General features: G+C 71.2%; 46 protein-coding genes (2 of these 46 cut by a window edge). 24 read left to right on the plus strand and 22 right to left on the minus strand.

Annotated elements, in window-relative coordinates; all coding sequences use genetic code 11:
* The 3 genes in view from sdhC to IE278_RS05200 are tightly spaced (at most 19 nt apart) and all read left to right on the plus strand, a layout consistent with a single transcriptional unit that may run on beyond the window.
* On the plus strand, window positions 1-231 hold the 3' end of the coding sequence (gene sdhC, locus IE278_RS05190; protein ID WP_490861543.1) for a succinate dehydrogenase subunit SdhC. 591 nt of this gene lie to the left of the window's left edge; the window shows 231 of its 822 coding nt (coding positions 592-822); its start codon lies beyond the left edge, outside the window; the stop codon is at window positions 229-231.
* Window positions 232-250: 19 nt separating this feature from the next.
* Entirely contained in the window at window positions 251-2,194 is a 1,944-nt protein-coding gene (locus tag IE278_RS05195) for a fumarate reductase/succinate dehydrogenase flavoprotein subunit (RefSeq protein WP_189769267.1), read from the plus strand.
* Window positions 2,191-2,967 (plus strand): succinate dehydrogenase/fumarate reductase iron-sulfur subunit, encoded by a 777-nt coding sequence (locus IE278_RS05200; RefSeq protein ID WP_189769269.1) that lies wholly within the window; start codon window positions 2,191-2,193, stop codon window positions 2,965-2,967. The genes IE278_RS05195 and IE278_RS05200 overlap by 4 nt, the downstream gene beginning before the upstream one ends.
* A 27-nt stretch (window positions 2,968-2,994) precedes the next feature.
* On the opposite strand, the gene IE278_RS05205 is transcribed toward IE278_RS05200, so the two are convergent.
* The 7 genes from IE278_RS05205 to IE278_RS05235 all read right to left on the minus strand — a co-directional run bounded on the left by IE278_RS05205 (window position 2,995) and on the right by IE278_RS05235 (window position 11,628).
* The gene (locus IE278_RS05205) at window positions 2,995-5,664 is read right to left on the minus strand and encodes a SpoIIE family protein phosphatase (protein ID WP_189769271.1); all 2,670 of its coding nucleotides are present in this window, start codon (window positions 5,662-5,664) and stop codon (window positions 2,995-2,997) included.
* 250 nt (window positions 5,665-5,914) lie between these two features.
* On the minus strand, window positions 5,915-6,310 hold the full coding sequence (locus tag IE278_RS05210; protein ID WP_373311925.1) for an ATP-binding protein: 396 nt from the start codon (window positions 6,308-6,310) through the stop codon (window positions 5,915-5,917).
* Window positions 6,311-6,562: 252 nt separating this feature from the next.
* A complete protein-coding gene (locus IE278_RS05215) occupies window positions 6,563-7,045 on the minus strand; it encodes a (deoxy)nucleoside triphosphate pyrophosphohydrolase (protein WP_189769273.1) in 483 nt (160 codons plus the stop codon).
* A gap of 51 nt (window positions 7,046-7,096) precedes the next feature.
* A complete protein-coding gene (locus IE278_RS05220; RefSeq protein ID WP_189769274.1) occupies window positions 7,097-7,279 on the minus strand; it encodes an SPOR domain-containing protein in 183 nt (60 codons plus the stop codon).
* Window positions 7,280-7,581: 302 nt separating this feature from the next.
* Window positions 7,582-8,334 (minus strand): GntR family transcriptional regulator, encoded by a 753-nt coding sequence (locus tag IE278_RS05225; protein WP_189769275.1) that lies wholly within the window; start codon window positions 8,332-8,334, stop codon window positions 7,582-7,584.
* 146 nt (window positions 8,335-8,480) lie between these two features.
* A complete protein-coding gene (locus IE278_RS05230; RefSeq protein WP_189769276.1) occupies window positions 8,481-9,758 on the minus strand; it encodes a DUF4190 domain-containing protein in 1,278 nt (425 codons plus the stop codon).
* Between the two features lie 283 nt (window positions 9,759-10,041).
* On the minus strand, window positions 10,042-11,628 hold the full coding sequence (locus tag IE278_RS05235; RefSeq protein ID WP_189769277.1) for a S8 family peptidase: 1,587 nt from the start codon (window positions 11,626-11,628) through the stop codon (window positions 10,042-10,044).
* A 295-nt stretch (window positions 11,629-11,923) separates the two neighbouring features.
* Between IE278_RS05235 and IE278_RS05240 the strand changes: the two genes are divergently transcribed.
* Window positions 11,924-13,033, plus strand: coding sequence for a threonine synthase (locus IE278_RS05240; RefSeq protein ID WP_189769279.1), 1,110 nt, complete (start codon window positions 11,924-11,926; stop codon window positions 13,031-13,033).
* 142 nt (window positions 13,034-13,175) lie between these two features.
* On the opposite strand, the gene IE278_RS05245 is transcribed toward IE278_RS05240, so the two are convergent.
* The 3 genes from IE278_RS05245 to IE278_RS05255 all read right to left on the minus strand — a co-directional run bounded on the left by IE278_RS05245 (window position 13,176) and on the right by IE278_RS05255 (window position 18,330).
* Window positions 13,176-15,401, minus strand: coding sequence for a DEAD/DEAH box helicase (locus IE278_RS05245; protein ID WP_189769280.1), 2,226 nt, complete (start codon window positions 15,399-15,401; stop codon window positions 13,176-13,178).
* Between the two features lie 118 nt (window positions 15,402-15,519).
* Window positions 15,520-17,391, minus strand: coding sequence for a helix-turn-helix domain-containing protein (locus tag IE278_RS42125; protein WP_246569966.1), 1,872 nt, complete (start codon window positions 17,389-17,391; stop codon window positions 15,520-15,522).
* Between the two features lie 330 nt (window positions 17,392-17,721).
* Window positions 17,722-18,330 (minus strand): rhomboid family intramembrane serine protease, encoded by a 609-nt coding sequence (locus IE278_RS05255; protein ID WP_189769282.1) that lies wholly within the window; start codon window positions 18,328-18,330, stop codon window positions 17,722-17,724.
* Window positions 18,331-18,552: 222 nt separating this feature from the next.
* On the opposite strand from IE278_RS05255, the gene IE278_RS05260 reads away from it, so the two are divergent.
* The 3 genes from IE278_RS05260 to IE278_RS05270 are packed head-to-tail and all read left to right on the plus strand — an operon-like array spanning window position 18,553 to window position 21,301.
* Window positions 18,553-19,380, plus strand: a complete 828-nt coding sequence (locus IE278_RS05260) for a CPBP family intramembrane glutamic endopeptidase (protein WP_189769284.1) — start codon at window positions 18,553-18,555, stop codon at window positions 19,378-19,380.
* Between the two features lie 5 nt (window positions 19,381-19,385).
* Entirely contained in the window at window positions 19,386-20,618 is a 1,233-nt protein-coding gene (locus IE278_RS05265) for a sensor histidine kinase (RefSeq protein WP_189769821.1), read from the plus strand.
* Entirely contained in the window at window positions 20,615-21,301 is a 687-nt protein-coding gene (locus IE278_RS05270; protein WP_246569967.1) for a response regulator, read from the plus strand. The genes IE278_RS05265 and IE278_RS05270 overlap by 4 nt, the downstream gene beginning before the upstream one ends.
* An 86-nt stretch (window positions 21,302-21,387) precedes the next feature.
* On the opposite strand, the gene IE278_RS05275 is transcribed toward IE278_RS05270, so the two are convergent.
* Both IE278_RS05275 and IE278_RS05280 read right to left on the minus strand, forming a co-directional pair.
* Window positions 21,388-22,311, minus strand: coding sequence for a CPBP family intramembrane glutamic endopeptidase (locus IE278_RS05275; protein ID WP_189769286.1), 924 nt, complete (start codon window positions 22,309-22,311; stop codon window positions 21,388-21,390).
* Window positions 22,312-22,444: 133 nt separating this feature from the next.
* Window positions 22,445-23,221 carry an SDR family NAD(P)-dependent oxidoreductase gene (locus IE278_RS05280; protein WP_189769288.1) on the minus strand — a complete coding sequence of 259 codons (777 nt, stop codon included), beginning with the start codon at window positions 23,219-23,221 and terminating at the stop codon, window positions 22,445-22,447.
* Between the two features lie 103 nt (window positions 23,222-23,324).
* Between IE278_RS05280 and IE278_RS05285 the strand changes: the two genes are divergently transcribed.
* Entirely contained in the window at window positions 23,325-23,933 is a 609-nt protein-coding gene (locus tag IE278_RS05285; protein WP_189769289.1) for a TetR/AcrR family transcriptional regulator, read from the plus strand.
* A 73-nt stretch (window positions 23,934-24,006) separates the two neighbouring features.
* Here the strand turns inward: IE278_RS05285 and IE278_RS05290 are convergent, their stop codons facing one another.
* The 4 genes from IE278_RS05290 to ychF all read right to left on the minus strand — a co-directional run bounded on the left by IE278_RS05290 (window position 24,007) and on the right by ychF (window position 31,392).
* Window positions 24,007-25,869 (minus strand): caspase family protein, encoded by a 1,863-nt coding sequence (locus IE278_RS05290; protein WP_189769291.1) that lies wholly within the window; start codon window positions 25,867-25,869, stop codon window positions 24,007-24,009.
* 66 nt (window positions 25,870-25,935) lie between these two features.
* Window positions 25,936-29,880, minus strand: a complete 3,945-nt coding sequence (locus tag IE278_RS05295) for a CHAT domain-containing protein (RefSeq protein WP_189769292.1) — start codon at window positions 29,878-29,880, stop codon at window positions 25,936-25,938.
* A complete protein-coding gene (locus IE278_RS05300) occupies window positions 29,877-30,020 on the minus strand; it encodes a hypothetical protein (RefSeq protein ID WP_189769295.1) in 144 nt (47 codons plus the stop codon). Before IE278_RS05300 ends, IE278_RS05295 begins: the two co-directional genes overlap by 4 nt.
* A 283-nt stretch (window positions 30,021-30,303) precedes the next feature.
* Window positions 30,304-31,392 carry a redox-regulated ATPase YchF gene (ychF, locus tag IE278_RS05305; RefSeq protein ID WP_189769297.1) on the minus strand — a complete coding sequence of 363 codons (1,089 nt, stop codon included), beginning with the start codon at window positions 31,390-31,392 and terminating at the stop codon, window positions 30,304-30,306.
* Window positions 31,393-31,742: 350 nt separating this feature from the next.
* Between ychF and IE278_RS05310 the strand changes: the two genes are divergently transcribed.
* On the plus strand, window positions 31,743-32,153 hold the full coding sequence (locus tag IE278_RS05310) for a DUF6542 domain-containing protein (protein WP_308434876.1): 411 nt from the start codon (window positions 31,743-31,745) through the stop codon (window positions 32,151-32,153).
* Window positions 32,154-32,363: 210 nt separating this feature from the next.
* Here IE278_RS05310 and ppgK read toward each other — a convergent pair whose 3' ends face one another.
* The gene (gene ppgK, locus IE278_RS05315; RefSeq protein ID WP_189769301.1) at window positions 32,364-33,110 is read right to left on the minus strand and encodes a polyphosphate--glucose phosphotransferase; all 747 of its coding nucleotides are present in this window, start codon (window positions 33,108-33,110) and stop codon (window positions 32,364-32,366) included.
* Window positions 33,111-33,139: 29 nt separating this feature from the next.
* A complete protein-coding gene (locus IE278_RS05320; protein WP_189769304.1) occupies window positions 33,140-34,156 on the minus strand; it encodes a 4-hydroxy-3-methylbut-2-enyl diphosphate reductase in 1,017 nt (338 codons plus the stop codon).
* Between the two features lie 113 nt (window positions 34,157-34,269).
* On the opposite strand from IE278_RS05320, the gene IE278_RS05325 reads away from it, so the two are divergent.
* The 4 genes from IE278_RS05325 (at window position 34,270) to IE278_RS05340 (ending at window position 38,238) form a co-directional block, all read left to right on the plus strand.
* Window positions 34,270-35,646, plus strand: a complete 1,377-nt coding sequence (locus IE278_RS05325) for an APC family permease (RefSeq protein ID WP_189769306.1) — start codon at window positions 34,270-34,272, stop codon at window positions 35,644-35,646.
* Between the two features lie 282 nt (window positions 35,647-35,928).
* Window positions 35,929-37,137 carry an exodeoxyribonuclease VII large subunit gene (gene xseA / locus IE278_RS05330; protein ID WP_189769308.1) on the plus strand — a complete coding sequence of 403 codons (1,209 nt, stop codon included), beginning with the start codon at window positions 35,929-35,931 and terminating at the stop codon, window positions 37,135-37,137.
* 21 nt (window positions 37,138-37,158) lie between these two features.
* Window positions 37,159-37,440, plus strand: coding sequence for an exodeoxyribonuclease VII small subunit (locus IE278_RS05335; RefSeq protein ID WP_189769310.1), 282 nt, complete (start codon window positions 37,159-37,161; stop codon window positions 37,438-37,440).
* 207 nt (window positions 37,441-37,647) lie between these two features.
* Complete coding sequence (locus IE278_RS05340) at window positions 37,648-38,238, plus strand: malonic semialdehyde reductase (protein WP_189769313.1); 591 nt, start codon at window positions 37,648-37,650, stop codon at window positions 38,236-38,238.
* Window positions 38,239-38,355: 117 nt separating this feature from the next.
* Here IE278_RS05340 and IE278_RS05345 read toward each other — a convergent pair whose 3' ends face one another.
* On the minus strand, window positions 38,356-38,874 hold the full coding sequence (locus IE278_RS05345; protein ID WP_189769315.1) for a DUF4245 domain-containing protein: 519 nt from the start codon (window positions 38,872-38,874) through the stop codon (window positions 38,356-38,358).
* A 125-nt stretch (window positions 38,875-38,999) separates the two neighbouring features.
* Between IE278_RS05345 and glpX the strand changes: the two genes are divergently transcribed.
* Window positions 39,000-40,031: a class II fructose-bisphosphatase gene (glpX, locus tag IE278_RS05350; RefSeq protein WP_107020245.1), complete on the plus strand. Its 1,032-nt coding sequence runs from the start codon at window positions 39,000-39,002 to the stop codon at window positions 40,029-40,031.
* 267 nt (window positions 40,032-40,298) lie between these two features.
* Here the strand turns inward: glpX and IE278_RS05355 are convergent, their stop codons facing one another.
* Entirely contained in the window at window positions 40,299-40,676 is a 378-nt protein-coding gene (locus tag IE278_RS05355; RefSeq protein ID WP_189769317.1) for a WhiB family transcriptional regulator, read from the minus strand.
* A gap of 182 nt (window positions 40,677-40,858) precedes the next feature.
* Window positions 40,859-41,554, minus strand: coding sequence for a DUF1707 SHOCT-like domain-containing protein (locus IE278_RS05360; RefSeq protein WP_189769318.1), 696 nt, complete (start codon window positions 41,552-41,554; stop codon window positions 40,859-40,861).
* A 180-nt stretch (window positions 41,555-41,734) separates the two neighbouring features.
* On the opposite strand from IE278_RS05360, the gene IE278_RS05365 reads away from it, so the two are divergent.
* The 5 genes from IE278_RS05365 to IE278_RS05385 all read left to right on the plus strand — a co-directional run bounded on the left by IE278_RS05365 (window position 41,735) and on the right by IE278_RS05385 (window position 49,926).
* On the plus strand, window positions 41,735-43,399 hold the full coding sequence (locus tag IE278_RS05365) for a fumarate hydratase (RefSeq protein WP_189769319.1): 1,665 nt from the start codon (window positions 41,735-41,737) through the stop codon (window positions 43,397-43,399).
* 209 nt (window positions 43,400-43,608) lie between these two features.
* Window positions 43,609-44,994: a class II fumarate hydratase gene (locus tag IE278_RS05370; protein ID WP_189769320.1), complete on the plus strand. Its 1,386-nt coding sequence runs from the start codon at window positions 43,609-43,611 to the stop codon at window positions 44,992-44,994.
* A gap of 72 nt (window positions 44,995-45,066) precedes the next feature.
* Window positions 45,067-45,759, plus strand: coding sequence for a cytidylyl-2-hydroxypropylphosphonate hydrolase (fomD, locus tag IE278_RS05375; RefSeq protein WP_189769321.1), 693 nt, complete (start codon window positions 45,067-45,069; stop codon window positions 45,757-45,759).
* A gap of 375 nt (window positions 45,760-46,134) precedes the next feature.
* Complete coding sequence (locus IE278_RS05380; RefSeq protein WP_189769322.1) at window positions 46,135-48,282, plus strand: ATP-binding SpoIIE family protein phosphatase; 2,148 nt, start codon at window positions 46,135-46,137, stop codon at window positions 48,280-48,282.
* A 180-nt stretch (window positions 48,283-48,462) separates the two neighbouring features.
* Window positions 48,463-49,926 (plus strand): catalase, encoded by a 1,464-nt coding sequence (locus IE278_RS05385; RefSeq protein ID WP_189769324.1) that lies wholly within the window; start codon window positions 48,463-48,465, stop codon window positions 49,924-49,926.
* A 168-nt stretch (window positions 49,927-50,094) separates the two neighbouring features.
* Here the strand turns inward: IE278_RS05385 and IE278_RS05390 are convergent, their stop codons facing one another.
* Window positions 50,095-52,386, minus strand: a complete 2,292-nt coding sequence (locus IE278_RS05390; protein WP_189769327.1) for a transglycosylase domain-containing protein — start codon at window positions 52,384-52,386, stop codon at window positions 50,095-50,097.
* A gap of 258 nt (window positions 52,387-52,644) precedes the next feature.
* Here IE278_RS05390 and IE278_RS05395 point away from each other — a divergent pair, with 258 nt between their 5' ends.
* The 5 genes from IE278_RS05395 to IE278_RS05415 all read left to right on the plus strand — a co-directional run.
* The gene (locus tag IE278_RS05395; protein ID WP_189769329.1) at window positions 52,645-53,580 is read left to right on the plus strand and encodes an SPFH domain-containing protein; all 936 of its coding nucleotides are present in this window, start codon (window positions 52,645-52,647) and stop codon (window positions 53,578-53,580) included.
* On the plus strand, window positions 53,577-53,852 hold the full coding sequence (locus tag IE278_RS05400; RefSeq protein WP_189769331.1) for a type II toxin-antitoxin system antitoxin: 276 nt from the start codon (window positions 53,577-53,579) through the stop codon (window positions 53,850-53,852). The genes IE278_RS05395 and IE278_RS05400 overlap by 4 nt, the downstream gene beginning before the upstream one ends.
* Before the next feature lie 381 nt (window positions 53,853-54,233).
* The gene (locus IE278_RS05405; protein ID WP_189769333.1) at window positions 54,234-54,758 is read left to right on the plus strand and encodes a PadR family transcriptional regulator; all 525 of its coding nucleotides are present in this window, start codon (window positions 54,234-54,236) and stop codon (window positions 54,756-54,758) included.
* Window positions 54,755-55,447, plus strand: a complete 693-nt coding sequence (locus tag IE278_RS05410) for an ABC transporter ATP-binding protein (RefSeq protein WP_189769334.1) — start codon at window positions 54,755-54,757, stop codon at window positions 55,445-55,447. Before IE278_RS05405 ends, IE278_RS05410 begins: the two co-directional genes overlap by 4 nt.
* A gap of 113 nt (window positions 55,448-55,560) precedes the next feature.
* A protein-coding gene (locus IE278_RS05415; protein WP_189769824.1) for an ABC transporter permease crosses the window boundary here: on the plus strand, window positions 55,561-57,671 show its 5' portion. Its footprint extends 190 nt past the window's final position; the window shows 2,111 of its 2,301 coding nt (coding positions 1-2,111); its start codon is at window positions 55,561-55,563; its stop codon lies beyond the right edge, outside the window.

Here is a 57,671-nt window from a genome sequence, read left to right on the forward strand (position 1 = left end):
GTGCTGATCTGGGCGTACACCTTCTCGTGCCACTCCTGCAGACACATCGTCGGCGGCAAGCTCAAGCACTTCTCCAAGCATCCCGTGCGCTACCGGGCCTGGCGGCTCGTCGGACGGCTGAACGCCCGTCATATGCAGCTCGCCTGGGCGTCGCTGGTGAGCGTGGCACTCGCCGACTTCTACGTGTATCTGGTCGCGTCCGGCGTCTTCGACGACCCGACCTTCTTCTAACCGACAAAAGGTGCTTCTGATGTCCGTGGTCGACCGGCAGGAGTGGGACGTCGTCGTGGTCGGTGCCGGAGGAGCCGGCCTGCGCGCGGCGATCGCGGCGCGGGAACGCGGCGCGCGTACGGCCGTCATCTGCAAGTCGTTGTTCGGCAAGGCGCACACCGTGATGGCCGAGGGCGGCATCGCGGCGGCCATGGGCAACGTCAACTCCGGCGACAACTGGCAGGTCCACTTCCGCGACACCCTGCGCGGCGGCAAGTTCCTCAACCAGTGGCGGATGGCCGAGCTGCACGCCCAGGAGGCCCCCGACCGCGTGTGGGAGCTGGAGACCTGGGGCGCCCTCTTCGACCGCACGGGCGACGGGCGCATCTCCCAGCGCAACTTCGGCGGACACGAGTACCCGCGGCTCGCGCACGTCGGCGACCGTACGGGCCTGGAGCTGATCCGCACGCTCCAGCAGAAGATCGTGTCGCTCCAGCAGGAGGACTTCAAGGAGACCGGTGACTACGAGTCACGCCTGAAGGTCTACCAGGAGTGCACGGTCACCCGGATCCTCAAGGAGGGCGACCGGGTCTCCGGGGCCTTCTGCTACGCACGCGAGTCCGGCCGCTTCTTCGTCCTCGACGCGCCCTCGGTCGTGGTCGCCACCGGCGGTATCGGCAAGTCCTTCAAGGTGACGTCGAACTCGTGGGAGTACACCGGTGACGGGCACGCGCTGGCGCTGCTCGCCGGGGCGCCGCTGCTGAACATGGAGTTCGTGCAGTTCCACCCGACGGGCATGGTCTGGCCGCCGTCCGTGAAGGGGATCCTCGTCACGGAGTCGGTGCGCGGTGACGGCGGGGTGCTCAGGAACTCCGAGGGCAAGCGGTTCATGTTCGAGTACATCCCGGACGTCTTCAAGGAGAAGTACGCGCAGTCCGAGGAGGAGGGCGACCGCTGGTACGAGGACCCGGACCACAACCGGCGCCCGCCCGAACTGCTCCCCCGCGACGAGGTGGCCCGGGCCATCAACTCCGAGGTGAAGGCGGGCCGCGGCTCACCCCACGGCGGGGTCTTCCTCGACGTCTCCACCCGGATGCCCGCCGAGGTGATCCGGCGCCGACTGCCCTCCATGTACCACCAGTTCAAGGAGCTGGCGGACGTCGACATCACCGCCGAGGCGATGGAGGTCGGGCCGACCTGCCACTACGTGATGGGCGGCATAGCCGTCGACTCGGACACCGCGGCGGCCCGCGGGGTGCCCGGACTGTACGCGGCCGGTGAGGTCGCGGGCGGGATGCACGGCTCCAACCGGCTCGGCGGGAACTCCCTCTCCGACCTGCTGGTCTTCGGGCGGCGGGCCGGACTGCACGCCGCGGAGTACGCCACCGGGCTCACCGGCGGGCGCCCCCTCGTGGACGACGTCCAGGTCGACGAGGCCGCCGCGGAGGCACTGCGGCCCTTCTCGGCAGAGGGGCCCGCGCCCGGCGAGGAGGACGGCCGGCCGCCGGAGAACCCGTACACCCTCCACCAGGAGCTCCAGCAGGCGATGAACGACCTCGTCGGCATCATCCGCAGGGAGGCGGAGATGGAGGCCGCCCTGGACAAACTCGCGGACCTGCGCGTACGGGCCAGGCGCGCCGGCGTCGAGGGGCACCGGCAGTTCAACCCCGGCTGGCACCTCGCGCTCGACCTGCGGAACATGCTGCTCGTCAGCGAATGCGTGGCACGGGCCGCGCTGGAGCGCACCGAGTCGCGCGGCGGCCACACCCGCGAGGACCACCCGGCGATGGACCGGCAGTGGCGGCGCGTCAACCTGCTCTGCCAGCTGACCGATCCCACCGGCGGCCTGACGGCGACGGACCCGCTGCACGGCCAGATCGACCTCGTCCGGGAGACCACCGAACCCATCCGACCCGACCTGCTCGCCCTCTTCGAGAAGGAGGAGCTGGTCAAGTACCTCGCCGAAGAGGAGCTCTACGAGTGAGCAGCTATGAGGCCCGCTTCAAGGTGTGGCGCGGGGACGTCGGGGGCGGCGGCCTGGAGGACTTCGGGGTCGAGGTGAACGACGGCGAGGTGGTCCTCGACATCATCCACCGGCTCCAGGCGACCCAGGCCCCCGATCTCGCCGTGCGCTGGAACTGCAAGGCGGGCAAGTGCGGTTCGTGCTCGGCCGAGATCAACGGCCGGCCGCGGCTGCTGTGCATGACCCGGATGTCGGTGTTCACCCGGGAGGAGACGATCACCGTCACTCCGCTGCGGGCGTTCCCCGTGGTCCGCGACCTCGTCACCGACGTCGGCTTCAACTACACGAAGGCGCGCGAGGTACCCGCGTTCGTCCCGCCGGACGGGCTCGGTGCCGGTGAGTACCGGATGATGCAGGAGGACGTGGACCGCTCGCAGGAGTTCCGCAAGTGCATCGAGTGCTTCCTGTGCCAGGACACCTGCCATGTGGTGCGCGACCACGAGGAGAACAAGACCGCGTTCGCCGGGCCGCGCTTCCTGATGCGGGTGGCCGAGCTGGACATGCATCCGCTGGACGCGGCCGACCAGAGCGGCCTCGACCGCAAGAGGACCGCCCAGGACGAGCACGGGCTCGGCTACTGCAACATCACCAAGTGCTGCACCGAGGTGTGCCCCGAGGGCATCAAGATCACGGACAACGCGCTGATCCCCCTGAAGGAACGCGCGGTCGACCGGAAGTACGACCCGCTGGTCTGGCTGGGGTCGAAGATCGGCAGGCGTTCCCCGGGGAAGTGAGTTCCCCGGAGCGGTGGCGGGCGGGGGTCAGAAGAGGCTCAGCAGGGCCTCCGCCGGGTCCGCGAGGGCTGTTCCGCCGTTGGGCAGGGGCAGTTCGAACCACACCGTCTTGCCCCGGGGTGTGCGGCGCGAGCCCCAGGCGGCGCTGAGGAGCCCCACCAGCTGGAGTCCGCGGCCGCCCTCGTCGGTGTCGCGGGCCCGGCGCCGGCGCGGCTGGACGAGACCGGCGTCCCAGACCTCGCAGACCAGCGTGCGGTCGAGGAGGAGCCGCAGCCGGATCTCGCCCTCGCCGTAGCGCAGGGCGTTGGTGACCAGCTCGCTGACGAGCAGTTCGGCCGTGTCGACGAGCGGTTCCAGTTCCCAGCCGACGAGTTGGTTGCGGGCGAACTCGCGGGCGCGGCCCACACTGCGGGGCTCGCGCGGCAGCGTCCAGTCGCCCACCGACTCGGCGGGCAGCCCCTGGACACGTGCCATCAGCAAGGCGATGTCGTCCTCGCCGTGATGGGTGTCGAGGGTGCTGAGGACGTGGTCACAGACGTCCTCCAGGGGGGCCGAGGGGTCCGTGAGGGCGCCCACGAACGCCTGGAGGCCCTCGTCCAGGGGGTGGTCGCGGGATTCGACGAGACCGTCCGTGTAGAGCGCCAGGAGGGCGCCCTCGGGGAGTTCGACCTCCACCTCCTCGAACGGCTCGCCGCCGACTCCGAGGGGCATGCCCGGCGGTACGTCGAGCATGAGCGCGCTCTCGCCCGGCTCGACCAGGACCGGTGGGAGATGGCCTGCGTTGGCGAACGTACAGCGGCGGGTCACGGAGTCGTAGACCGCATACACACAGGTGGCGAGGTACACCTCGGAGAGGTCGGCGTCCCGGGACTGGCGGGCACCGCGCGTAGATTGCTGGGTGCCGCCAGGGGTGCCCAGACCGCGGGCGATCTCGTCCAACGCGGAGAGCACTTCCGCCGGTTCGAGGTCGAGCAGCGCCAGGGTACGTACGGCCGTGCGCAGTTCACCCATCGCGACGGCCGCCCGCAGACCACGCCCCATCACGTCACCGACGACCAACGCGGTGCGGTGACCGGGCAGTTCGATGACGTCGAACCAGTCGCCGCCGACCTCCGTGGCAGCGTTCCCCGGGAGGTAGCGGCAGGCGATGTCCAGGCCGGAGGCCTCCGGGTCGCCCGGGGGCAGCAGGGAGCGCTGGAGGATCAGGGCGCGTTCGTGCTCGCGGCGGTACAGGCGCGCGTTGTCCATACAGACGGCGGCGCGTGCGGCCAGTTCGACCGCCAGCGCCCGGTCGCGCTCCCCGAACGGCTCGCTGCCCTTCGTACGGGAGAACTGGACGATGCCGACGACCGTGTCGTGGGCGACCATCGGCACCGCGAGCGTGGACTGGATCAGCCCGCCCTCCTCGGCGGCGACGAACTGCGGCTTGGCGGTGCGCAGGGCGTCCGCGCAGGCGGAGTTGAAGGCGAAGTGGTGGACCGCGCCGACGCTCACGAGCTTGCGTCCGCCGACGAAGGGCGCGTCGGACACGGCGCTGGCGTAGGCGACCCGGCGCAGTTCGGCGCTGCCGTCGGCGAGGCCCGGCGGGGTCTCGTCACCGGCGAGCAGACCCTGGTAGAGGTCGACGGACGCCAGGTCGCAGAAGCCGGGGACGGCCACGTCGAGGAGTTCGCGGGCCGTGGTCTCCAGATCGAGGGAGTTCCCTATACGCGCTCCCGCCTCGTTCAGGAGGGCGAGATTGCGCCGGGCCTGCGCGGCCTCACGGGCGGCGGCGCGGCGCGCGGTGATGTCGGTACCCAGCCACGCGATCCCGATCGGCCGCCCCGAACCGCCGTGTACGCGATAGAGGTTGATGGACCAGTGGCGGCGCTCGGTGGAACCGGGCACGGTGCCCGTGACCAGCATCTCGGTGACGGAGTCGCCCGTCTCCAGGACCCGGCGCAGTATCGCCGAGACACGGTCGGTCTCGCCCGGCGACAGATAGTCCTTGACCGTACGGCCGCGATGGTCGTCGACGGTGCCACCGAAGATCGAGGCGAACCGCTGGTTGGCGCGGCGAATCCGCAGGTCCGGGTCGATCAGGAGGAAGCCGAAGGGAGATTGGCCGAAAATTGCCTGCGAGGCGGCGAGGTCGGTTTCGATGCTGCGGAGCGTGCGTACGTCCACGACGATGCACACCGCGGCCCGTTCACCCTCCTCGGTCCGCGTCGGCATGACGTAGACCTCGGCGAGTCCGTCGATGACCCGGCCGCTGCCCTCGGGGTCGGGCAGCCGGAAGGGGACCACTCCGGTCCACTCCCTGCCGTCGAGGACTTCGGCCATCTTCCGCTGGCCGAAGTCGCGCCGGTCCTCGGCCACGAAGGCCTCGATGGGGTCCATGCCCACGGCGCGGTCGGTCGGGATGCCGAAGAGCTGCTCGGCGCGCAGGCTCCACTGGTCGACGAGACCGTCGGGGCCGATCGAGAACGAGGCGACCTTGATGTAGTCGTAGATCGAGCCGGGCGGACTGCTCTGCCACACGACCTCGCCCGACGCGTCGCCCGGCGTTCCGTCCGGCGTCGCGCCGAGCGGTCCGTCCAACGCTCCGGCCGCCGCCCCGCCCACCGCGGGCGTGGCGTCATCGCCTGTCGTCGCATCAGCCATCGCGCCGCCCGACGGGTCCTCGGACTCCGTGGCCTTCGCTGGTATCTCGCTCACGCGAACCGTCCCCTCCAGCTCACCGCGCCCGGCACCGGTCACCGAAAGCGGCTGCCCGCAGTATCCAGCACTACGGAGCCGCACAACACGGTGTTCACGATCACAGCACGGTCCCGATGCTTTTAGGACCGGCTGCGACAAACACTCCCAGTCTTCTAACCACGTGGCACCCCGTCGAACCACCGAGTCGGTCCGTCTCTGTGGCCGAGACGGACCGGACCACCCGCGGTCTCCGCCGAAGAGTCGGCGATCAGCTCGGGAGAGCCAGCTCGAACCACACCGTCTTGCCCGTTTCGCCTGGTCTGGTGCCCCAGCGGCGCGCGGAGTCCGCCACCAGCCGGAGCCCCCGGCCGGTCTCGTCGTCGGGCTGGGCCGAGCGCTCCCGGGGCGGGTCGGGCAGCGGGTCGGACACCTCCACCAGCAGGGCGTCCAGGAGCTCCGAAGGGCGTACGAGGCGGACCCCGATGGGGCCGGTCGCGTACCGCAGTGAATTGGTCACCAGCTCGCTGACCAGCAACGCCGTCACATCGCTCAGGGGGTCGAGCCCCCAGGCGCGCAGCTGTCCGCGGACGACGGCACGGGCGGTCCCGACGGCGCCCGGCTCCGCGGGGAAGGTCCACTCGGCGACATCGCCCTCGGTGTGCATCACGCGGCTCACTTCCAGGCCCTTGCGGCGGACTACGGACTACGCCCGATTTGATGTGATTGATGGGCACATACCCGATACCACATGTGAAGTACCGCGTACGGGGGCGCGCCGCGCCACGAACGGCGCAGTTGCCGCACACCGGCGCTCCCACACACGGGGGCCGCGCCCCCTCGCCCCGCTGATCGCGCTGGCGCGCTCGTCCTCAAACGCCGGACGGGCTGAAGGTATCGCCGACGGTCCGCGAATCGCTCAGCCTGTCCGGCGTTTGAGGACCGGGGGTTCGGGGGCTGGCCCCCGAAACGGGAACGGGTAGGGGCGGCGGGGGCGAGAAACGCCCCACGCCAGGCGCGCGACCTCGCGCACAGCGGGCACGTCCTGGTCCAACCAGTCGACGTCCCACAACTCGTCCGAGGACAACCAGCGCAACTCGTCATGATCCTGAAGAGCGAGCGGCTCGGCCGACCCGTCCACCAGCCGAGCGGTCCAGACCCGCAGAACGTACGGCGCCCGCAGCGGAAACTCCCCCGGCACGGCCTCCACGACCTCCGCCTCGACCCCCAGCTCCTCCCGAAGCTCCCGCACCAGGGCCCGCTCAGGGCTCTCCCCGGGCTCGACCTTCCCCCCGGGAAGCTCCCAGCGCCCGGCCAACTCCACGGGCGCACTGCGGCGCGCGGCGAGAAGGCGCCCGTCACGCAGCACGGCGGCCCCCACCACCACGATCAGTTCGGTCATGCGCGGGAGCCTACGGGAGCCCGGGGAACCCCCGGCGCCGCCCGACGGCCGTCACCGCGCGCCGTTCTGCGCGATCCGCTCGACCCAGTACAGCTGCTTGTGGCCCCGCTCGTCGAGGCTGTCCGCGATCTTCTGCGCCTCGGCCCTGGTCGCGTACCTGCCGACGCGGTAGCGATTGCCGTTGTCGTCCTGTCGTATGACGAGCCAGGGAAGTGTGATCGTGCCGTCGTTCATCGCGCCCCTCCACTCCCCGCCCCCGGTTCGCGCCCAGCCCCGTTCCATAAGGAAACCGCAATCCGCATATGCCGGAGCCTACGCCTAACCTTCACGCAGCGAATACGGCTTTTCACAAAGAGGTATGCACGACGTAAGCAACCGGCCAGCACGAAGAGGGCGCATCCTCATGGATACGCCCCGTGACACCCCCTGCCACCCCCGGTGCACCCCGCCGACGGGGTGCGGACCGGCCCATGGCCCGCCGTCAGAACGACCGGAATACACCGGCGGGCCGCCCGCACGACGGCCGACGGCGGGCCCTACTTCACCGGCAGGTGGTAGGCGATCCGGTACCGGTCCGCCGGCACGACCACGTCCGCCGTCTCCACCGGCCGGCCCGACGCGTAGTACGTGCGCTGGATGACGAGCACGACATGGCCCGGCACTCCCCCGAGCGCCGACAGTTCCTCGGCGAGGCCGGGCCTTGCGCCCACCTCCTCCGTGACGTTGTCCACGACCACGTCGATGGCGGCCATGCGCTCGACCACTCCCATCCCGCCGAGGGGACCCTCCTCGGGGAGCATCACCGGGGTGCGGCCCGTGACGGCGAGGGGCTCCCAGGAGGTGGAGAGCATCATCACCTCGCCCGCGTCCCGGAAGACGTACTTCGTGCACATCACCCGCTCGCCGGCCTCGATGCCGAGCCGCTCGGCGACGGCGCCGCTCGCCTCCGCCTGCGCGCTGTGCGACTCCCACGTACCGCGCGCGGCCAGGTCCGCCTGCTCCTGGCGGAACGGGGTCGAGCCGCTGTCCGACCGGTATCCGGAGCGGGCGATACGGCGGGGCACCGGGCGCGCCCGCACATACGTACCCGACCCGGAGCGGCCCTCGACCAGCCCCTCCGCCATCAGCACCTTGCGCGCCTCCAGGGCGACCGTGTCCGAGACCCCGTACTCCTCGCGGATTCTGGCCTGCGACGGGAGTCTGGTGTGTGGTGGCAGCGATCCGTCGACGATCTTCTTGCGAAGATCGCCGGCGACGCGCAGATACGCCGGCTGCTCACCGAATGTCACGGGCCACTCCCTCAGGTTGTACAGACAGCAACAGGGTGGCAACCGTGGGTTGTAGCAGGCAAGTAAAGGCCAGAGAATCACTCGATGTGATGACGTAGGGCCTTAGGGGGCTTTACGCAGGCACTTTCTTTCCGCTACGGCAGGCTTCACACCTCGGCGCCGCCGCCTCCCGAGCCACCGTCCCCCGAGTCACCGTCCTCCGAGTCGCCCTCCCCCGACCCGGCGTCCTCGTACGGGGGCGGCGGGGTTGACTCCAGCCCCAGGGCCTTGCGGGTCGTGACGGACTTCTTCGCGTCGGTGAGGTCCAGCGCCCTGCCGTAGTGCTCGTAGAAGGTGTCCACGTCGGAGGTCTTGGCCGCGTCGGCCCACTCCTTCTTCGCGGACTCCAGCTGCCCGACGAGCGTGGCGACCGGCTTCTTCGCGTCGGCGGGCCACCGGTGACCGCGCAGCAGGCCGACCTGCTCGGTGAGAGCACCCGAGACCCGGGTCGCCCACGCCTTGTGACCGGGCAGGTCGTCCTCGACGTACTCCTCCTCGGGCGCCGAGTCCATCGCCTCGTCGAGGACCTCGGCCGCCTCCAGATAGGCGACCTGGTCGGCGTCGAGGGTCGTCGCGTCCTGGCGCAGGGAGCCGGTCAGCGTGCCCTTCTCGTCCATGTTGCCGAAGACGCAGCTGATCTCGCGGTCCCCGAAGCTCCAACTGTCGCTCGTGGGCGTGAAGTAGTAGATGTCGACGTCGTCCGGGACGGCCCAGGAGTCCATCGCGTAGGCGTACTGCAGCGAGTAGCACTTGTCGTCGGCGGTCTCGGTGACGGCGTCGTCGCCCGGGTAACCGCCGTCCGGCAGCGGGAAGTTCGCGAAGACCTCCCCGTCGTGCTCGCCCTCGCAGGACACCGTGTCGACGTCGTAGGCCATGCCCTCAAGGGAGCCGCCCTCCGTGTCGAAGCACTGGCCCTTCTTCAGCGAGAAGACGGCGCCGCTGCCGCCCGCGTCGCGCGCGCCCTCCTTGAACCCCTCCCAGAAGCCGGCCGCGCCGCCGGTGGCGAGCGCGAGCGCGAGGATCGCGGTGCCGAGGCCGGACAGGACGATCCCGGCGATCGCCATGCCCTTGCCGCGTTCGCCCTTCTTCTTGATCTGCCCCAGCGCGACGAGCCCGAGAACCAGCCCGACCAGCGGCAGGAAGCACAGGACGCCGAGCACCAGCGCGGAGATGGCGAGGCCGTTGAAGGGCGCGGGGGCGGCATACGGGGAGTAGCCGTGCCCCCAGGGCTGATACCCGTACGGGGCGGGCCCCCGCGGCGGGTACGGCCCAGGCCCCTGGCCCGGGTACGGGGCCGGCCCCTGGCCCGGGTATGCGCCGTACGGGCCCTGCGGCTGCTGCCCCTGTGGCGGCTGCTGGGGTCCGGCGGGCGGGGGTATCTCCACGTGTGCTGTGCTCCTCGTCCGAGTGGTGCGCTGCGTTCCGCCGATACGGAACTGTGTGCGACAAAGCGCATGGTAAGCGGCGTGCGGGCGGGGCGGAACAGCGTTTCAGGGGCTCCGCCCCCGAACCCCCGCTCCTCAAACGCCGGAGGGGCTGAGATGTCGCCGGACGGGCGTACATCTTTCAGCCCGTCCGGCGTTTGAGGACAACGGGGGTGAGGGGGCGCAGCCCCCGTGCGGGACGGGAACGGGAAGGGGTGGCGGGGGCGGAACCACTGGGCCTAGGTCAGAACTGCAGGCCCCACGCGTTCACATACCCCGTGTCGAGCGACGCGTTGTCGCTCACCCGCAACGTCCACGTCCCGTTCGCCACCTCCCCCGAAGCGTTCACCGTGTACGTAGTACTGATGTTGTCCGTGGACCCACCCACCCCGTACGCCTTCAGCGTGAACGCCGTCCCGTCCGGAGCCACCAACTGCACCTGCAGATCCCCGATGTACGTGTGCACGATGTTCACCGGAACACTCAACGCCGCAGGCGCGTTACCACTGACCCCGCTCACCGTGACGGGCGAGTTCACGGTGGAGTTGTCGGCGATCGCGTAGTCCGCCGTGTTCTCGAAGTACGACCCGGGCGGCGGCGTACCCCCGCCACCGACCCGCAGCAGCCGGTTCGGCGACCCGGTGCCGGGCCCGGTGACGACCCCGGTCGTGGCCGCGGCGACCAGCGCGCTCTGCACGGCGGCCGGCGCGGCGGTGGGGTTGTCCGCCAGGTAGAGCGCGGCGGCCCCGGCGACATGCGGTGTCGCCATCGACGTACCGGAGATGGTGTTGGTCGCGCTGTCGCCCGTGCCCCAGGCGGAGGTGATGGACGAGCCGGGCGCGAAGAGGTCGAGGACGGCGCCGTAGTTGGAGTACGAGGCCCTGGCGTCGGTGCTGGTGGTGGCGCCGACCGTGATGGCCTCGGTGACGCGGGCGGGCGAGCGGGTCGAGGCGTTGGTGCTCTCGTTGCCGGCCGCGACGGCGTAGGTGACGCCGGAGGCTATGGAGTTGCGTACGGCGGTGTCGATCGCGGTGTCTACGGTGCCACCGAGGCTCATGTTGGCGACGGCCGGCTTGACGGCGTTGGACGTCACCCAGTCGATGCCCGCGACGACCTGGGCGGTGGTTCCGGAGCCGGAGTTGTTGAGCACCCGTACGCCGACGATCCTCGCCTTCTTGGCGACGCCGTACGCCGTGCCGCCGACCGTGCCGGCGACGTGCGTGCCGTGGCCGTGGCCGTCCTGGGCGGTGTTGTCGTTGTCGACGGCGTCGTAGCCGTAGGAGGCCCGGCCGCCGAAGTCGGTGTGGGTGATGCGGACGCCGGTGTCGATGATGTAGGCGGTGACGCCCTCGCCCGCGGTGTCGTCGTAGGTGTAGCTCTGGTTCAGCGGCAGGGCCGCCTGGTCGATGCGGTCCAGGCCCCAGGAGGGCGGGTTGGGCTGGGTCGCCTCGATCGACAGGACGCGGTTCTGGACGACGGAGGCGACGGCCGGGTCGGCGGCGAACCTCCTGGCCTCGGCCGCGCTCGCCTCGACGGCGTACCCGTTCAGCGCCTTCTTGTACGTACGCTCGACGGTGGCGCCGTACGCCTCGGCCAGGGCCCTGCCCTCGGCCGAACCGGCCTTCGCGGCGTCCGCGTGGAGCGTCACGATGTAGCTGTCCGCGACGGCGCCGGGCGCGCCCGCGTACTGGATGGGGCCTTCGGGTCCGGCGGCCTGGGCCGGGGCCGCGGAGACGAGGCCGCCTACGAGGGCCGCCGAGCCGATACCGAGGGCGATACCGGCGAATCTTCCACCGGCAAGTCTTCGCCGGGCATGACGCATCACTGCCATCTGAGGGATCCTCCTCAATCGGTGGTGCGCTGATGGTGCACTGGTGGTGCGCTAGTGGTGCGCTGACAGAGCGATGGTGAGTGGGGTGCGGTCGTGCGCTCACAAGGTGGTGCGGGTCGCACGGGCGCGCCGGAGGCAGGTTCACTCCGGCTCGTTCGGCACGCCGAACCATGCGCTCAGCCAGAAAGAGTGCGGCTCCCACAGGAAATGCACAAGAGCCCTGCGCCGACGCAACGAGGCTGACATATGCCCGTCATGACGCTCCGTCACCAAGTGGTGCATCTAACCTGCGGGGATGACTCCCTTGCCGGATTGTTTCTGCCCGGTGGACGGCACGCGCGTCCCCACGGACTCCCTCGCGTGGTGCTGCCCGGTCTGCCGCGGCCCGCTCGACCTGGACTTCGCCCCGACGCCCGCGAGCCTCAAGTCCCTCACGGGCCGGGTGAATTCACTCTGGCGTTACACGGAGTGCCTGCCGCTGCCGGCCCCCTCGGTGTCGCTGGGCGAGGGCCGCACCCCGCTGGTCACGCTCCGGGAGGGCATCACGGCCAAACTGGACTTCCTGATGCCGACGCTCTCCTTCAAGGACCGCGGGGCCGTCATGCTCGCCGAACTGGCCCTGCGGCTGCGGCCCCGGCGGGTCGTCGCGGACAGCAGCGGCAACGCGGGCACGGCCGTCGCCGCGTACTGCGCCCGGGCCCGGCTGTCGTGCACGGTGTACGTCCCCGAGGGCACGTCCGCCAAGAAACTGGAGCAGATCGCGGCGCACGGAGCCCGGCTCGAGGTGGTCCCGGGCGACCGTCAGGCGACCGCGTGGGCGGCCCGGAAGGCGGCGGACGAGGAGGGCACGTTCTACGCCTCGCACGTCTTCAACCCGTACTTCCTGCACGGTACGAAGACGTACGTCCACGAGGTGTGGGAGGAACTCGGCGGACGACTCCCCGAGGTGCTGGTCGTGCCCGTCGGGAACGGCACGCTCCTGCTCGGCGCGGCCCTCGCCGTCGCCGAACTGCACGCGGCGGGCCTGATCGACCGCAGACCCGCGCTGTACGCGGTCCAGTCCGCCGCCGTCGCCCCGCTGGCCCGTGCCTGGCACGACGGGGCGGACGACCTGGTCGGGGTCACCCCGGCGGCCCCCACGTTCGCCGAGGGCATCGCGATCCCCCACCCGCCGAGGGCCCGCCAGATCCTGCGGGCGGTCCGCGAGTCGGGCGGCACGTTCCTCACCGTGACGGAGGACCAGATCCGCCACGCCCAGACCGACCTGGCCTCCCAGGGCCTGTACGTGGAATCAACGGGCGTCGCCTGCTGGGCAGCGGTAAGAGAAAACACCCTGGGCCCCCGCACAGCAGTAATCCCCCTATGCGGAGCAGGCCAAAAATCCGGCCCAGCAACCCCACTTTAGGGACGGGGGGAACATTTCAGGGGCGCGGGGAACGGCGCAATCCTTCAGGGGCGCGGGGAACGGCGCAATCTTTTAGCTTTTCGCCTTCAGGGGCGCGGGGAACGGCGCAGTCTTTTAGGGGGCGCGGGGAACTGCGCAATCCCTAAGGCGCGCCAGAAACGCCACCCCCCGCCAAAGCCAACCGCTCCTGCTCCTCCTCCACGATCCGCCGAGCAACCGCCCCGTCCGAAACATCAACCGCATCAGGCGAAGCCTCAGCAACATCACTACGCCGAGCATACGCATCGAAAAGCCGCGCCTTGCTCTCAAGAATCCGCAACAACCGGTCGTCCACGCTGTCCGTCGCAAGCAACCGGTGCACCTGAACCGACCGCACCTGCCCCATCCGATGCGCCCGCGCGACAGCCTGATGCTCCAGCGTCGGCTTGACCTGCGGTTCGCACAGGATCACCACGGACGCGGCCTGCAAGTTCAGCCCGATCCCACCCGCCTCGATCTGGCAGAGCAGCACCGCGTGCCCGGCCGCGTCCGCGAACTCGTCGACGAGCTGCTGCCGGCGCACCGCGGGCACACCCCCGGCCAGCGGCCCCAGCACGACCCCGGCGTCTCCCAGCGCCCGCTGCACGGTGGCGAGCACGTCACGGAAGTACGAGAAGACGACCACCTTCAACTCGTTCGCGGCCGCCTCGGTCACCAGCTCACGCAACCGCTGAAGCTTCGCCGACTTCTCCGCGTGCACGTACGCCGCTCTGCGCATCGCCATGAAGTTCCCCGCGGCGACCGCCTCCCGGTAGGCGTCCTCGTCGGCCGCGCTGAACTCCTCCCACTCGTCGACCTGGACGAGCGCGGGCAGTTCGGTCAGCACGTCCTGCTGGTTGCGCCGCAGATAGGCGGGGGCGACGGACCTGCGAAACGTGTGCGGCCCGGCGACGGCGTCGCTCCCCTGGATCTTCGGTACGAGATCGGGCTGGAGATAGCGGACGAGCGTACGGAACTCCTCGACACGGTTCTCCATGGGCGTGCCCGTGAGGAACAGGACCCGCTCGCAGCGGTTCGTCCAGCGCGCGACCGCACGGGAGCGGCGGGCCTCGGGGTTCTTGACGTAGTGGGCCTCGTCCACGACGAGCGCGGCGGGCGCGTCCAGGGGGTGCTGCTCGGCCTTCTTCGGGTCGGGCAGGGTGTGCAGCACGTCGAAGGTGGTGACGGCGACCCCACCGCGTTCGCGCCACTCGGCGTACGCGTCGAGCCGGTCGGGGCCGTGCACGGGCACCGCGCGCAGGGTGCTGCGGGAGCCGATCTCCCGCGTCCAGTTGATCAGTACGCTCGCCGGGCACACCACCAGGAAGTGCCGGTGTCCGTCGGCGGCGAGGTGCGCGAGGACCGCGATGGCCTGGATCGTCTTGCCGAGCCCCATCTCGTCACCGAGGACCACCCGCCGCTGGGCCAGCGCGAACCGCGCGCCGAAGGACTGGTAGCCGCGCAACGACACCCGCCGGTGGGTGTCGTCGAGCCCTTGCGCGTGCACCCGGTCGGCGACCTCCGCCGGCAGGAAGCCCTCGGACGCCTCGACGTCGGGCGCGCTGCCGGCGATCTCGGCGAGCTGGCTGTAGTACTCCGCGGACCGCAGCTCGAAGTCCACCCACGCCTCGGCGTCGGAGGACGACTCCCGCAGCAGGTCGGTGGAGGCCTGGGTGAGCAGCATCGGTACGCCCTTGGAGACGGCGTCGGCGACGAGGGACCGCAGCTCACCCGCCGCCGCGAGCGCGCTCTCCCGCCCGGCCCTGCCCAGGAGGGCCATCCGCAGCCGTCCGCCGGCCGGCCGCGCCGCCGGAAGGAGCGCCGCGAGCTGTCGCTGCACTCCCTGGGCAGCGTCCACGGCCCGCCGCAGGTCGGGCCCCGCCTCGACGATCCGCCGCAGCGCGATGACGAGGGCGGTGGTCCGCGGCTCCGGGTGGTCGATGTCGATCCGTACGGACACGGTCTCTTCCAGCGCGCGGGCGATCTGCCGGGCGGCGGCGAGCGCCTGGTCGGCGGTCTGCGCCCCCACTCCCGGAATCTGCCGCAGCTCGTACCTGCTCGCCTCGAACACCGGGCGTACGCTGCCGAATCCGGCGCTCTCCAGGGCTCCGAGCCGCAGCCGCCCCTCGGTGACGTCCTTCAGCCGGGAGACGGGGATGCCCTCCAGCTCCTGGGCGACCAGCTCGGCGAGCAGCGGGGCGAGGGCGGCCCGTACCTGGTCCAGGGCCCGGGCGTGGTCGGCGAGCACGTTCCGTGCGAGGCCGCCAAGACGCTCGCCCCGCGCGACGACCTCACGCGCCTTGCGCCCCACCGCCACGGGGCCGCCCGCAGCCCTCTCGCCCTCCGCCATGACGCCCCTCTTACCCCGCCATACCCCGCAGACCCCGATCGAGCGGTCATCCTTGCACGGGGGTACGACAACCGGGCCGGGCCGGAGCGTGCACCGCGCGGGCCGGCCGTGCGCGCCGTCAGTCCCGGCCGGAGTCCTCCAGGAGCCGCCCGCACTGTGCCGCGAGTCCCGCCATGCCGTAGGCCCGTGCGCTGCGCAGCGCCTCCTGCAGCAGGCTCCGCGCCTGGGCCTCGTTGCCGGGACCGCCGGCACCGCGCAGCGCACGGGCCTGGGCCAGCCGGAGCCGGGCGAGTTCCGGCTGGGACGAACGGGCCGGTACGGCGGCCTGCCGGAAGTGGCCGAGGGCGGTCTCCGGCTCTCCCGCGGCCAGCGCCAGCAGACCGCGGGCCCGCGCGGTCGAGCCGACCAGCACGGTGGGCCAGCCGGCGAGCGCGATCTCCTGTCCGTCGTGCGGCGCCAGCCGCTCGCGCAGCCCCGGGACGAGCTCCCTCAGCCGGTCCTCGTATCCCCCCTGGATGTCCAGGGCCGCGCAGGCCTCGGCGAGTACGACGAGGGTGGGCACCGCCCAGCCGGAGGGCGGGAAGCGGCTGAAGTCGACGGTGTCGGCGGCGAAGCCCATCAGCAGGTCCGCCGCCTCGGCGTGCTGCCCCGTCTCGCAGAGGGCGAGCGCGAGACCGGCTCGCCAGATGGGGAAGTAGGCGTGCCGTTCGACGTCCTCGGCCAGGTCCGAGGTGAACAGCTCCGCCATCCGGCCCTGTTCGCGCAGCAGCCAGAAGGCCTGGCCCAGGCGGGTCTGGCGCAGGGCGTCGGCGGGCACCGCGAGATCGGCGTGCAGTCCTTCGATGTACTTCGGCGACTCGCCGAGGATCCAGTCCGCCGCCGCGTCGAACCTGCCGTGCCACAGGTCGAGCAGCGCGTCCAGGGTGTGCCGCTGCCAGGTGGCGAGGACGCTGCGGGTGTCGGCGGCGTACTTGCGGTACTGGCTCGCGGTGGCCAGGGCGCTGTAGACCCTGCCGGTACGCAGCTGGTCGATGACGAGGGCCATGAGCGCCTCGCCGTGGAAGTAGGGGGAGTCGAGCCGGACGGCGGCGTCGTGCAGTTTCTGCGACAGCGCCAGGGCTTCGGCCGCCGGTGCGAAGTCGTAGCGCGCCCAGCGGCATTCGGTGAGCACTTCACAGCGCACTTCGTCGTCCCGGACGTCCCGGACGTCCCGGAGGTTTCTTCCGCCCCTGCCGTCCCGGCCGTCCTGAAGGCCCCGGATGCCTCTGCCGCCTCTGCCGTCTCTGCCGTCTCTGCCGTCCGCCGGTAATCGGCTCAGTGTGTCGGCGGCGAGTCCGGCGCCTTCCTCCGGGCCCACCCGGCCGGCCGCGGTGTCCTCGCTGACCGCCATGGACACCTTCTTCGCCAGGTGGGCGGTGAGGCGCAGCCGCAGGCCCACGGCCTCGGCCCCGCCGTCGCCCTGTAACTCGGCCAGGCTGTTCCTGAGCAGATGCAGCAGTTCGTGGTCGACCTGCCCGGGGTCCGACCAGCGACGGGCCATCCGGATCACGGCCTCGGCCTGTGCCCGGGGATCCCCCGCGGCGCCGTGGAGCGCGGCCCGGTAGAGACGGTCGGCCTCCCGCATGTCACCGGTGGAGTGGCTCAGGTCGCCGCGTCTGAGCAGCCGGTCGAACTCCTGGTGCCGCTGGGCACCGGCCCGGAGCGCGTGGCTCCCGGCGGGTCCGGCCGCCCGTCTGCCGGACCCGGTCCTGACCGGCCTCGGTAAGGAGTCGAGGCTCGGCGGAGCCAGCGCCGTCAACACCCCCTTGGCGTCCAGCACCTGGTCACACAGCTGTGCCAGCTCCACGGACGCCCGTCGCTGACCGGTCTCGACCCGGCTCAGGAAGCTGCGGCTGCAGTGCACCTTGTGGGCCAGTTCACTGAGCGACAGTCCTGCTGCGACGCGGCGGCGGCGCAGCTCGGCACCCAAGGCGTTGTCCTCGATCGTCATCCCCCCAACAGCCCGCTGCCCGCCCCCTGTTGCCAAAAACGCGCTGGCAACAGCGGACCACTCCACATCGCCGTGGATATGAACGAATCTGTCCGTGCGGAGCTTATCGGGAGCAAGGGCTTGGTCACCGGCAGACAGGAGCACTGCCGGCCACCGGCCGCACCAGGGTGCCCGCACAGGTGTCGCCCGCCCGGGCGGGTGGCACGAGTCCGTCGCCGACGAGCGCTCTTTGGGGGAAGAGGCTCGTCGGCGACGCTCTGCCGTCACCCACGGACTGCCGCACCCCTGAGCTGTCGTCACCCACGGACTCTCGTTCACCCCGGACTGTCGTCACCCCCGGGCGTCGCGGGGCCGGCGGAACGCGAAGGCCGCCGCCACTCCGCCCAGCAGCCCGAAGAGGTGTCCCTGCCAGCTGACCCCGGTCGCCGTCGGCAGGACGCCCCACAGGATCGAGCCGTACACCGCCCCGACGAGGAGTCCCACGACCACGTCGCCTATTCGGCGGTCCACGAAGCCCCGTACCAGCAGATAGCCGAAGAGGCCGAACACGACGCCGGACGCGCCCGCGGTCAGGGAGTGGGCGGGCGCGGTGAGCCACACGCCCAGGCCGCTGACGAGGATCGTCAGGGTGACGACGGCGAGGAAGCGGCGGATGCCGGACAGCGCGGTGAGGAAGCCGAGGACGAGCAGCGGCAGGCTGTTCGCCGCGAGATGGCCGAAGCCGAAGTGCAGGAACGCGGCGGGCACGATGTCACGCAGCTCACCGAACTCGCGCGGACTGATCCCGAACGTGTCCAGCGCATGGCCGCTCACCGCGTCGATGCCTTCGAGCACCCACAGCAGGGCGACCCAGCCGCCGGTCAGCAGGGCAGCGCTCCTGGCCCGCTCACCGCGCGACATCGGCGCGGGAAGGCTCACACCCTGCCGTTCGTACGCCATGGAAGCCTCCTGCCGGTCCCTGTGTACCGCTCAACGCACGGCGGGCCGGGCCCGGTTCCCACGGCGGGGCGGGAAAAGGCGCGTGCGCCGGCCGCGCGGGGCTGTCCCCCGTCCGAGCTACGCGCAGGTGTCCACCGGACGGTGACGATTCCCGGCCGCCGGATCCCTAGCTTTCTGCACAGCCCGCGGCGCTCCGGCCGCGGAACTTGCGTAGGAGTTCTCATGAGGTTCGTCGGGCAACTCGTGGCCGTCGCGGCGGTCGCCTTCCTCGGTGGTCAGGCAATCACCGCGGCGGAGGGCAGACCGTGGCTCCAGCTGCTCGTCGGCGTACCGACGGCCGTGCTCGCGGTTCTCGTCTACCGGTGGGTGGTGGGGCGGACCGAGCGGCGGCCGGTCACCGAACTGGCCCTGGAGGAAGCCCCCGCCGCGCTGGGCCGCGGCACCCTCATCGGCGTCGCCCTGTTCGGGGCCGTCATCGTCAACCTCTTCACCTCCGGGCACTACAAGGCCGACGGCATCGACTCGGTGACGGGCGCGGTGGGGCTGCTCGGCTTCATGGCCGCCGCCGCGGTGACGGAGGAACTGATCTTCCGTGGCGTCCTGTTCCGTATCGCCGAGGAGCGCATCGGCACCTGGATCGCGCTGGTGCTGACCGGCACGCTGTTCGGCCTGTCGCATCTGCTCAACCCGCACGCGACTCCGTGGGGCGCCGCCGCCATCGCCGTCGAGGCGGGCGGCATGCTCACCGCCGCGTACGTCGCCACCCGCTCGCTGTGGCTGCCCATCGGCCTGCACTTCGGCTGGAACTTCGCCGCGTCCGGCATCTTCAGTACCGAGGTCTCGGGCAACGACACCCCGCCGGGACTGCTGGACTCCTCGATGTCGGGCCCCTCACTGCTCACCGGCGGCGACTTCGGCCCGGAGGGAAGTGTGTACTCGGTGCTGTTCTGCGTGCTGGCGACGGTCGCGTTCATGTGGCTGGCCCACCGCCGCGGCCATGTGGTGCCGCGGAGCGGGCGCGCCGACGCCACCGCTACACTCCCCCGATGATCGGGATGGTCAGTCTGCGGCGGGCCCGTGACCGGTGGCCCGCCCTCGTCCGGCGGCGGACCCCGCAGTGGTGGCGCCGCGCCGATGTCACCGTCCGCGACCTTCCGCTCGGGCTGCTGTTCCTCGCCGTCTCGTTCCTGCCGGACGCCCACGGCACCCAGATCGGCGGCCTGCCGACCCGCCCCTTCGACGCCTTCGCCCTCCTGGTGGTCGCTCTCCAGTGCCTCCCGCTCGCCGTGCGCCGCCGGTGGCCGGCCGTCTGTCTCGCCCTGGTGTCGGTGGGGTTCGCCGTCGACCAGCTCCGTGGCTACCACTCGTTCGCGGGCACCGCGCTGCCGGTCGCGCTGCTGAGCGTGGGAGCCCACCTGGCACGGCATCGGCGTACGGCCGCGCTCGTCTTCTCCGTGGCGTACGTGCCCCTGGCGGTCGCGTTCGCCCGGATCGAGCCGGGTGAGCCGCCGACCGAGCTCGTGACGTTCTATCTGGCGATGGTCCTGGCATGGGGCCTCGGAGCGTGGCTGCGCTCGACCCGGGTCGCGGACGCCGAGCACCGGCTCCGGATCGCCGAGGACACCCGGACCGCCGAACGGACCCGTATCGCCCGGGAGTTGCACGACGTCGTGACCCATCATGTGACGGCGATGGTCGTGCAGGCCGAGGCGGCCCGCTATCTCACCGCCTCGCCCGAACGCCTCGACCGGTCCCTGACCGCCGTCACGGACACGGGCCGGCGGGCCATCGCCGATCTGCGGCACCTGCTCGACCTGCTCAACCCCGACCACGGCACAGGACACGGCACCGACCGGCGGACCGGTGAGGCCACCGGCCGGGCCACCGAACCGCGGACACCGTCCGGCGGCGGGCTGCGCACGCTCGTGGAACAGATGCGGCTGGCCGGACAGCCGGTGGAGTTCACCGAGGAGGGCACCCCCGCGGAGTCGACCGGCAGCGCCGAAGTCGTGGTCTACCGGGTCGTGCAGGAGGCCCTCACCAACGCCCTCAAATACGCTCACGGCAGCCGGACCTCGGTTCGGGTACGGCACGCCGAAAGGGAGATCACCGTGGAGGTCAGTACGGACGGTTCCGGCTCGGGGGCGGGTTCCCCGGGCGGGAGCGGGCGGGGCCTCGCCGGTCTCCGCGAGCGGGTCGACGTCCTGGGCGGCGAGTTCAGCGCGGGCCGGCGGACGGCCGGCGGCTTCGTCGTCCGGGCGCGCATACCCGCCGGGAGCCCTTCGTGACCGCACCCGTGACCTCACCCGGCACCTCACCGATCCGGGTCCTGGTCTGCGACGACCAGGTGCTGGTCCGCACCGGGCTCGTGACGATCATCGACGCCCAGCCCGACCTGGAGGTGGCGGGCGAGTGCGGGGACGGGCAGGCCGCGGTCGACCTCGCCGCCCGGGTGCGCCCGGACGTCGTGGTGATGGACGTACGCATGCCGGTGCTCGACGGCATCGAGGCCACCCGCCTGCTGGCCGGCGCCGGGGTGCCGCATCCCGTCAAGGTGCTCGTGGTGACCACGTTCAACCTCGACGAGTACGTGTACGAGGCGCTGCGCGCGGGGGCGAGCGGGTTTCTGCTCAAGGACGCGCCCCCGGCCCAACTCCTGCACGGGATCAGGACCGTGGGCGCGGGCGCGGCCCTGCTGGACCCGGAGGTGACCCGCCGTCTCGTGGGCCGTTACGCCGCCCGCATCCGCCCCGCCGACAGCGGCGCCCCGCAGGACATCCCGCTCACACCACGCGAGTTGGAGGTCCTGCGTCTCATCGCGGACGGCTTCTCCAACAGCGAGATCGCCGCGACCCTCGTGATCAGCCCGGAGACGGTCAAGACCTTCGTCTCCCGCATCCTCGCGAAGCTCAACCTGCGCGACCGGGTCCAGGCGGTGGTGTACGCGTACCGCCAGGGACTGGTGACCTGACGCGGCCCCCGCCGAGCGAGGAGCGCCCGCGGACTTCCGCGGGCGCTCCTCGCTCGGCGGGGGCCGGTCGCCCCGGCCCTCCCGGGTCAGGACGCGGAGGCCGTCCCCGCGGACCGGAACTGCTGCCGGGTGTAGAGGCGCCCCCGGCGCTTGGCCAGGCGCAGGAACACGACCGTGGGGACCGCGCAGACGAGGATGGCGAAGATGCTGGCCTCCGGGCCGAAGCCGCCGCCGGTGATCGCCTCGGGTCCCGACAGCACGCCGTGGAGCAGGCCGGTGGGCTGGTCCTCGTTGCCGGAGACCGTGACGCCGAAGATGCCGCTCAGCGCGAAGTTCCAGCCGAAGTGCAGGCCGATCGGCATCCACAGGGTGCGGGTGGCCGCGTAGACGGCGCTGAGCATCAGGCCTGCCTCGACGGCGATGGCCAGCGCGCCCCACACGGTGGCACCGGAGTTGACCAGGTGCAGGCCGCCGAACAGCACGCCCGAGACCACCATCGCGCCCCGCGTACCGGTGAGTTCCTCGACGAGGCGGAAGATGATGCCGCGGAAGAGGAGTTCCTCGACGACCGCGACCCCGGCCATCATCCCGAGGACGGTCAGGGCCCCGCCGACGGACACCCCGCCCTCGGTGCCGTAGCCGCCGAACAGGGCGATCAGCGCGAGCGTCACGACGAAGAGCCCGAGGCCGTTGGCGACGCCGACGCGCAGGCCGGACCAGGCGGTGGTGGTGTCCAGCTCGGTCGCCGGGCGCTGTTCGAGGAACCGTACCGCCGCCGCGTAGACCGTCAGGGCGAGCGCCGCGGCCACCGCGCCGAGCAGCAGGGACAGCACCGGGTTCTCGCCCGCCACGCTCCGCATCCCCGCGGCGAGGCCCGTCACCAGGACGAACAGCACCACCATCACCGCCAGCCGCACCCCGGCCGGCCATACCCGGCGCGTCGGCTCGAAGGGTGACTGCGAGAACTGGTGCTTGCCCCACCGCACCGCCTGCGTGTTCCAGAGCGACATGAGATCTCTCCTCGTTGACCGGCGGCCCGGCCGCCCCTGCATCGAGAGGAACGCTATGAGGAGGGGGTGTTCCGGAACGTCCCGCCGGGGTGGGCATTGCTTGTCGCTCGCGTGGGGGACAACGGGGCCCGGATCAGAACTGGTTCTCCCCGCCGTCGACGTAGAGGTTGGCGCCGAGGATGAAGCCGCTCCGCTCGGAGGCGAGGAAGGCGACGGCGTCGGCGACCTCGTCCGCGCGCCCGATCCGGCCGAGCGGAACGGCCGCGGCGAACTGCGCCTTGGTGACGGGCATGCCCGCCGCCGACGCGTCCGGCGAGGCGACCACGGCGTCGAGCCCAGGGGTGTCGATCGTGCCCGGGGAGATCGCGTTGACCCGGATACCGCGGTCCTTGAGCTCGTTGGCCCAGGTCCGGGCGAAGGACCGGATCGCCGCCTTGGAGGCCGCGTACGCGCCGAACGCGGCGACACCGTCATCGGCGCGCACCGAGGAGTTGAGGATGACCGAGGCGCCGTCGTTGAGCAGCGGGAGCGCCTTCTGCACCGTGAACACCGTTCCCCGGACGTTGACTTGGAAGATCCGGTCGATGTGCTCCTCGGTGATCTGCTCCAGCGTCGCGAACGACGCGGTGCCGGCGTTGGCGAAGACCACGTCCAGGCCCCGGCCCCGGGCGCGGACCGCGTCGTAGAGCCGGTCCAGGTCGGCCAGGTCGGAGATGTCACCCGTCACCGCGGTGGCCCTCTCCGGGCCGATGGCCTCGACGGCCGCGTCCAGCTCGGTCCTGCGCCGGCCGGTGATGAACACGTGCGCGCCCTCGGCCGCCAGCCGCGTGGCGGCGGCCAGACCGATCCCGGTGCCGCCGCCGGTGACGACGGCGGTCTTGCCTTCGAGCTGTCCAACGAGCTGCCCCATGCGAACTACCTCCACAAACATAAGTATCGATCGGTACTGAATGACTACCGAGGGGACCGTAACACATCTGCACCGATCAGTACGGAAAGGTAGGGTGGAGCACATGGAGACGCGACAGAAGGCACCGATCGGCCGGCCGAGGGGCTTCGACACCGACGAGGCCCTTGAGCGCGCGATGCGGGTCTTCTGGGAGCAGGGCTACGAGGGCGCCAGCCTCACCGACCTGACCAGCGCCATGGGCATCACCCGTACGAGCATGTACGCGGCCTTCGGCAACAAGGAGGACCTGTTCCGCAAGGCCCTGGAGCGCTACACCGAGGGGCCCGCCTCGTACGGCGTCCGGGCCACGCGGGAGCCGACCGCGCGGCAGGTGGCCACCGCGTTCCTCGGCGGTTCCGTCCGGGCGAGCACCCAGCCCGGCTGCCCCGCAGGCTGCCTCGGCGTCCAGGGCGCCCTCGCCGCGGGCGATCCGGGACGCAACGCCCGCGACGCCCTCGTCACCTGGCGCAACGAGGGCATCGCCCTCCTCCACGACCGCTTCCGGCGGGCCGTCGACGAAGGCGACCTGTCGTCGGACCTCGATCCGGGCCTGCTCGCCCGCTACCTCATGACCGTCGCGAACGGCATCGCCGTCCAGGCGGCCGGCGGCGCCACCCGCGAGGACCTCCAACTGGTCGCGGACATGGCGCTGAGCGGCTGGCCGTCGCCCTGACGCGACCAACGCGGGCCGTCCCCGCGGGCCGTCCCGTGCCGCTCGGGTGGACGGGCGAGGGCGGTGGCCGCTGCTACTGCTTCGACGGTGGCGGCGGCGGCTCGACGGTGGCGTGCCAGTCGAACACCCGGTAGCGCAGCGCTGCCGCGGTGTCCGACGGGCGTGAGTCCCTGACGCCCTCGCAGACCGCGTCCAGCAGCGCGCTCAGCGCGGCGGGCTCCGACCGGCGATGGCGTGCGGCACCGGCCAGCGGGCTCAGGTCCAGTTCGCGGTCGCCGACCAGCAGCAGCACACTCTCGGGACGCGCGCCCTCGGCCGGAACATCCTCGGGCCACCAGATCTCCACCGGTCCGGACCGCCACACGAACTCGTCGTTCTGTCCGTCGGCCCGTTCCATGGGGATGCCGCTGGGCTGGTCGTGGGTCACCAGGGAGGTACGGCCGCTCAGTCCCACGCCCAGCAGCCAGACGTACGGCTGCGTGCGGGCGCGGCCGGCGGCGAAGACCCGGTACCGGTCCCCCACGCGCAGCCCGTCCCCCTTGCGGAACTCCCGGAAGTCATGGCTGCCCGGCCTGGTCTCCACCTCCAGCCGGGCCCGGAGGTCCCCCGAGGGGAAGCCCTCCGGCCCCGGGTCCGTAAGTCCGCGCAGGCGCTCACCGCGGGCGATCGTCTCCAGCAGACCGACGACCCGCCGGGCGGCGGCCGGCACCTCCGCCGGGCCGGGCGTCTCCTCCGCGCGGCGGTGGAGCCACCCCGCGCTGTCGGCCACTTCGAGCTGTCCCCGCCGGATCCGGACCAGGCTCCGGGCCCCGTCGTCGGTCTCCGTCAGCCGGGGCGACGACGCCAGCCGCCCGCGGAGGGCGTCGGCCAGGGGACCGCCCACCTCGATACGTACGCGGTGCCTCGTGTGGACCAGCACCGGAAGCGCGTACGAGCCCGGTGGCAGCGGGGCCACCGGCACGCCCGGCGGCGGGTCCAGCAGGGCGTCCGCCGCGTCGACGGCCGTCACCCGCGCCTCCGCCTCGGTCCCGGGACGCGTTCCGTCGGCCGGGAGGACCAGCCGTACGCGATCCAGGCGCTCCAGCCCGAACAACGCGCCTCCGACCATGCGCAACGCGTCGCCGTGCACCCGCAGCGGCAGTCGCTCGGGCTGCGCGGGCACGTCGGTCGAGAAGGGCAGTCGGCCGGACGGGCCGCCCGCGTCGGGGTGTTGCAGCGTCTCCGACTGGCGGACCCGGTCGCGGATCCGGGCGATCAGCACGGACCAGGGCACGGGTTGTGCGCGGAAGTCCTCCAACGTCCGCGCCAGCGCGGCCGTGAACAGGCCCTGCCGCTCGTCCTCGTAGGCGACGCCCAGTCTCTGGCACGCGACCAGCCGCACCACGTCCGGATCGGGCAGGCGTGGTGCGGTGGCGAGCCCCACCGACCGCTCCACACCCGCCTCGACGGGGACCTGGCTCCTCACCGACCTGATCCGCCTGCTGCCCGGGGCACGAACCATGCCGCCGGAGTGGCAGCAGTCCAGGACGCAGGTGACGTTGGGGGTGATCGCCGTCAAAGACCGCAGTACGGCGGTGAGTTCCTCGGCCAGATAGCCGCGGAAGTCGGTCGCGGTCCCGGCCTCGTGGTCGCTGGGTACCAGATACTGCAGGTGAGCGGGCCTGCCGGGGTGGAGTTCCCGCAGGGCCGGGGGCAGCGGGAGGAGCGAGCCGTGGCCCGCGTAGTAGACGACGACCGCGTCGCCCTTCCCCGTCTCCGCGACCAGTCTCCTGAAGGCGTCCTTCATACCGTCGTAGCCCGTCTCCGCGGCCTCCCGGCAGACCCGCAGATCCGTGAAACCGCGGTCGGCCAGCAGCCGTTCCATGACGTTCACGTCCTCGGCCACGCCGGTCAGGTCGTAGGTCTGGGCTCCGATCAGCAGGGCACGCCTCACCATGTCGGTCTCCTCACCTCGGTGTTGCGGGTTGCGGGTTTCGGATGGCGGGTTGTGGGGTGCCGCTCCTCAGACGCCCACGTGGATGAAGGGCGCCCAGTGGAACGGATGGTGCGGGTCGGTCACGGCAGCGGCGGGGCGGGGGCCGCTGTCCCGGGCCCGCACCCGCCGGCCGGTGGGCTCGGCCGGCCCGTCGACGCCCTCAACGCCCTCAACACCCTCGGTGGGCTGGGCGAGTTGGGCGAGTTGGGCGTACTCCTCCGCCCGCTCCTCCGGGGAAGCCGCGTGGACCTCACGCTGGGCGCGGGCCAGCGCGGCGCCCACCGTCACGCGGTCCGCCGACGTCAGGTGCCGGTACATCCGCGTGATCACCAGACAGCCCGTCACGTCGTCGACCGGCCAGAGCGACACCACCGCGTGCCGGGCCCCGCTGATGACGGCCGTACGGGTCAGCCCGAGCACCTCACCACCGGCGGTCGCGGTGCCCCGGCCCGTCTCGCAGGCGGACAGCACGAGGAGGTCGGGAGTGAGATCCGGGCTGAGCAGGTCGTCCACGCCGAGGTGGTCCCGACCGGCGAGCGCCAGTCGGCTGAGGTACGGAGTCAGCTCCTGGATGTCGCCGTGGGTGGCCAGATGCAGTACGGAGCGGCCCGCGGCCTGTGCCAGGACGCTCGCCCGGTCGGCGTCGAGGCCGGTGAGTACCCGGGACCGGGGAAGCAGCCGTTCGACGGCGGCGACCTCCGCCAGGGTGCCGGGCAGATACGCCAGGCGACGCTCGGGAGCGGTGGCCGGCGCGCCGACCAGCAGGGCCGTCGCCCCGCGCCAGTCGGGCTCCGGCGGGCGGCGGCCGGGCCGGGTGAGCAGGGACACCGCGGGCAGGTAGGAGACGTCGTGGGTCAGACCGAGAACCGTACTTCCCACGGGCAGGGCGTGGAACGGCACCAGTGAGAGCGAGGCGGGAGGGACGACCACGACGTTCCGGCAGCGGGACAGGAGCGGCGCACAGAAACCGAACAGGGCCTCGGAGAGCATCCGGCCGTGCTCCGTCGCGTCGGCGCCGGACGCGCACGCGGCGTGGAACCGGCGCGCCGTCGCCACAAGCCCGTCCGCCGACCGCCGACGACGATCGGCGAGCAGCCCGTCGCGGGTCAACGCCCAGCCGACCAGGTCCTGGTCGTGGAGGTGGTACTGGAGGAGCACGGTGTCGGGGGGCAGCGCGCGTGCCAGGGCGGTGGCGTCGGGCACCACGCCGGGCCCGCGCGGGGCGGTGAGGGCGCCGGGCTCGCGCGGGGCGGTGAGCGCGTCGGGTCCGCGCGGGGCAGTGAGCGCCGCGGGTCCGCGCGGGGCGGTCAGGGCACCGGGCGCGCGCAGGGCGGTGAGGGCGCCGGGCGCGATCCGGCGTACCTCGGCCGTGGCGGCGGCGAGAGCCTGTTCGGCCTCGGTGAGGCCGCGCTCTGTCGCCCGCTCGTCGGCCACACCCGTGCGCTCCGCGGGTGGCCGTCCGGCCGGTGGTGCCCCGCCCCCGCCGCGCAGAGCGGCCGCCGCCTCCTCGAACCGCGCGGCCCACCGGGCTTCCGCCTGGAGCCAGCCTCGTACCGCTCGTTGCGCGGCGGCCCGTCCGGCGGCGGTGTCGAGGGCGTGCACGGTGTCGAGGAAACCGGACCGGGCACGCTCCGCCGTGGCGAACGTCGAGGCCTTCGCCCCGGGCAGCTCCCACTGGGCGAGCAGGGCCGTGTGATAGGCGCGGGCCACCACCGGATCGTCGGCCGACGCCGCCCGCAGGGTGTCCCGTCCCATCCTGGACCGGTGTTCCTCGTAGACGGAGACCGCTTCCAGAGCCCGCTCGGCGGCCCTCCGCGGGTCGCCGAGGGCGAGCAGCGCCTCCGCCGCGATCGCGGGCCTGTCCCAGGGCTTCTCCGGTTCGACGCCGTCCTCCCCGATGCGCCGTTCCGCCTCGGCGGCCCGCTCGGGCTGCCCCAGCCGCAACCGGAGCGCCGCCGACTGCACCGCCGTGAGCGCGCCGCGTGCCTCCAGCCTGTCGGCCTCGTCCCGTGCCTCCCGCGCACGGCCCAGTTCCAGCAGGAGCGCACAGCGCGCGACGGAGGACGGCACGCCGTGCTCGACGAGTGCCTGCGCCTCCCGGGCGGTCCGTTCGGCCGCTGCCGACAGACCGGCCGACCTGTGCCGGCGCAGCCGGTGCAGTTTCTCCACGACATGGGTGGAGTCCAGTCCGGCCCGCAGCCCGTCCAGGGTGTCGCACAGCGCCCGCGCCACGGCCGTGGGTCCGCCGCCCTGCCCACCGAGCAGGCGCTCGCCGAGACCGATCACCCGCACGAGCCGAGGCCGTGCGGCCGCGACGAGGTCCGGGTCGCACAGCCCCACGGCCTCGTTGAGGAAGAGTTCGGCCGCGACCGCCGTGGAGAGCCAGGCATTGACGGTCGGAACCGACATCCCACCCCGAACGGCGTCGACCCGGCCGCCCCGCCCGTCGACCGCCTCCCGTTGGTCCACGACCTCCCGGTACCGGTCCTCCAACTGCCGTTCCCGGGCGCGCAGGGAGATGTCGGCGAGCACGAGCGAGGCCAGCCGGTGACGGACCTCGTGATACGCCCCCACCGGGCTCGTCCGCGGAGCGGTCGTGGGGTGAACGGTGCGGGGCACGGACCTTTCTGCGGCGGCCGGCGGGACAGGCTCGGCAGCCACCGGCAGGACTGGTTCGGCTGCCGTCGGCGCGACCGGCTCCACGGCCGCCGCCGGAGCCGACTCGGTAGCCGCCGACGGGACCGGCTCCACAGCCGTCGCCGGAATCGGCTCCATGAGTCGCTGTGCCAGGTCGGCCGCCTCCCCGGCGCGGGCGAGATGACTCTCTCGGGTCCAGTCGGCGGCCCGTGCGGCAACGAGGTGTGCCATGCCCCGCAGCCAGGATCCGCTGCCCACGGTCGCCGCCCAACGGCGGACCTCCGCCACGTCGCCGACGGGCACAGGCCTGCCGTCCTCCACGGCGTCCAGCAGGCGGTGGACCTTGAGCAACACCACACCCGCCCGGTCACCGGCGGCCGCGGCCAGGGTGAGCGCCCGTTCGACGCATGCGGCGCGGTCGTCCGGTTTCCGGCGCAGCCGGGCCACATGGGCCAGCCGCAGCACGGCCGCGGCCCGTCCCCGGTCCGCGCCGGCCTCTCCGAACAGCGCGTCCGCGTCCGCGAAGTGCCGTGCGGCGCGGTCGAGTGTCCTGGGCCCCGCCGGGAGGGGCAGCCGGCGTTCCGAGGCACCGGGCGTCCCGAGTTCCGCGTCACCCGCCAGCAGCGACGCCATCGCGGCGAAGGCCGGGTCGCCGGGCACGAGCCGCAGCGCCGCCTGGCGTGACGCCTCGCCCCGGCGCCGGTCCCCCGCCCGGGCCCGTACGTCTGCCGCGACGAGCAGGTGGTACGCGACCGGGCCCGCGAGGCCGCCCTCGGCGATCTCCCGCGGCATCTCGTCGAACCACCGGACGGCCTCGCCGATCTCCTCCGCTCCCCCGACCGCCGCGAGCACGTCGGGCGGCTGGGCGTCGAGGATCTCCCCGTTCCCCAGGACCGCACGGGCGACGAGCAGGTCGGGGAGGTACCGGGCGGCGAGAAAGGCGGCGAGCCGCAGCCCGGGGTCCCTGGCGAGGACGGTCAGCCGGCCATGCGTCCCGTCCAGGGCCTTCAGCAGGGCCGACTCGTCCTGGGCCGGCAGAGCCCAGCCGACCGTCCCTCCAGGACTCCAGTTGACGTCCATGACGGTGGCCGCGGTCCGCAGGGTACGGGTCACCAGGTCGTCGTACGTCTTCTCGGGTTCGGGATCGTCCAGGACGGCCAGGGCCCGTTTGGGCTCACCGCCGGCGAGGGCGGCCCCCGCCGTCAGCCAGCCGCGCACGGGCTCGGCCCAGAGCCCGGGACTGACGGCAACGGGATCGACGCCCCGCAGGTCGGTCATCAGGAGACGCACGAGCAGCCGGATACCGTCCGCCGTGTGCCGGGCGTCGCGCGTCACTTGAACTTCCTGACGAGCGGGACGAGTTCGACGGTGTCACTGGCGCCTTCGAGCAGCATGATCTCGCCGGTCTCGTAGGTACAGGAGGTACCGGCCCGCAGCAGGGTGCCTCGCGGGTAGGCGGCCTGCGCCGCACGCATCGCCGCCCCCTGCCCCCCGCCTGATCCCCGCGCACTGAGCACACCGTCCCCCCTCGCCGATGTCCGTCCTGCGTGAAGCTATCCGGACAGAAGGACATACAACACAAGATGCGAATATATGCACGCAACAGCCCGCTTCTATCCCTGTGCGATGGCGACGCCGACCGATCCCGATCAAGTAGTTACGGCCCCCACCCCCCACCGCAGCCCCACCCCTTCCCCCCGGGACAGCAAAAAGCCCTTGGCCTACGGAGGTGCAGGCCAAGGGCGATTCGAAGCGGACCTACACGTTGAACCGGAACTCCACCACGTCCCCGTCCTGCATCACATAGTCCTTGCCCTCCATGCGCGCCTTGCCCTTGGCGCGGGCCTCGGCGACCGAGCCCGTTTCGACGAGGTCCTCGAAGGAGATGACCTCCGCCTTGATGAAGCCCTTCTGGAAGTCGGTGTGGATGACTCCGGCGGCCTCGGGGGCGGTGGCGCCCTTCTTGATGGTCCAGGCGCGGGATTCCTTCGGGCCTGCCGTGAGGTAGGTCTGCAGGCCGAGGGTGTTGAAGCCGACGTGCGCGAGCCGGGCGAGGCCGGGCTCCTCGACTCCGACCGACTGGAGGAGTTCCATGGCCTCCTCGTCGTCGAGTTCGGCGAGGTCCGACTCCAGTTTGGCGTTGAGGAAGATCGCCTCGGCGGGGGCGACCAGCGCGCTCTGCTCGGCCTTGAACGCGTCGTCGGTCAGTTCGTCCTCGTCGACGTTGAAGACGTACAGGAACGGCTTGACCGTGAGCAGGTGCAGGTCATGGAGCATGGCCTCCTGGTCCGAGCCCTGGGTGATACCCGCCGCGAACAGCGTCTGCCCCGCGTCCAGGATCTCCTTCGCCGCCTCGATCGCGGTCACCTTCGCCACGACGTCCTTCTTGATCCGCGACTCCCGCTGGAGGCGCGGCAGGACCTTCTCGATGGTCTGCAGGTCCGCGAGGATCAGCTCGGTGTTGATCGTCTCGATGTCGTCCTTCGGCGAGACCTTGCCGTCGACGTGCACGACGTTCTCGTCCTTGAAGGCACGGATGACCTGGCAGATCGCGTCCGACTCGCGGATGTTCGCGAGGAACTTGTTGCCCAGGCCCTCGCCCTCGCTCGCACCGCGCACGATGCCCGCGATGTCGACGAAGTCCACGGTGGCGGGCAGGATCTTCTGCGAGCCGAAGATCTCCGCCAGCTTGGTCAGCCGGTCGTCGGGGACACCGACCACGCCCACGTTCGGCTCGATCGTGGCGAACGGGTAGTTGGCCGCCAGCACGTCGTTCTTGGTCAGGGCGTTGAAAAGGGTCGACTTGCCGACATTCGGCAGACCGACGATTCCGATCGTGAGCGACACGTTGCGACTTCCCGTACGTGAGGGTGTGGGGCGATGACTGACGGCCGGGAGGGATGCTCGGGCCGATTCATCAGTCTACGGCGTGCGACGCCTCGCACCGGCGACGTATCGAACGCTTGGCCAAGCTCGGCCAAAGCGCGTGTCTAGGGGGTCATTCCGCACATAACCCGACCTAAGTTGTCCCAGTGGAGCAACACAGGACACGTCCTCCCCAGTCACAGCCGTCACGAGGTGGCACTCCCCTTCCCCCGCAGGCCGGGCGGGGCGGTGCCCGTACGACCCGGCAGGCCGGGGCCGGTGTCCCGCGTACCCGAACCCGTACCCGTACCGCACTGTCCGGCTCACCGCTCGTGCAGGCCGTACGCCGCTTTCCCAACCCCCGGCTCACCGGGCTGGGCAGCGGGCTGTTCTGCACCGCGTCGATGTTCGCGCTGGCCTGTCTGATCCAGCTGCTGTTCTCGGCGTCGATCGTCGTCTACGGAGTGCTGTTCCTGCCGGTCTGCGTGCTGACCGCGGTGTGGGTGCGGCGGGCCGATCTCGTCACCGCGGTCGTCGCCGTGCCGATCGCCTTCGCCGTCGGGCTGCTCCCGATCGCCGACAGCGACGGCGGCTTCGGCGGCCGGGTGATGGGCCTCGTCACCGCCCTCGCGATGCACGCCGGGTGGCTGTACGGGGGCACGCTGCTGGCCGGGGTCATCGTGACCGTCCGCAAGGCGCGGATGATGACCCGCAAGGCCGCACAGCGACGCCGGACGGTCTGAGCGCCCGGCGAGGCGATCAGACTGCCCGGCGAGGCGACCCCTCCGCCCGGCTGGGCGATCCCACCGCCCGGCTGGGCAATCCGACCGCACGGCTGGGCGACCCGACCGCACGGCTGGTTCGGGGTGACGAAGCTGCGGGCCGGTGGGGGCGCCGGCCGCGCAGTTCCCCCGCGCCCCTAGGCGGGGCAGGGCAGTGCGGGGCGCGTCGCCTCAGTCCGTCTGGGCCGCGCGCATCGCCGCGCCCACGATCCCCGCGTTGTTCTGCAGCTGCGCCGGCACGATCTCCGCCTTGATGCCCTCGATCAGCGGCAGGAACTTCTGCGCCTTGCGGCTGACTCCGCCGCCGATGATGAACAGCTCGGGCGAGAAGAGCATCTCCACATGGGCCAGGTACTTCTGGACGCGGTGCGCCCAGTGCTCCCAGGAGAGGTCGTGGTCCTCCTTGGCCTTCGTGGAGGCGTGCTTCTCGGCGTCGTGGCCGTTGAGCTCCAGGTGGCCCAGTTCCGTGTTCGGGACGAGGGTGCCGTTCACGAAGAGGGCGCTGCCGATCCCCGTACCGAACGTGAGGAGGAAGACCGTGCCCTTGCGGCCCTTGCCAGCGCCGAACTGCATCTCGGCGACGCCCGCCGCGTCCGCGTCGTTCAGGACGGTCACCGGCAGTCCGCCGAGGCGGTCGCCGAGCAGGGCGCGCGCGTCGGTGTCGATCCAGTCCTTGTCCACGTTGGCCGCCGTGCGGATGGTGGAGCCGCCGGTGACCACGCCCGGGAAGGTGATGCCGACCGGGCCCGTCCAGCCGAAGTGGCCGACGACCTCCTTCACGCCGTCCGCCACCGCGTCCGGTGTCGCCGGGTGCGGCGTGAGCACCTTGTAGCGCTCCTCCGCCAGGTCGCCCTTGTCCAGGTCCACGGGAGCGCCCTTGATCCCTGAACCGCCGATGTCCACACCGAAGATCTGCATGGCTCTACGCTACGTCGTACGACTGACAGTCACTCGCCCGAGGGGGTGTTTCCGGTGCGCTGCGCCACCAGGGCCGCCGCCTCCGCGCGCAGGTCGCGGCGCAGCTCCTTGGGCAGCGAGAACGTGATGGACTCCTCGGCGGCCTTGACGAGTTCGACGTCCTCGTAACCGTGGGTGGTCAGGTACTCCAGGACCTGCTCCACGAGGATCTCCGGCACCGAGGCCCCGGAGGTGACACCCACCGTCGAGACGCCCTCGAACCAGCTGTCGTCGATCTCGTCGGCGAAGTCCACGAGGTACGCCTCCCGCGCGCCCGCGAGCTTGGCGACCTCGACGAGCCGTACGGAGTTGGAGGAGTTGCGCGAGCCGACCACGATGACGAGCTCGGCCTGCTCGCCCATCTGCTTCACCGCGAGCTGGCGGTTCTGCGTGGCGTAGCAGATGTCGTCGCTCGGCGGGGAGATGAGCTGCGGGAACTTCTCCTTGAGGGCGTCCACCGTCTCCATGGTCTCGTCGACCGACAGCGTCGTCTGGGAGAGCCAGACGACCCGGGAGGGGTCGCGGACCTCGACCTTCGCCACGTCGCCGGGGCCGTCGACCAGCGTGATGTGGTCGGGCGCCTCGCCGGACGTGCCGATGACCTCCTCGTGGCCCTCGTGGCCGATGAGGAGGATGTCGTAGTCGTCGTCCGCGAACCGGACGGCTTCCTTGTGGACCTTGGTGACCAGCGGGCACGTCGCGTCGATGGTGGCGAGCTTCCCGGCCGCGGCCTCGTCGTGGACGACCGGGGCGACACCGTGCGCCGAGAACATGACGATGGACCCCTCGGGGACCTCCGCGGTGCGCTCGACGAAGATCGCGCCCTTCTTCTCCAGGGTCTGCACGACGTACTTGTTGTGGACGATCTCGTGGCGGACATAGATCGGGGCCCCGTACTGCTCCAGGGCTTTCTCGACGGCGATCACGGCACGGTCGACACCCGCGCAGTAGCCACGGGGGGCGGCGAGCAGGACACGGCGGCCAGTCGAAGCAGTCATGCCTCCCATCGTAAGGCCGCGCCCGACAGGTCAAAGATCGCGTCCGCGGGGAGACTGGTCGGGGGCCGGGGCGCTGGAGAGCTGGGAGGGGGCGCAGGAGGCACGACTCTCGGGAGGCATGGATGTCCGGTACGGATTCACCGGCCCGCACGGCTGACGGCGAACAGGGCCTGCGGCGCAGTCTCGGCTTCCGCGACCTGGTCGTGTACGGGCTGCTGTTCATCGCCCCCATGGCGCCGGTCGGTGTCTACGGGACCCTCGACGCCAGGTCGCACGGCGCGGTCGCCCTCGTCTACGTGGTCGCCACGGTCGCGATGGCGTTCACCGCGTTCAGTTACGCGCAGATGGTGCGGGTCGTCCCCCAGGCGGGTTCGGTGTTCGCCTACGCGCGCGTGGGGCTCGGAAAAGAGGCCGGGTTCATCGCCGGGTGGATGGCGATGCTGGACTACCTCCTCATCCCGGCGGTGGCGTACCTCTTCTCCGGCATCGCGATGAACTCCCTGGTCCCGGGCGTATCGCGCTGGGTGTGGACGGCGCTGGCGGTGGTCCTGACGACCCTGCTGAACCTGTGGGGCGTACGGGTCGCCGCGCGCGTGGGTTTCCTCGTGCTCGCGATGGAGATCGTGGTCCTCCTTGTCTTCTTCGTGTCGGCGATCGTCGTCCTCGCGCGCGACGGGGCGCAGCGGGGCTGGCTGTCGCCGTTCTCCGGGGACGGCTCTCAGGGGGCGTTCGCGCTGTCCGCGGTCCTCGGGGCGGTGTCGATCGCGGTCCTGTCGTATCTCGGCTTCGACGCGATCGCCTCCTTCGCCGAGGAGGTCACCGGCAGTTCGGAGAAGGTCGCGCGGGCGGTGCTGTTCTGTCTCGCCCTCGCCGGGGTGCTGTTCATCGCGCAGACGTACCTCGTCGCCCTGCTGGAGCCGCTGTCGTCGGCGCAGCTCGCCGACGAGCCGGGCAAGCAGGGATCCGCCTTCTACGACGCCGTGGACGCCTCCGTCGGCACGTGGCTGCACGATCTGGTGGCCGTCAGCAAGGCGATCGGGGCGGCGTTCGCGGCGTTGGCCGGGCAGGCGGCGGCCGGGCGGCTGCTGTTCGCGATGTCGCGGTCGCGGCGGCTGCCGCGGGCGCTGTCGAAGACGGACTCCGGGGTGCCGCGGGTCGCGCTGCTCTGCGCGGCCGTCGTCACGCTGGTGGCGGCGGTGTGGGCGGCGCGGCGCGACGACGGGATGGATCACCTGGTGTCGGTGGTCGACGTGGGGGCGCTGGCCGCGTTCACGTTGCTGCACGCGAGCGTGGTGGGGTGGTTCGCCGTGCGGCGGCGGGGGGTGGGTGGGGTGGTCGTGTGGTGGCGGCATGTGGTGGTGCCTGTGGTGGGGGCGGGGATCACTGTGCTGGTGATTTTTGAGGCGTCCGGGGCGGCGCAGGTGGTGGGGGGTGTGTGGTTCCTGGTGGGGGTTGTGGTGCTGGTGGCTCAGCGGGGGCGGGGGGCGGGGGTGGGGTGAGCTCGTGTGTTTTCTCGCCCCCGCCGCCCCTGCCCGTCCCGTCCCCTGGGGCTGCGCCCGTTGCCCCCCCCTTGAGCGGGCCGGGGGTGTGGGGTGGGGGCCGGCCCCGGCGGAGGCCGTTCGCGCCGTTCCCCGCGCCCCTGAAAAGCAGGGCTGCGCCCCGGCTTTCGCCTCCGCTCCGAGCCCTTCCGGGGGCGCGGGGTGCTGCGTGGGCAAACCCCGTCGGGCCGCGCGCGGGCGCAACCGGTCGTGGTGTCGGAGGCTGCGGCTACGCTCGGGTTCATGGCTCTCAATACGTCCGCCGACGCCCCCCTCCCCGTCGGCGAGGTGTCACGGCTCATCGGGGGATGGATCGACCGGCTGGGCGCCGTGTGGGTCGAGGGGCAGATCACCCAGCTGTCACGCCGCCCGGGCGCCGGAGTCGTCTTCCTGACCCTGCGCGACCCCTCGCACGACATCTCCGTGGGCGTGACCTGCTACCGGCAGGTGTTCGACGCCGTCGCCGACGTCGTGAGCGAGGGCGCCCGCGTCGTCGTCCACGCGAAACCCGAGTGGTACGCGCCGCGCGGGCAGCTGTCGCTGAGGGCCGTGGAGATCAAACCGGTGGGCGTCGGCGAACTGCTCGCCCGGCTGGAGCAGTTGAAGAAGTCCCTGGCCACGGAAGGGCTGTTCGCCGCCGAGCGCAAGAAGCCGCTCCCGTTCCTGCCCCAGCTCGTCGGTCTCGTCACCGGACGCGCCTCCGCCGCCGAGCGGGACGTCCTGGAGAACGCGCGCCACCGCTGGCCCGCCGTCCGCTTCGAGGTGCGCAATGTCGCCGTACAGGGCGTGCACGCGGTTCCGCAGGTCGTCCAGGCGGTGAAGGAGCTGGACGCGCTCGACGACGTCGATGTGATCATCGTGGCGCGCGGCGGCGGCAGCGTGGAGGACCTCCTCCCGTTCTCGGACGAGCAGCTCGTACGGGCGGTCGCGGCCTGCCGTACGCCTGTCGTGTCGGCCATCGGCCACGAGCCCGACAACCCGCTTCTGGACCACGTGGCCGACCTGCGCGCCTCCACCCCGACCGACGCCGCGAAGAAGGTCGTACCGGACGTCGGCGAGGAGTACGAACGGGTCCAGTTCCTGCGGGACCGTGCCCGTAGGTGCGTCGGGTCCTTCATCGAACGCGAGGAGCGGGGGCTCGCGCACGCGCTGGCCCGCCCCTCGATAGAGGATCCGCACCGGATGGTGGACGAGCGCGCCGACCACGTCGCCTCACTCCTGGACCGGGGCCGCCGCACGCTCGGCCATCTCCTCGACCGGGCCGACTCGGAGCTGACCCACACCCACGCGCGCGTGGTGGCCCTCTCCCCCGCCGCGACCCTGAAGCGCGGTTACGCGGTCCTGCAGAAGTCCGACGGCCACGCCGTACGCTCCCCGGACGAGGTGGCGGCGGACGAGAGTCTGCGGGCGCGGGTCGCCGAGGGCGAGTTCACGGTACGAGTCGATGTCTGAGGCAGACCCTAGGGTGGACGCATGACCAGCACGACCGGTACGGCCGGCAAGACGGACGAGGCGCTCGGGTACGAGCAGGCGCGGGACGAACTCATCGAGGTCGTACGCCGCCTGGAGACGGGCGGTACGACGCTTGAGGAGTCGCTCGCCCTGTGGGAGCGCGGCGAGGAGCTGGCCAAGGTGTGCCGCCGCTGGCTGGACGGGGCCCGCGCCCGCCTCGACGCGGCGCTGGCGGAGGAAGAGCAGGCCGGGGCGGCTGCGGACGCCGACTCTGGTTCCGGCTCCAACTCCAGCTCCGAGTAGACGCCGACTTCGAGTAGACGCCGACTTCGGGCGGACGCCGAACCGGGCAGACGGAGCCTCATCCCGAGGTAATTGGTCTGGCCATGCAGTCTGTGAAGCGGATCACGCCGGTCCAGTTTTGGTTGAACATTAAACCTAACCGGCGTAGCGTCGTACCCGCCAGCCGATCCCCCGGGATCCGACGCACGCTTCGAGAAGGTTTTGTTCATGTCTCTCGTTCTTGACCCCGCCGCCCAGGACCTGCTGTTCCGTGAGGCCCGCACCGCCAACGCCTTCACCGACGAGCCGGTGACCGACGAGCAGGTGCAGGCGATCTACGACCTGGTCAAGTACGGCCCGACCGCCTTCAACCAGTCGCCGCTGCGCATCACCCTGGTCCGCTCCCCCGAGGCCCGCGAGCGCCTGGTGCAGCACATGGCCGAGGGCAACCAGCCCAAGACGGCCAGTGCCCCGCTGGTCGCGATCCTCTCCGCGGACAACGAGTTCCACGAGGAGCTGCCGGCCCTTCTCCCGCACTTCCCGCAGGCCAAGGACCTCTTCTTCGCCGAGCGCCCGGCCCGTGAGGGTGCCGCCGCACTCAACGCCGCGCTGCAGGCCGCGTACTTCATCATCGGTGTCCGTGCCGCCGGCCTGGCCGCCGGTCCGATGACGGGCTTCGACTTCGCGGGCGTCCAGAAGGAGTTCCTCGACGGCGACCACACCCCGCTGATGGTGGTCAACATCGGCCGGCCCGCCGAGGACGCCTGGTTCCCGCGCTCCCCGCGCCTTGAGGCCGACCAGGTCATCACGACGGTCTGAGCCGGACGGGCCCCCGAACGGGACCCGGACAAGACCGGACAAGACCCGGACGTGACCCGAGACATGCGAGAGGCCCCCAGCGATGCCGCCGGGGGCCTCTCGCATGTCTTCCTGCGCTCACGACGTCCTGAGCGACTCCGCCATCTTCGTCAGCTTCGCGAACGACGCCGTGCCGGTGACCACGGTCGTGGAGTTCTTCTCCCGGAGCACGAGGGCGTCGTACTTCCCGCCCTTGTACCGCTTCCAGGACTTCTCGCCGATGCGCTGCGTGACGTTCGTCTCCTGGGCGCCCTGACTGGCGTCCTCGATGAACGTGACGGGCTTCTGAGTGGACTGCTCGATCGCCACGTACTCCCCGTCGGGGTCGTGGAAGCCGAGGTGCCACGCGTCGAAGTCGTCGCCGCGGAACCGCACCGAGGTCGCCTTCCACTCCGCGGACAGACCCTCGGGCGCCGCCACCGGATACGTGGCCGCACGGCGTGCCGTGAGGAGCTCCACGCGGTAGTCGACCCGTTCAAGAGGGGGCTCCGAGTCGTCCTTCGGAATGAAGACGTAGATGAAACCCGCGACGATGCCGATCAGGCCCAGGGACAGCACCATGTCCCGGACCGACTGCTTGCCTTTTCTGCCTGCCACTCCCCCATCGTCGCAGGTGTACTGCCCCGCTCATCCGTGGGGCCCCCTGCTCATTTTGTCGGACTGAGGATAGAGTCGGCCCGAACCCTCATCCGGCCGTCGCCGTATCAGAAAGGTGCGCTCCGATGACCGAGCATCACTTGCCGTCCGAACTAGAGGTCCCCTCCGAGGCCCCCGACCGCAACCTCGCCCTTGAGCTCGTCCGGGTCACCGAGGCCGCCGCGATGGCCGCGGGCCGCTGGGTCGGCCGCGGCGACAAGAACGGCGCCGACGGCGCGGCCGTCCGGGCCATGCGGACCCTCGTCTCCACCGTCTCGATGAACGGCGTCGTCGTCATCGGGGAGGGCGAGAAGGACGAGGCCCCGATGCTCTTCAACGGGGAGAACGTCGGCGACGGGACGGGTCCCGCGTGCGACATCGCCGTCGACCCGATCGACGGGACGACCCTCGCCGCGGCGGGCATGACCAACGCGATCGCCGTGCTGGCCGCCGCCGACCGGGGCACCATGTTCGACCCGTCCGCGGTCTTCTACATGGACAAGCTGGTCACCGGGCCCGAGGCCGCCGACTTCGTCGACATCAACGCCCCGGTGTCCGTGAACATCCGCCGGGTCGCGAAGGCCAAGCGCGTCACGCCCGAGGACGTCACGGTCGTCATCCTCGACCGGCCGCGGCACGACGGCATCATCAAGGAGATCCGGGAGACCGGCGCGCGCATCAAGCTCATCTCCGACGGTGACGTCGCGGGCTCGATCCTGGCGCTGCGCGAGGGCACGGGCATCGACCTGCTGCTCGGCATCGGCGGTACGCCCGAGGGCATCATCTCGGCCTGTGCCGTGAAGTGCCTCGGCGGCACCATCCAGGGCAAGTTGTGGCCCAAGGACGACGAGGAACGGGCGCGCGCCGTGGATGCGGGGCACGACCTGGACCGGGTGCTGCTCACGGATGACCTGGTGTCCGGGGAGAACGTGTTCTTCGTGGCGACGGGGATCACCGACGGCGAGTTGCTGCGGGGGGTTCGGTACCGGCCCGAGACCGCCACGACCGACTCGATCGTGATGCGGTCGAAGTCGGGGACGGTTCGGCAGATCAGCTCCGAGCACCGGTTGGCGAAGCTGCGGGCGTACAGCGCGATCGACTTCGACCGCGCGAAGTAGGTCGCCGTTCGGGCGGGCGGGCGGGCGATGCGGACCGACCGTGGGTGGCTGCGGGTCCGTCGTGGCCGGCCGCGCGGTTCCCCGCGCCCCTGACGGGGCGCGTTGTCGACCAGGCGCGGTCCTCGCGGAGGGTGCGCTCGGCGGAGGCCCGTGACCGGGCGGAGGTTTTCGGTGGTGGGGCGGCCCTTGTGCTGAGGGGCGCCCCGTCTCCCGTACCGGGCTGCCGGACTGCCGTGTCGGGTTGCCGGGGTGGGTTGCCGGAGCGGGCTAGCCTGCCGCGGCTATCGGGCCCGGGGTGCGGGTCGTTTTCTGGAGGTCCAGGTCGCGGCGGCGGCGTCGGGCGAGGACCACACGGCGCTCGGCGGCGGTGAGGCCGCCCCAGACGCCGTACGGCTCGGGTTGCAGCAGTGCGTGTTCCCGGCACTCGATCATCACCGGACAGCGCGCGCAGACCCGCTTCGCCGCTTCCTCGCGGGACAGCCGGGCCGCGGTGGGCTCCTTCGAGGGTGCGAAGAACAGCCCGGCCTCGTCGCGGCGGCACACGGCCTCCGTGTGCCAGGGGGCGTCCTGGTCCCTCTCGCGCACCGGCACCGGCTGGGGCGGAACGGCAGCGACCTGCAGGGACTGATGCGGCGGATGCAGCACGGTCTACTCCTGACGACGGCTTCGCGAGCGAGAGACGATGCAGCAAGGCCTACCCGCTGTACGCGCGCCTATGCACTCAGTTCGCAAGCGCGGGAGATCCCGTCCGGCACCGGGCCGGGCGCGGGGCCCCGCCCTGGACCGCGTCCTTCCGGTCTTCGTGGGTTCGCGTGTATTCGCGACCGTCAATGCCCCAGATGTTTGCGCAACTTGGCGTTCACCTTGTCGGTGACCCGGTCGAGGATGTCCTCGATCAGCTTGCCCCGCTTGGGCTTCGCCTCGATGCTCCCCAGCACGGCCAGCCCGTCCACGTACACCACGGGGGCGTCCTGTTCGCCCGAGTCCAGTGTGTCCACCTCGAAGCTGCCGAGGACTCCACCGCCGCTGCCGCGCAGCGACACGTTCTCCGGGACGCGGACCTCGACGCTGCCGAACACCGATATCGCCTTGATCACGACCTGTTGGTGCTCGAAGATCGCCTCGCTGAGGTCTATCTCCACGCTGCCGAAGATCGCGTACGCGTGCGTGCGGCGGCCCACGCGCCAGCGGCCCCTGCGCACGGCCCCGCTGAACACCGCCACCACGTTCTCGTCGGCGACCGGCGGGATCGCGCCCGGGGCGGGCCGGCTGGGGGCCGCCGCGAACGCGGCCGACGGGCGCGGGCGGTGGGCCGCGGGCAGGTCCCGCACCAGCGGTTCCAGTTCGCCCACGGTCTTCGCGCGGAAGACCTCCTCGACCCGCTCCGCGTGCTCGTCCGCGGTGAGGCGGCCCTCGGCGTGGGCGTCGCGCAGCATGTCCGCGATCCGGTCGCGGTCCGCGTCGGACGCACGGAGGTCGGTGTGCTTCCGAAGGTCGGTCTCGGTGTGCTTCTGAAGGTCCACGGCAGCAGCGTACCCAAACGCGATAGATCGCGACTAGAGGGTGTGGACGTCGGGTGTGGACGGGTGTGGATGACCTACTGAGCCTTACCTCACAAGCTCGATGTCCGAGGCAGGTTCTACGCTGGTGGGCGCGCCGCCAACGGAGGCCGGCCACTGTCTGTCGATGAAGGATGCGGCGAGATGCCTGAGTTCGCGTACACCGATCTGCTCCCCCAGGGAGAGGACACCACCCCGTACCGGCTGGTGACCTCCGAGGGTGTGTCCACCTTCGAGGCCGACGGGCGCACGTTCCTCAAGGTGGAGCCGGAGGCGCTGCGTACGCTCGCCGCCGAGGCGATCCACGACATCCAGCACTATCTGCGGCCCGCGCACCTCGCTCAGCTGCGGCGCATCATCGACGACCCCGAGGCGTCGAGCAACGACAAGTTCGTCGCGCTGGACCTCCTGAAGAACGCGAACATCGCGGCCGCCGGCGTGCTGCCCATGTGCCAGGACACCGGCACGGCGATCGTGATGGGCAAGCGCGGCCAGAACGTGCTCACCGAGGGCGGTGACGAGGCGGCCCTGTCCCGCGGCATCTACGACGCGTACCAGAACCTGAACCTGCGCTACTCGCAGATGGCCCCGCTGACCATGTGGGACGAGAAGAACACCGGCTCGAACCTGCCCGCCCAGATCGAGCTGTACGCGGCCGACGGCGGCGCCTACAAGTTCCTCTTCATGGCCAAGGGCGGCGGCTCGGCCAACAAGTCGTTCCTCTACCAGGAGACGAAGGCCGTCCTGAACGAGGCCTCCATGATGAAGTTCCTGGAGGAGAAGATCCGCTCGCTGGGCACGGCCGCCTGCCCGCCGTACCACCTGGCGATCGTCGTCGGCGGGACGAGCGCGGAGTACGCGCTGAAGACCGCGAAGTACGCCTCCGCGCACTACCTGGACGAGATCCCGGACGAGGGGTCCGCGCTCGGCCACGGCTTCCGGGACAAGGACCTGGAGGAGAAGGTCTTCGAGCTGACGCAGAAGATCGGGATCGGCGCGCAGTTCGGCGGCAAGTACTTCTGCCACGACGTGCGCGTGGTGCGGCTGCCCCGGCACGGCGCGTCCTGCCCGGTCGCCATCGCCGTGTCCTGCTCGGCCGACCGCCAGGCCGTCGCGAAGATCACCGCGGAGGGCGTCTTCCTGGAGCAGCTGGAGACGGACCCGGCGCGGTTCCTGCCCGACACGACGGACGAGCACCTGGACGAGGCCGGTGACGTCGTGCGCATCGACCTGAACCGGCCGATGGACGACATCCTCGCCGAGCTGACGAAGTACCCGGTGAAAACCCGGCTGTCGCTCTCCGGGCCGCTCGTCGTGGCGCGTGACATCGCGCACGCGAAGATCAAGGAGCGGCTGGACGCGGGTGAGGAGATGCCGCAGTACCTGAAGGACCACCCCGTGTACTACGCCGGGCCCGCCAAGACCCCCGAGGGGTACGCGTCCGGGTCGTTCGGGCCGACCACGGCCGGGCGCATGGACTCGTACGTGGAGCAGTTCCAGGCGGCGGGTGGGTCGCGGGTGATGCTGGCGAAGGGGAACCGGTCGCAGCAGGTCACTGACGCGTGTGGTGCGCACGGGGGGTTCTACCTGGGGTCCATCGGTGGGCCCGCGGCCCGGCTCGCGCAGGACTGCATCAAGAAGGTCGAGGTCGTCGAGTACGAGGAGCTGGGGATGGAGGCGGTCTGGAAGATCGAGGTGGAGGACTTCCCCGCGTTCGTCGTGGTCGACGACAAGGGCAACGACTTCTTCAAGGACCCGGCCCCGGCACCGACGTTCACGTCCATCCCGGTACGGGGTCCTGGGCTGTAACTTTTCTCGCCCCCGCCGCCCCTACCCGTTCCCGTCACTGACTCAGGGGCTCCGCCCCCGAACCCCCGGTCCTCAAACGCCGGACGGGCTGATCCTTTAGCCCGTCCGGCGTTTGAGGACGAGCGCGCAGCGCGATACGGGGGGCGAGGGGGCGCAGCCCCCATGCGTGGGTGGGAATGGGTAGGGGCGGCGGGGGCGATATACCTGCTATGACCGACTACCGCATCGAACACGACTCCATGGGCGAGGTCCGCGTCCCCGCGGACGCGAAGTGGCGGGCCCAGACCCAGCGCGCCGTCGAGAACTTCCCCATCTCCGGGCAGCGGATCGAGCGCGCCCACATCGAGGCCCTGGCCCGGATCAAGGCGGCCGCGGCCAAGGTGAACGCCGATCTCGGTGTGCTGGACAAGGACGTCGCGGAGGCCATCCAGGAGGCGGCGGGCGAGGTCGCGGACGGAAAGTGGGACGAGCAGTTCCCCGTGGACGTCTTCCAGACGGGTTCCGGGACCTCGTCCAACATGAACACCAACGAGGTGCTGGCCACGCTGGCGACGGAACGGCTCGGCAGGGACGTACACCCGAACGACCACGTCAACGCCTCGCAGTCCAGCAACGACGTCTTCCCGTCCTCGATCCACATCGCCGCGACCGCCGCCGTCACCCGTGATCTCATCCCCGCCCTGGACCATCTCGCCGCGTCGCTGAGCCGCAAGTCCGAGGAGTTCGCCGATGTGGTGAAGTCGGGGCGGACCCATCTCATGGACGCCACGCCGGTGACCCTCGGCCAGGAGTTCGGCGGGTACGCGGCCCAGGTGCGGTACGGGATCGAGCGGCTGGAGGCCTCGCTGCCGCGGCTTGCCGAGCTGCCGCTCGGCGGGACCGCCGTCGGGACCGGGATCAACACACCTCCCGGGTTCTCCGCCGCCGTCATCGCCGAGGTCGCGCGGACCACCGGGCTGCCGCTCACCGAGGCGCGCGACCACTTCGAGGCGCAGGGCGCGCGGGACGGGATCGTCGAGACCAGCGGGCAGCTGCGGACCATCGCCGTGGGTCTCACGAAGATCGCGAACGATCTGCGGTGGATGGCCTCCGGGCCGCGTACGGGTCTCGCGGAGATCAATCTGCCCGATCTGCAGCCGGGGTCGTCGATCATGCCCGGCAAGGTGAACCCCGTCATCCCCGAGGCCGTGCTCATGGTGGCCGCACAGGTGACCGGCAACGACGCCACGATCGGCGTCGCCGGAGCCTCCGGCAACTTCGAGCTCAACGTCATGCTCCCCGTCATCGGGAAGAACGTCCTGGAGTCGGTCCGGCTGCTCGCCAACGTCTCCCGGCTGCTCGCCGACCGGACCGTCGACGGCATCACGGCCAACCGCGAGCGGGCCCGTGAGTACGCCGAGTCGTCACCGTCGGTCGTGACACCGCTGAACAAGTACATCGGGTACGAGGAGGCCGCCAAGGTCGCCAAGAAGGCCCTGGCCGAGCGGAGGACCATCCGCGAGGTCGTCCTGGAGTCGGGGTACGTCGAGCGCGGCGACCTCACCCGGGAGCAGCTGGACGAGGCCCTGGATGTCCTGCGGATGACACGGCCGTAACGTCGGTCGGCCATCGGGCGAACCATGGCGCTTACCGCAGCGTCGTATGCCTCGGGCACCTAATATCTGTTCATGGCAGAGGGTGAAGCGGTGACACATGTGGAAGCGGGCGGTTCGGCGGCGTACTGGAACCCCGGGAGTCAGATCCTGTGGCGTTACCGGGAGAACGCCGGCGACCGCATCCACATCGCGCGTCCCGTGACCGTCGTGCGGGACGACAGCGAGATCCTCGCCGTGTGGCTGGCACCGGGGACGGAGTGCGTCAAGCCCGTCCTCACGGACGGCACCCCGGTGCACGCGGAGCCGCTGGAGTCCCGCTACACCAGGCCGCGGACCGTGCAGCGCGACCGCTGGTTCGGCACGGGCGTCCTCAAGCTGGCGCGGCCCGGCGAGCCCTGGTCGGTGTGGCTGTTCTGGGAGCCGGGCTGGCAGTTCAAGAACTGGTATGTCAACTTGGAGGAACCGCTGGCCAGATGGGCCGGCGGGGTCGACTCCGAGGACCACTTCCTGGACATCTCGGTGCATCCGGACCGGACGTGGGGCTGGCGCGACGAGGACGAGTTCGCGCAGGCCCAGCGGGACGGCCTGATGGACGAACGGCTGGCAGCGCGCGTCGGCGAGGCCGGGCGCGCCGCGGTGGAGGTGATCCGCCGCTGGGGCCCGCCGTTCTCGGACGGCTGGCAGCACTGGCGCCCCGATCCTGCCTGGTCCGTACCGGCGCTGCCCGACGACTGGGATCGCACGCCCGCGCACGTGTCCACATGAGACCCTTGATGCGCCCCCGTGGTAGAACCGTAGGATCGTCCTCCGCAACGGAAAGAACGAACAGTCAGGGTCGGTGCGCGACACCGTCGTTGAGGAGTGGTGGTCGGGTGGCGCGCGGGTGCGCTACGGCAACTCCCGCACAAAACGCTGGGCTTGACCGAACGTCACCGAGGGGCGGCAGGACGTGAGCGTGGGGTACAAGGGTCACAGCGGTACGACCCGGAGCCGGCGAATCAGGCTGTTCCCGCCGGTGTCCGAAGGTCATTCTTCTGAGAGGCTGTCTGATCACGCGGGGATTCCGTTCCTGGGGCACGCATTCCGGGTATCGGGCTCTCTGCGGGACGAACTGCACGCACGGCGCGCAGCACCGGACGGATGGATTCGACACGCGTGACGGAGCACCCCACCTCCCATGAGCGCCGACAGCCCAGCGCTGCCAGGCCCACGGCCCCCGCGGACCCTCGCGGGGCGCTTCTGCGTACCCCGGAGCCGCCCGTACAGGGCGCACCCGGTTTACCGGCGCAGGGACGGCCTGCCGACACCCCCGGCACCCCGGGGGCCGTCGGCATGCCCGTTCCCGACGGCCAGGACCCGATCGGCGCGCCCGTGACCGCGGACGCGCAGGGCGCCGCCACGGGCGCGCCCGCCGGTTCCGAGCCCGAGCACTCCCAGCCGTCGGCGACCGAACCGGCCACCGAACCCGATCCGCACCGGCCGCGGCCCGAGGCCATGGGCGCCGCCTCCGGCGCGGAGACCTCCGTCCACCTGGGCGGCAAGGACCGTCGCACGGGAACGGGACAGAGCCCGGCGCCCGGCGCGCCCATGCCCATGCGCCGCGACGGCGACCGGCTGCGCTTCGTGGGGGCCGCCACCCGGCGGATCGCCCGCGGCATCGACCTCGACGAGATCGTGATGGGGCTGTGCCGGGCGACCGTGCCGACCTTCTCGGACGCGATCCTCGTCTATCTGCGCGACCCGCTGCCGGTGGGCGACGAGCGGCCCACCGGGCCCGTCGTGCTGCGGCTGCGGCGCACGGACCGGATCCCGGAGGACCGGGACACCGAGGGCTTCCTGCTGCCCGCGCTGCAGCCCGAGCCGGACGTCGGCATCACCGCCGAGCTGTGCACCGTACGGCCCGGTGGCGCGCTGAACGAGGTGCTGCGCGGCGTACGGCCGGTCTTCGCGGACGCGCCCGCCGCCCGGGCCGCGCTGCCCGAGCTGATCGGCGACGACCTGACCGTGCCCGGCGGCCAGCGCGCGATCCTCGCGCCGCTGCGCGGCCGGCGGCGCGTGATCGGTGCCGCGCTGTTCCTGCGCCGCCCCGACCGGCCCGCCTTCGAGACCGACGACCTGCTGGTCGCGGCGCAGCTCGCCACGCACAGCGCGCTCGGCATCGACAAGGCGGTGCTGTACGGACGTGAGGCGTACATCGCCGACGAGCTGCAGCGCACGATGCTGCCCGAGACCCTGCCCCGGCCGACCGGGGTGCGGCTGGCCTCCCGGTACCTTCCGGCCGCCGAGACCGCGCGGGTCGGCGGCGACTGGTACGACGCGATCCCGCTGCCCGGCAGCCGGGTCGCCCTCGTCGTCGGTGACGTCATGGGCCACTCCATGACCTCGGCGGCGATCATGGGCCAGCTGCGTACGACCGCGCAGACCCTCGCCGGGCTCGACCTGCCGCCGCAGGAGGTCCTGCACCACCTGGACGAGCAGGCCCAGCGGCTCGGCACCGACCGCATGGCGACCTGCCTGTACGCCGTGTACGACCCGGTCGCGCACCGCATCACGATCGCCAACGCGGGCCATCCCCCGCCCGTACTGCTGCATCTGGGCGGGCGGGCCGAGGTCCTGCGCGTACCGCCGGGTGCTCCCATCGGCGTAGGCGGAGTGGACTTCGAGGCGGTCGAGCTGGACGCGCCCGCGGGCGCCACGCTGCTGCTGTACACCGACGGGCTCGTCGAGTCGCGGCTGCGTGACGTGTGGACCGGGATAGAGCAGCTGCGCGAGCGGATCGCCGCCACCGCGGCGCTGACCGGACCGGACCATCCGCCGCCCCTGGAGGCGCTGTGCGACGAGGTGCTCGACATGCTCGGTCCGGGTGACCGGGACGACGACATCGCGCTGCTCGCCGCCCGCTTCGACGGGATCGCGCCGAGCGATGTCGCGCTGTGGCACCTGGACCCGGAGGACGCGGCGCCCGGCCGGGCCCGCCGGCTGGCCCGCAAGGCGCTGTCCCGCTGGGACCTGGAGGAACTCACGGACTCCGTGGAGCTGCTCGTCAGCGAGGTCGTCACCAACGCCGTGCGGTACGCGTCGCGGCCCGTCACGCTGCGGCTGCTGCGTACCGACGTGCTGCGCTGCGAGGTCGGCGACGACGTCCCGCAGCTGCCCCGGCTGCGGCAGGCGCGCGCCACGGACGAGGGCGGACGCGGCCTCTACCTGGTGAACAAGCTGGCCAGGCGGTGGGGTGCGACCCGGCTCAGTACGGGGAAGGTCGTCTGGTTCGAGCTGAACCACAGCTGAGGCGGACCGGCGCGCCAGCCCTTCGGCAGTCCCCTCGGCGGTCCCGTCGGTGGCCCTGGAAGCGAGCCGGAACGCAACCGGAATTAGACCCCGTCCAAATGTTGCCGACATCCCGTCGGCGGAGTTGACTGCTGGGTGAGCGAAGCGACCAATCGACTCTTCTCGAACGGGAGGACGCTCGTGACGCAGGCACCCGACAAGGCTCCGTACACCACGAACAACGTCGGAATTCCGGTGGAGAGCGACGAACACTCGCTCACCGTCGGCCCCGACGGCCCGATCCTGCTCCAGGACCACTACCTCATCGAGAAGATGGCCCAGTTCAACCGGGAGCGGGTACCCGAGCGGGTGGTGCACGCCAAGGGCAGTGGCGCGTACGGCTTCTTCGAAGTCACCAACGACGTCAGCCAGTTCACCCGGGCCGACCTCTTCCAGCCCGGGAAGCGCACGGACATGCTGGCGCGCTTCTCCACCGTCGCGGGTGAGCAGGGCTCCCCCGACACCTGGCGCGACCCCCGCGGTTTCGCGCTCAAGTTCTACACCGAGCACGGCAATTACGACATGGTGGGCAACAACACCCCGGTCTTCTTCGTCCGTGACACGATCAAGTTCCAGGACTTCATCCGCTCGCAGAAGCGCCACCCGGTGACCGGGCTGCGCAGCAACGACATGCAGTGGGACTTCTGGACGCTCTCCCCCGAGTCCGCGCACCAGGTCACCTGGCTGATGGGCGACCGGGGCATCCCGAAGACGTACCGCCACATGAACGGCTACTCGTCCCACACCTACATGTGGATCAACGGCGCCGGTGAGCGGTTCTGGGTGAAGTACCACTTCAAGACGGATCAGGGCATCGAGTTCCTCACCCAGGCCGAGGCCGACGAGCTGGCCGGTTCGGACGCGGACAAGCACCGACGCGACCTGTTCGAGTCGATCGAGTCGGGGAACGCGCCGAGCTGGACCCTCAAGGTCCAGGTCATGCCGTTCGAGGACGCGGCGGACTACCGCTTCAACCCCTTCGACCTGACGAAGGTGTGGCCGCACGGCGACTACCCGCTGATCGACGTCGGCCGGATGGTCCTCGACAAGAACCCCGAGGACTACTTCGTCCACATCGAGCAGGCCGCCTTCGAGCCGTCGAACCTCGTGCCGGGCATCGGGCCCTCGCCGGACAAGATGCTGCTCGGCCGGCTCTTCTCGTACCCGGACACCCACCGGTACCGGATCGGCCCGAACTACGCGCAGCTGCCGCCGAACCGGCCGCACTCGGCGGTGAACTCGTACGCCAAGGACGGGCCGATGCGGTACGTGCCGTCGAACGCGGCGCGGCCGTACGCGCCGAACTCGTACGGCGGGCCCGCGGCCGACTTCGGGCGGTTCGGCGAGCCGGCGAGCTGGCAGACCGCCGGGGAGCTGGTGCGTGAGGCGACCAGGCGGCATCGGGAGGACGACGACTGGGGGCAGGCCGGCACGCAGGTCCGCCAGGTCCTCGACGACGCGGCGCGGGAGCGGCTGGTGACGAACGTCAGCGGGCATCTGTCGGCCGATGTGTCGCCGCCTGTGCTGGAGCGGGCGTTCCAGTACTGGCGCAACATCGACAAGTCGGTCGGCGACCGGATCGCCAACGCGGTCAGGGGGGCGTGAACGCCGGCGGGGAGCTGCGGGCCCGCTGTGGCCGGCCGCGCAGTTCCCCGCGCCCCTGAAAAGATTGCGCCGTTTCCCGCGTCCCCTCAAGACGAAGGACTGCGCCGTTCCCCGCGCCCCTGAAGGGCGAAAGATTGCGCCGTTCCCCGCGCCCCTTCAGGGGCTTGGTCAGTCGTCTGACTGGGGGTCGTCCGGGTCCGGGGGGAGTTCTATGCCGCCCGGGGATGACGGGGCGCTTGTCGTCGGGGTCGGGTCCTCTTCCGACGGGGTCTCCTCGGGAGAGGACTCCGGCGGCGACGTGCTCGTCGGCGGTTTCGTCGTCGGGTCCTTGGTGGACGGTTCCGCGGACGGGGTCGTCGGCGTCGGCGTGACCGTCGGCGTCGGGGTCGGCTTCACGGCCGCACCCTGCTTCGTCTCCAGGTCGAACCTGGTCACGTCACCCATCGCGTCGAAGGTGTACGCCGCCCAGATCTGCGCGGGATAGCCACCGCCGTTGACGCGGCCCTTGCCGGGCAGAAGGCCGGTCGCGCCCTGCATCGTCACCTGCGCGTGGGACTTCGCGTCCTCGCCGAACATCCCGACCGAGGTGACGAGGTTCGGGGTGTAACCGGTGAACCACGCCGACCGGTTGTAGTCGGACGTGCCGGTCTTGCCCGCGACCTGCTGGCCGTCCCGGGCCGGATTGTCGCGTACGGACGTCCTGGCCGTACCGTCGTCGACCACGCCCGTCAGGACCGAGGTGACGGTGTCGGCGGCCTCGCGGCTGATGACCTGATCGCCGATCGCGTCCGGGAACTTGACCGCGCGGTCCTTGTGCTCGACCGACTTGATCAGCGCCGGGGTGACCTTCTTGCCGTGGTTGTCGAGGGTCGCGTAGACGCCGGCCATCTCCAGCGGGCTCGCACCCATCGTGCCCAGGGTCTGGGCGGGCACCGACTTGACGCCCTCGACGTCCATGCCCAGCTCGCCCGCGGTCTTGATGACCTGGTCCATGCCGACGTCGACGCCCATCTGGGCGAAGACGGAGTTGATGGACTTGTTCATCGCGGTCTGGACGTCGACGTCGCCGTAGTCGACGTCGTCCTCGTTCGGCGGGGCGAAACCGACCTTCGTACCGTTGTCCAGGACGGGACGCTTGCTGGTGCCGTCGTAGATCGTGTCCGCCGTGATCGGGACGTCGTCCTGGGTCGTGGCGTCCTTGTCGACGGCCGCGGCCAGGATGACCGGCTTGAAGGTGGAGGCGGGCTGGTAGTCGCGGCGCGTGGCGTTGTTCGTGAAGTGCTTCACGTAGTCCACCCCGCCGTACATCGCGAGGACCCGGCCCGTCTTCGGGTCGACGGAGGCGGCGCCGGCCTGGATGTCGGCGTCCACGTCCCGCTTCTTCCCGTCGAGCTTGCTGGTCAGCTTGGCCTTGACGGCCTTCTCCAGCTGGACCTGCTTCTTCTTGTCGATGTTCAGCGTGATGGTCCAGCCGCCCGCCTTGACCATCCTCGCGGCCTCGTCCAGGTCGGAGGCGGTGCCGTCCTCGACGAGCTGCTTCTCCAGCGTCGTGTTGGCGGCCTCCACCAGGTAGCCGGCCTGGCCCTCCAGGCCGGGGGCGCCCTTGGGGTCCTTCGGCACGGGGAACGTCATGTCGTCGCGCTTGGCGGAGTCCAGCCAGCCCTCCTCGACCATGTTGTCGAGGACGTAGTTCCAGCGGTTCTTGACGAGTTTCTTGCTGGTGTCGCTCGCCACCGCCCAGTCGTACTGGCTCGGGGCCTGGAGCAGGGCCGCGAGGTACGCGCTCTGGGCGACGGTGAGCCTGTCCGCGTCGACCCGGTAGTACGCCTGCGCGGCGGCCTGGATGCCCCAGGCGTTGCGGCCGTAGTAGCTGGTGTTGATGTAGCCCGCGAGGATGGCGTCCTTCGACTGCTGGCGGTCCACCTTCAGCGAGATGACCAGTTCCTTCATCTTGCGTGTGACGGTCTGGTCCTGCGTGAGGTAGTAGTTCTTGACGTACTGCTGGGTGATCGTCGAACCACCCTGCTTGCCCTTGCCGGACAGGGTGTTGAGCAGACCGCGGGCGGTGCCCTTCAGGTCGACGCCGGAGTCCTTGTAGAAGGACTTGTTCTCGGCGGCGACGAAGGTCATCCGGACGCCCTTGGAGACCTGGTCCAGGTCGACCAGCTCGCGGTTGACCTCACCGTCGCGGGCGAGGGTGTCGCCGTTGGCGTACTTGTAGATGTTGCTCTGCTGCACCGCCGCCGCGTTGCCCTTGGGGACGTCGATCATCAGATAGAGCCCGATGAAGGCGGCCATCCCGAGCAGGCAGACACCGAAGAACGTGCCGAGGATCTTCTTCCAGGTGAAGAGACGGCGTATACCGCTCTTGCCGTTCCTGCCCTCCGCCTTGGACGAGCGTTTCGGCGCGCCGCGGTGTCCACCGCGCTGCCGCGCTCGTCTCTCATCCGCTCGTCCCATGGATACGTCCGCTCCGCTTCCGTCTCTCGTGTCTCACAGGTTCATCGCTCAGGTCAGCTCAGCAAACTAACACCGCAGCTGCGGACAAACGCCTGTCGATCCGGCCTTTTACGGACGTGAGAATCAGCACCCACCCCTATGGAACCGACGATTCGCGGGAGTGGAAGGTTGCTGTGGCGGATAAAGTGATATCACTTAGATAGATCGAGCCGGGCGTCCGAGCGTCCGGTCACAGCACCGTGAAACGGGGGAACACCCATGTCCGCACACGACTCTCCGGACCGCGCCGACGTACCCGAGATGCCCGCCCCGCGCGTACGGGAGGTCACCGCGCACAGCATCGGCGGCGGGCTCGCGCTGCTGCTCGGGCTCGTCGGACTGCTCCTCGGCGCCGCGCTGGTCGTCTCCGCGACCACGGTGGACGCCACCGGCGGCAAGGCCGCGCTCATCGTGGCCGGCGTCCTGATCGGCCTCGCGGCCTTCGTCGCCATGTGCGGTCTGAACATGGTGGCGCCCGGCGAGGCCCGCGTGGTCCAGCTCTTCGGCCGCTACCGCGGCACGATCCGCGAGGACGGGCTGCGCTGGGTCAACCCGCTCACCTCCCGTACGAAGATCTCGACGCGGGTACGCAACCACGAGACAGCCGTCCTCAAGGTCAACGACGCCTACGGCAACCCGATCGAGCTGGCCGCGGTCGTGGTGTGGCGGGTGGAGGACACCGCGCAGGCGAGCTTCGAGGTGGACGACTTCCTGGAGTTCGTCGCCACCCAGACCGAGGCGGCCGTGCGGCACATCGCCATCGAGTACCCGTACGACGCCCATGACGAGGAGGGCCTGTCGCTGCGGGGCAACGCGGAGGAGATCACCGAGAAGCTCGCGGTCGAGCTCCGCGCGCGGGTCGACGCGGCGGGCGTGCAGATCATCGAGTCCCGCTTCACGCACCTCGCGTACGCGCCCGAGATCGCCTCGGCGATGCTCCAGCGGCAGCAGGCGGGGGCGGTCGTGGCCGCGCGGCGCCAGATCGTGGACGGCGCGGTCGGCATGGTGGAGGCCGCGCTCGCCCGGATCTCCGAGCGGGACATCGTCGAGCTGGACTCCGAGCGGAAGGCGGCGATGGTGTCGAACCTGATGGTGGTGCTGTGCGGTGACCGGGCGCCGCAGCCCGTGCTGAACACGGGGTCCCTCTACCAGTGAGTTCATCACCGGAGGGGACCCCTCCGACTCCCCCGGATCCCCCGGATCCGCCTCGGCGGCGGCCGCAGCAGCGCAAGCAGGTGCTGTTGCGGCTGGATCCGCTGGTGTACGAGGCGTTGGCGCGCTGGGCCGGGGACGAGCTGCGCTCGGCCAACGCGCAGATCGAGTTCCTCCTGCGCCGGGCCCTGAACGAGGCGGGCCGCCTCCCCGGCGGGGCGGGCCCGATCCCTCGACGGGGCCGCCCTCCTCTTTCCGAGGAGGACGAGGAGTAGAACCCGGTCGCCGGGTGCGGCCCCGGCGCGGGCCGGGTGCGCAGTTCCCCGCGCCCCCAAAGCGCGCCACCGTCGGGTGCGGGTCCGCGGGGGTTGCTTGCGCCGTTCCCCGCGTTCCTGAAGACGCGCCGCCCTCGGGTGGGGGTTGCTCGCGCCCGCGAAGGCGAAAGGCTGGGGCGTAGCCCCGTCTTTTGGGGGCGCGGGGAACTGCGCGGCCAGCCGCGGTCGGCCCGCAGCCGGCAACGGCCCAGCCCAGACCGCCGCAGGCGACAGTCACGGAATCGTGACATTCGGCGCTGACCTGCGGAGCCGTACGCCGCGAAAGCGGCTATCCACCGTGCGTATACACACCGTGTATACGCCGTGTGTAGAGTGCTCCGCATGTCCATCGGTCACACGCTCCTAGGGCTCCTTGAGTCCGGGCCCCGCCACGGTTACGACCTCAAGCGGGCCTTCGACGAGAAGTTCGGTCACGACCGGCCGCTCCACTACGGCCAGGTCTATTCGACGATGTCCCGGCTGCTGAAGAACGGCCTCGTGGAGGTCGACGGGATAGAGGCGGGCGAAGGCCCCGAGCGCAAGCGGTACGCGATCACCGAGGCCGGCGTCACCGACGTCCAGCGCTGGCTCGCGACGCCGGAGAAGCCGGAGCCCTACCTCCAGTCGACCCTCTACACGAAGGTCGTCCTCGCCCTCCTCACGCACCGCGACGCGACCGAGATCCTCGACACCCAGCGCTCGGAACACCTGCGCATGATGCGCATCCTCACCGACCGCAAACGCAAGGGCGATCTCGCCGACCAGCTGATCTGCGACCACGCTCTCTTCCACCTCGAGGCCGACCTGCGGTGGCTCGAACTCACCGCCGCGCGCCTCGGCAAACTCGCTGAAGCGGTGACCCGATGACCCTCATCCCCGCAGGCTCCCTGCTCGTGGCCCACGACCTGCGCAAGGCGTACGGCCCCACCAACGCCCTCGACGGCGCCGAGTTCTCCATCCACCCGGGCGAGGTCGTCGCCGTGATGGGCCCCTCGGGCTCCGGCAAGTCGACCCTCCTGCACTGCCTCGCCGGCATCGTGACACCCGACTCGGGCTCGATCACGTACAACGGCCGTGAGATGGCGACGATGAACGACTCCCAGCGCAGCGCGCTGCGGCGCTCGCAGTTCGGGTTCGTCTTCCAGTTCGGCCAGCTCGTGCCCGAACTGACCTGCGTCGAGAACGTGGCCCTGCCGCTGCGCCTGAACGGCACCTCCCGCAAGGAGGCCGAGCGCACCGCCCTGGCCTGGATGGAGCGCCTGGAGGTCGACGACCTGGCGGGCAAGCGGCCCGGCGAGGTCTCCGGCGGCCAGGGCCAGCGCGTCGCCGTGGCCCGCTCCCTGGTCACCAGCCCGCGGGTGCTGTTCGCGGACGAGCCCACCGGCGCCCTCGACTCGCTCAACGGCGAGCGCGTGATGGAACTGCTCACGGACGCCGCGCGGTCCGCCAACGCCGCCGTCGTCCTCGTCACGCACGAGACCCGGGTGGCCGCCTACTCGGACCGCGAGATCGTCGTACGCGACGGGAAGTCCCGGGACATGGAGCGCGTCGTATGAGCGCCCACCCGTCGACCACCGCCGCCCCGCCCACGGCTCCCCCGGAGCCGCACGCCTGGGACGATCCGCGCCACGCGACCCCCGCGCTGCGGCAGTGGTCCAGAGACCTCGCCATGGGTGTCAAGTTCGCGTTCACCGGCGGCCGCGAGGGCTGGATACGTGTCCTGCTCACCGGCGTCGGCGTCGGGCTCGGTGTGGCGCTGCTGCTGCTCACCACCGCCATCCCGAGCGCGATGCAGGCACGGTCCGACCGTGAGTACGCGCGGATGGACCTGGTGATGGGCGGCGCCGAGCCGGCGAAGTCCGACAAGACCGTGCTGGTCGCGAACGTCGACACCGAATTCCGCGGTCTGGACGTGCGAGGCCGCCAGCTGGAGCCCGAGGGCCTGCGGGCGCCGCTGCCGCCCGGCCTGAAGAAGTTCCCCGCGCCGGGCGAGATGGTCGTGTCCCCCGCGCTGAAGGAACTGCTGGACTCCAAGGACGCCGGGCTGCTGCGCGACCGGCTGCCGAACCGCGTCACGGGAACCATCGGTGAGAGCGGTCTGATCGGCTCGGCCGAACTCGCCTACTACACCGGTGGCCGGGACCTGGCCAAGTTCGACGAAGGCTCCCGCATCACGCGCCTCGACACCTTCCACCAGCAGAAGGCGCCCTCCGAGGAGCTGGACCCCGTCCTTCTCCTGCTCGTCCTCACGGTCTTCGTGGTGCTGCTGATGCCGGTCGGCGTCTTCATCGCCGCGGCCGTACGCTTCGGCGGCGAGCGACGCGACCGCAGGCTCGCCGCGTTGCGGCTGGTCGGCGCCGACGGCCGGATGACCCGCAGGATCGCCGCGGGCGAGGCGCTCGCCGGGGCCTTCCTCGGGCTGCTCTTCGGCGTCGGCTTCTTCCTGATCGGCCGCCAGATCGCCGGTTCCGTGGAGCTCTTCGGGATCAGCGTCTTCCCGAGCTACCTCGACCCGACGCCCGTGCTCGCCTTCCTGATCGCCGTCACGGTGCCGGCCGCCGCGGTGGCGGTGACGCTCCTCGCCCTGCGCGGCGTGGTCATCGAGCCGCTCGGCGTGGTGCGTACGGCCAGGCCCGCGCGCCGCCGGCTGTGGTGGCGGCTGCTGCTGCCGCTGGGCGGCCTCGGCCTGCTCGCCCCGATGATCGGCAAGGGCAACGGCAGCGGCGACTTCAACGAGTACATGGTGACCGGCGGTGTCGTCCTGCTCCTCGTCGGCATCACCGCACTGCTGCCGTGGGTCGTGGAAGCCGTCGTGGCCCGGCTGAACTCGGGCTCGGTCTCCTGGCAACTGGCCGTACGCAGGCTGCAGCTGAGCAGTGGCACCGCGGCCCGCATGGTCAACGGCATCGCGGTGGCGGTGGCCGGCGCGATCGCCCTGCAGATGCTGTTCGCCGGTGTCCAGGACGACTTCACGAAGCCCACCGGCCAGGATCTCTCGCGCGCCCAGATGCAGATCACCGTGCCCAAGGCCGTCTCTCTCCCCGACGCCCGGCAGCGGCTCGCCGACACCCGCGGGGTGCGCGAGGCCGTGGCACTGTCCGACAGCACACTGAGCGAGCAGGCGAAGAACCCCGAAACGTCCTCGCTGATCACGGTCGGCGACTGCGCCGCTCTGCGCGAGGTGGCGAAGCTGTCCTCGTGCCGTGAGGGCGATGTGTTCGCCGTGCGGGGCGCCGAGTACGACTCGGAGACTCCCAAGTTCGCCGTGCCCGGCCACAAGCTCGTCATCGACCCCTCGTACGACGACGTCACGAAGGGTAGGGAGGTGTCCTGGACCGTGCCGCAGGATATAAAGAAGGCCGATCCGCGCAAGGACCCCACAGGGTGGGAGCGGGGCGGTTTCCTGTTCACCACGAGCGCGCTGCCCGCCGCCGCGATCCCTGCCACCAGCGGGGTGATCTACCTCCAGCTCGACGCGACGGTCCCGGACGGGCAGGAGCTCGTGCGCAACACCGCGGCGGAGATCAACCCGCTCGCCGATCCCATGACGTTCACCAGTAGTGAGCGCTCGAACCGCTTCGACTCCATCCGCACCGGGCTGTTCGTCGGCGCGGCCTGTGTCCTCGCGCTGATCGGGGCGAGCCTGCTGGTCTCCCAGCTGGAGCAGTTGCGCGAGCGCAAGAAGCTGCTCTCGGCGCTGGTCGCCTTCGGCACGCGGCGCCGCACGCTGAGCCTGTCGGTGCTGTGGCAGACCGCGATCCCGGTCGCGCTGGGCTTGGT

Source organism: Streptomyces tauricus (genome assembly GCF_014650955.1).
Lineage (GTDB): Bacteria > Actinomycetota > Actinomycetes > Streptomycetales > Streptomycetaceae > Streptomyces > Streptomyces tauricus.

Excerpts from the sequence above, each read along its gene's own strand:
- IE278_RS05195 (WP_189769267.1), top strand. The coding sequence starts at position 251 with ATGTCCGTGGTCGACCGGCAGGAGTGGGACGTCGTCGTGGTCGGTGCC.
- IE278_RS05210 (WP_373311925.1), bottom strand. The coding sequence starts at position 6,310 with ATGCACACCGAGGGCGATGTCGCCGAGTGGACCTTCCCCGCGGAGCCG.
- IE278_RS05215 (WP_189769273.1), bottom strand. The coding sequence starts at position 7,045 with ATGACCGAACTGATCGTGGTGGTGGGGGCCGCCGTGCTGCGTGACGGG.
- IE278_RS05220 (WP_189769274.1), bottom strand. The coding sequence starts at position 7,279 with ATGAACGACGGCACGATCACACTTCCCTGGCTCGTCATACGACAGGAC.
- IE278_RS05235 (WP_189769277.1), bottom strand. The coding sequence starts at position 11,628 with ATGGCAGTGATGCGTCATGCCCGGCGAAGACTTGCCGGTGGAAGATTC.
- IE278_RS05240 (WP_189769279.1), top strand. The coding sequence starts at position 11,924 with ATGACTCCCTTGCCGGATTGTTTCTGCCCGGTGGACGGCACGCGCGTC.
- IE278_RS05245 (WP_189769280.1), bottom strand. The coding sequence starts at position 15,401 with ATGGCGGAGGGCGAGAGGGCTGCGGGCGGCCCCGTGGCGGTGGGGCGC.
- IE278_RS42125 (WP_246569966.1), bottom strand. The coding sequence starts at position 17,391 with ATGACGATCGAGGACAACGCCTTGGGTGCCGAGCTGCGCCGCCGCCGC.
- IE278_RS05255 (WP_189769282.1), bottom strand. The coding sequence starts at position 18,330 with ATGGCGTACGAACGGCAGGGTGTGAGCCTTCCCGCGCCGATGTCGCGC.
- IE278_RS05260 (WP_189769284.1), top strand. The coding sequence starts at position 18,553 with ATGAGGTTCGTCGGGCAACTCGTGGCCGTCGCGGCGGTCGCCTTCCTC.
- IE278_RS05265 (WP_189769821.1), top strand. The coding sequence starts at position 19,386 with ATGGTCAGTCTGCGGCGGGCCCGTGACCGGTGGCCCGCCCTCGTCCGG.
- IE278_RS05275 (WP_189769286.1), bottom strand. The coding sequence starts at position 22,311 with ATGTCGCTCTGGAACACGCAGGCGGTGCGGTGGGGCAAGCACCAGTTC.
- IE278_RS05280 (WP_189769288.1), bottom strand. The coding sequence starts at position 23,221 with ATGGGGCAGCTCGTTGGACAGCTCGAAGGCAAGACCGCCGTCGTCACC.
- IE278_RS05285 (WP_189769289.1), top strand. The coding sequence starts at position 23,325 with ATGGAGACGCGACAGAAGGCACCGATCGGCCGGCCGAGGGGCTTCGAC.
- IE278_RS05290 (WP_189769291.1), bottom strand. The coding sequence starts at position 25,869 with ATGGTGAGGCGTGCCCTGCTGATCGGAGCCCAGACCTACGACCTGACC.
- IE278_RS05300 (WP_189769295.1), bottom strand. The coding sequence starts at position 30,020 with ATGCGTGCGGCGCAGGCCGCCTACCCGCGAGGCACCCTGCTGCGGGCC.
- ppgK (WP_189769301.1), bottom strand. The coding sequence starts at position 33,110 with ATGCAGATCTTCGGTGTGGACATCGGCGGTTCAGGGATCAAGGGCGCT.
- IE278_RS05320 (WP_189769304.1), bottom strand. The coding sequence starts at position 34,156 with ATGGGAGGCATGACTGCTTCGACTGGCCGCCGTGTCCTGCTCGCCGCC.
- IE278_RS05325 (WP_189769306.1), top strand. The coding sequence starts at position 34,270 with ATGTCCGGTACGGATTCACCGGCCCGCACGGCTGACGGCGAACAGGGC.
- xseA (WP_189769308.1), top strand. The coding sequence starts at position 35,929 with ATGGCTCTCAATACGTCCGCCGACGCCCCCCTCCCCGTCGGCGAGGTG.
- IE278_RS05335 (WP_189769310.1), top strand. The coding sequence starts at position 37,159 with ATGACCAGCACGACCGGTACGGCCGGCAAGACGGACGAGGCGCTCGGG.
- IE278_RS05340 (WP_189769313.1), top strand. The coding sequence starts at position 37,648 with ATGTCTCTCGTTCTTGACCCCGCCGCCCAGGACCTGCTGTTCCGTGAG.
- glpX (WP_107020245.1), top strand. The coding sequence starts at position 39,000 with ATGACCGAGCATCACTTGCCGTCCGAACTAGAGGTCCCCTCCGAGGCC.
- IE278_RS05365 (WP_189769319.1), top strand. The coding sequence starts at position 41,735 with ATGCCTGAGTTCGCGTACACCGATCTGCTCCCCCAGGGAGAGGACACC.
- IE278_RS05370 (WP_189769320.1), top strand. The coding sequence starts at position 43,609 with ATGACCGACTACCGCATCGAACACGACTCCATGGGCGAGGTCCGCGTC.
- fomD (WP_189769321.1), top strand. The coding sequence starts at position 45,067 with ATGGCAGAGGGTGAAGCGGTGACACATGTGGAAGCGGGCGGTTCGGCG.
- IE278_RS05380 (WP_189769322.1), top strand. The coding sequence starts at position 46,135 with ATGGATTCGACACGCGTGACGGAGCACCCCACCTCCCATGAGCGCCGA.
- IE278_RS05390 (WP_189769327.1), bottom strand. The coding sequence starts at position 52,386 with ATGGGACGAGCGGATGAGAGACGAGCGCGGCAGCGCGGTGGACACCGC.
- IE278_RS05395 (WP_189769329.1), top strand. The coding sequence starts at position 52,645 with ATGTCCGCACACGACTCTCCGGACCGCGCCGACGTACCCGAGATGCCC.
- IE278_RS05405 (WP_189769333.1), top strand. The coding sequence starts at position 54,234 with ATGTCCATCGGTCACACGCTCCTAGGGCTCCTTGAGTCCGGGCCCCGC.
- IE278_RS05410 (WP_189769334.1), top strand. The coding sequence starts at position 54,755 with ATGACCCTCATCCCCGCAGGCTCCCTGCTCGTGGCCCACGACCTGCGC.